The sequence below is a fragment of the Streptomyces sp. NPDC048416 genome, assembly GCF_043200435.1.
Lineage (GTDB): Bacteria > Actinomycetota > Actinomycetes > Streptomycetales > Streptomycetaceae > Streptomyces.
This window is the reverse complement of sequence record NZ_JBICXU010000019.1, coordinates 1-56,165: the sequence shown is the minus strand read 5'-3', so window position 1 is coordinate 56,165 and position 56,165 is coordinate 1. Positions and strand designations below refer to the sequence as shown.

51 protein-coding genes and 1 pseudogene (1 of these 52 running past the window's edge) are annotated in these 56,165 nt (G+C 72.5%); 29 read left to right on the top strand and 23 right to left on the bottom strand.

Features of this window, described 5'->3' with window-relative positions:
* A protein-coding gene (locus ACGFW5_RS22865) for an ATP-binding protein (RefSeq protein ID WP_393836126.1) crosses the window boundary here: on the top strand, positions 1–97 show its end. It extends 425 nt beyond the left edge of the window; 97 of the gene's 522 nt are visible here — the last part of the coding sequence; its start codon lies beyond the left edge, outside the window; its stop codon occupies positions 95–97.
* A gap of 259 nt (positions 98–356) precedes the next feature.
* On the opposite strand, the gene ACGFW5_RS22860 is transcribed toward ACGFW5_RS22865, so the two are convergent.
* Complete coding sequence (locus ACGFW5_RS22860) at positions 357–1,283, bottom strand: cyclase family protein (protein ID WP_393836125.1); 927 nt, start codon at positions 1,281–1,283, stop codon at positions 357–359.
* Between the two features lie 86 nt (positions 1,284–1,369).
* Here ACGFW5_RS22860 and ACGFW5_RS22855 point away from each other — a divergent pair, with 86 nt between their 5' ends.
* The 3 genes from ACGFW5_RS22855 (at position 1,370) to ACGFW5_RS22845 (ending at position 5,201) form a co-directional block, all read left to right on the top strand.
* Positions 1,370–2,281, top strand: a complete 912-nt coding sequence (locus tag ACGFW5_RS22855; protein ID WP_393836124.1) for an SDR family NAD(P)-dependent oxidoreductase — start codon at positions 1,370–1,372, stop codon at positions 2,279–2,281.
* 734 nt (positions 2,282–3,015) lie between these two features.
* Positions 3,016–4,155, top strand: a complete 1,140-nt coding sequence (locus ACGFW5_RS22850) for an acyl-CoA dehydrogenase family protein (protein WP_393836123.1) — start codon at positions 3,016–3,018, stop codon at positions 4,153–4,155.
* A complete protein-coding gene (locus ACGFW5_RS22845) occupies positions 4,152–5,201 on the top strand; it encodes a Zn-dependent alcohol dehydrogenase (protein WP_393836122.1) in 1,050 nt (349 codons plus the stop codon). Before ACGFW5_RS22850 ends, ACGFW5_RS22845 begins: the two co-directional genes overlap by 4 nt.
* Before the next feature lie 100 nt (positions 5,202–5,301).
* Here the strand turns inward: ACGFW5_RS22845 and ACGFW5_RS22840 are convergent, their stop codons facing one another.
* On the bottom strand, positions 5,302–6,321 hold the full coding sequence (locus tag ACGFW5_RS22840) for a GlxA family transcriptional regulator (RefSeq protein WP_393836121.1): 1,020 nt from the start codon (positions 6,319–6,321) through the stop codon (positions 5,302–5,304).
* Positions 6,322–6,434: 113 nt separating this feature from the next.
* Between ACGFW5_RS22840 and ACGFW5_RS22835 the strand changes: the two genes are divergently transcribed.
* The 3 genes from ACGFW5_RS22835 (at position 6,435) to ACGFW5_RS22825 (ending at position 10,091) form a co-directional block, all read left to right on the top strand.
* Positions 6,435–7,736, top strand: a complete 1,302-nt coding sequence (locus tag ACGFW5_RS22835; RefSeq protein WP_393836120.1) for an MFS transporter — start codon at positions 6,435–6,437, stop codon at positions 7,734–7,736.
* A gap of 307 nt (positions 7,737–8,043) precedes the next feature.
* Positions 8,044–9,351, top strand: a complete 1,308-nt coding sequence (locus ACGFW5_RS22830) for an MFS transporter (protein ID WP_393836119.1) — start codon at positions 8,044–8,046, stop codon at positions 9,349–9,351.
* 68 nt (positions 9,352–9,419) lie between these two features.
* Positions 9,420–10,091, top strand: a complete 672-nt coding sequence (locus ACGFW5_RS22825; RefSeq protein WP_393836118.1) for a hypothetical protein — start codon at positions 9,420–9,422, stop codon at positions 10,089–10,091.
* A gap of 94 nt (positions 10,092–10,185) precedes the next feature.
* On the opposite strand, the gene ACGFW5_RS22820 is transcribed toward ACGFW5_RS22825, so the two are convergent.
* From ACGFW5_RS22820 to ACGFW5_RS22805, 4 genes are all read right to left on the bottom strand, one after another.
* Positions 10,186–10,779: a flavin reductase family protein gene (locus ACGFW5_RS22820; protein WP_393836198.1), complete on the bottom strand. Its 594-nt coding sequence runs from the start codon at positions 10,777–10,779 to the stop codon at positions 10,186–10,188.
* 144 nt (positions 10,780–10,923) lie between these two features.
* Positions 10,924–11,724, bottom strand: coding sequence for an enoyl-CoA hydratase/isomerase family protein (locus ACGFW5_RS22815; RefSeq protein WP_393836117.1), 801 nt, complete (start codon positions 11,722–11,724; stop codon positions 10,924–10,926).
* A gap of 95 nt (positions 11,725–11,819) precedes the next feature.
* Complete coding sequence (locus ACGFW5_RS22810) at positions 11,820–14,045, bottom strand: acetate--CoA ligase family protein (protein WP_393836116.1); 2,226 nt, start codon at positions 14,043–14,045, stop codon at positions 11,820–11,822.
* 829 nt (positions 14,046–14,874) lie between these two features.
* The gene (locus ACGFW5_RS22805) at positions 14,875–16,017 is read right to left on the bottom strand and encodes a flavin-containing monooxygenase (RefSeq protein ID WP_393836115.1); all 1,143 of its coding nucleotides are present in this window, start codon (positions 16,015–16,017) and stop codon (positions 14,875–14,877) included.
* Positions 16,018–16,207: 190 nt separating this feature from the next.
* Here ACGFW5_RS22805 and ACGFW5_RS22800 point away from each other — a divergent pair, with 190 nt between their 5' ends.
* Positions 16,208–16,657, top strand: coding sequence for a DoxX family protein (locus ACGFW5_RS22800; protein WP_393836114.1), 450 nt, complete (start codon positions 16,208–16,210; stop codon positions 16,655–16,657).
* Entirely contained in the window at positions 16,657–17,130 is a 474-nt protein-coding gene (locus tag ACGFW5_RS22795; protein ID WP_393836113.1) for a Zn-ribbon domain-containing OB-fold protein, read from the top strand. Before ACGFW5_RS22800 ends, ACGFW5_RS22795 begins: the two co-directional genes overlap by 1 nt.
* Positions 17,131–17,182: 52 nt before the next feature.
* On the opposite strand, the gene ACGFW5_RS22790 is transcribed toward ACGFW5_RS22795, so the two are convergent.
* On the bottom strand, positions 17,183–18,889 hold the full coding sequence (locus ACGFW5_RS22790; RefSeq protein WP_393836112.1) for a DUF4157 domain-containing protein: 1,707 nt from the start codon (positions 18,887–18,889) through the stop codon (positions 17,183–17,185).
* Between the two features lie 178 nt (positions 18,890–19,067).
* Between ACGFW5_RS22790 and ACGFW5_RS22785 the strand changes: the two genes are divergently transcribed.
* Positions 19,068–19,625, top strand: coding sequence for a GNAT family N-acetyltransferase (locus tag ACGFW5_RS22785; protein WP_393836111.1), 558 nt, complete (start codon positions 19,068–19,070; stop codon positions 19,623–19,625).
* A 21-nt stretch (positions 19,626–19,646) separates the two neighbouring features.
* On the opposite strand, the gene ACGFW5_RS22780 is transcribed toward ACGFW5_RS22785, so the two are convergent.
* Both ACGFW5_RS22780 and ACGFW5_RS22775 read right to left on the bottom strand, forming a co-directional pair.
* Positions 19,647–20,384 (bottom strand): pyridoxal 5'-phosphate synthase, encoded by a 738-nt coding sequence (locus ACGFW5_RS22780; RefSeq protein WP_393836110.1) that lies wholly within the window; start codon positions 20,382–20,384, stop codon positions 19,647–19,649.
* A 486-nt stretch (positions 20,385–20,870) separates the two neighbouring features.
* Positions 20,871–22,055 (bottom strand): acetyl-CoA acetyltransferase, encoded by a 1,185-nt coding sequence (locus ACGFW5_RS22775; protein WP_393836109.1) that lies wholly within the window; start codon positions 22,053–22,055, stop codon positions 20,871–20,873.
* 139 nt (positions 22,056–22,194) lie between these two features.
* Here ACGFW5_RS22775 and ACGFW5_RS22770 point away from each other — a divergent pair, with 139 nt between their 5' ends.
* Together ACGFW5_RS22770 and ACGFW5_RS22765 are read left to right on the top strand one after the other, a co-directional pair.
* Positions 22,195–23,415: an acyl-CoA dehydrogenase family protein gene (locus ACGFW5_RS22770; RefSeq protein ID WP_393836108.1), complete on the top strand. Its 1,221-nt coding sequence runs from the start codon at positions 22,195–22,197 to the stop codon at positions 23,413–23,415.
* Between the two features lie 32 nt (positions 23,416–23,447).
* A complete protein-coding gene (locus tag ACGFW5_RS22765) occupies positions 23,448–23,930 on the top strand; it encodes a nitroreductase family deazaflavin-dependent oxidoreductase (RefSeq protein WP_393836197.1) in 483 nt (160 codons plus the stop codon).
* 100 nt (positions 23,931–24,030) lie between these two features.
* Here ACGFW5_RS22765 and ACGFW5_RS22760 read toward each other — a convergent pair whose 3' ends face one another.
* Positions 24,031–24,678 carry a TetR family transcriptional regulator gene (locus ACGFW5_RS22760; RefSeq protein ID WP_393836107.1) on the bottom strand — a complete coding sequence of 216 codons (648 nt, stop codon included), beginning with the start codon at positions 24,676–24,678 and terminating at the stop codon, positions 24,031–24,033.
* Between the two features lie 422 nt (positions 24,679–25,100).
* Here ACGFW5_RS22760 and ACGFW5_RS22755 point away from each other — a divergent pair, with 422 nt between their 5' ends.
* From ACGFW5_RS22755 to ACGFW5_RS22745, 3 genes are all read left to right on the top strand, one after another.
* Positions 25,101–25,895 carry a VOC family protein gene (locus ACGFW5_RS22755; protein ID WP_393836106.1) on the top strand — a complete coding sequence of 265 codons (795 nt, stop codon included), beginning with the start codon at positions 25,101–25,103 and terminating at the stop codon, positions 25,893–25,895.
* A 162-nt stretch (positions 25,896–26,057) separates the two neighbouring features.
* On the top strand, positions 26,058–28,424 hold the full coding sequence (locus tag ACGFW5_RS22750; protein ID WP_393836105.1) for a PQQ-binding-like beta-propeller repeat protein: 2,367 nt from the start codon (positions 26,058–26,060) through the stop codon (positions 28,422–28,424).
* 272 nt (positions 28,425–28,696) lie between these two features.
* Positions 28,697–29,491 (top strand): putative protein N(5)-glutamine methyltransferase, encoded by a 795-nt coding sequence (locus ACGFW5_RS22745; protein WP_393836104.1) that lies wholly within the window; start codon positions 28,697–28,699, stop codon positions 29,489–29,491.
* 119 nt (positions 29,492–29,610) lie between these two features.
* Here ACGFW5_RS22745 and ACGFW5_RS22740 read toward each other — a convergent pair whose 3' ends face one another.
* On the bottom strand, positions 29,611–30,408 hold the full coding sequence (locus ACGFW5_RS22740; RefSeq protein ID WP_393836103.1) for a hypothetical protein: 798 nt from the start codon (positions 30,406–30,408) through the stop codon (positions 29,611–29,613).
* A gap of 191 nt (positions 30,409–30,599) precedes the next feature.
* On the opposite strand from ACGFW5_RS22740, the gene ACGFW5_RS22735 reads away from it, so the two are divergent.
* On the top strand, positions 30,600–31,229 hold the full coding sequence (locus ACGFW5_RS22735) for a hypothetical protein (RefSeq protein ID WP_393836102.1): 630 nt from the start codon (positions 30,600–30,602) through the stop codon (positions 31,227–31,229).
* A 44-nt stretch (positions 31,230–31,273) separates the two neighbouring features.
* On the opposite strand, the gene ACGFW5_RS22730 is transcribed toward ACGFW5_RS22735, so the two are convergent.
* Genes ACGFW5_RS22730 through ACGFW5_RS22720 form a run of 3 tightly spaced genes read right to left on the bottom strand, consistent with a single transcriptional unit; the run spans position 31,274 to position 33,627 of the window.
* On the bottom strand, positions 31,274–32,047 hold the full coding sequence (locus ACGFW5_RS22730) for an enoyl-CoA hydratase/isomerase family protein (RefSeq protein WP_393836101.1): 774 nt from the start codon (positions 32,045–32,047) through the stop codon (positions 31,274–31,276).
* Complete coding sequence (locus ACGFW5_RS22725) at positions 32,044–32,475, bottom strand: Zn-ribbon domain-containing OB-fold protein (protein WP_393836100.1); 432 nt, start codon at positions 32,473–32,475, stop codon at positions 32,044–32,046. Before ACGFW5_RS22725 ends, ACGFW5_RS22730 begins: the two co-directional genes overlap by 4 nt.
* A 3-nt stretch (positions 32,476–32,478) precedes the next feature.
* Entirely contained in the window at positions 32,479–33,627 is a 1,149-nt protein-coding gene (locus tag ACGFW5_RS22720) for a lipid-transfer protein (RefSeq protein WP_393836099.1), read from the bottom strand.
* Between the two features lie 108 nt (positions 33,628–33,735).
* Between ACGFW5_RS22720 and ACGFW5_RS22715 the strand changes: the two genes are divergently transcribed.
* Positions 33,736–35,334, top strand: a complete 1,599-nt coding sequence (locus ACGFW5_RS22715; protein WP_393836196.1) for a FadD3 family acyl-CoA ligase — start codon at positions 33,736–33,738, stop codon at positions 35,332–35,334.
* 48 nt (positions 35,335–35,382) lie between these two features.
* Complete coding sequence (locus ACGFW5_RS22710) at positions 35,383–35,700, top strand: type II toxin-antitoxin system VapC family toxin (RefSeq protein ID WP_393836098.1); 318 nt, start codon at positions 35,383–35,385, stop codon at positions 35,698–35,700.
* 60 nt (positions 35,701–35,760) lie between these two features.
* Here ACGFW5_RS22710 and ACGFW5_RS22705 read toward each other — a convergent pair whose 3' ends face one another.
* The 3 genes from ACGFW5_RS22705 to ACGFW5_RS22695 all read right to left on the bottom strand — a co-directional run bounded on the left by ACGFW5_RS22705 (position 35,761) and on the right by ACGFW5_RS22695 (position 39,564).
* Positions 35,761–35,916 carry a hypothetical protein gene (locus ACGFW5_RS22705; RefSeq protein WP_393836097.1) on the bottom strand — a complete coding sequence of 52 codons (156 nt, stop codon included), beginning with the start codon at positions 35,914–35,916 and terminating at the stop codon, positions 35,761–35,763.
* 220 nt (positions 35,917–36,136) lie between these two features.
* Positions 36,137–36,349: a hypothetical protein gene (locus ACGFW5_RS22700; protein WP_393836096.1), complete on the bottom strand. Its 213-nt coding sequence runs from the start codon at positions 36,347–36,349 to the stop codon at positions 36,137–36,139.
* A 203-nt stretch (positions 36,350–36,552) separates the two neighbouring features.
* Positions 36,553–39,564: a BTAD domain-containing putative transcriptional regulator gene (locus ACGFW5_RS22695; protein WP_393836095.1), complete on the bottom strand. Its 3,012-nt coding sequence runs from the start codon at positions 39,562–39,564 to the stop codon at positions 36,553–36,555.
* Between the two features lie 238 nt (positions 39,565–39,802).
* On the opposite strand from ACGFW5_RS22695, the gene ACGFW5_RS22690 reads away from it, so the two are divergent.
* Positions 39,803–41,023, top strand: a complete 1,221-nt coding sequence (locus ACGFW5_RS22690) for an amidohydrolase family protein (protein WP_393836195.1) — start codon at positions 39,803–39,805, stop codon at positions 41,021–41,023.
* 100 nt (positions 41,024–41,123) lie between these two features.
* Here ACGFW5_RS22690 and ACGFW5_RS22685 read toward each other — a convergent pair whose 3' ends face one another.
* The 3 genes and pseudogenes from ACGFW5_RS22685 to ACGFW5_RS22675 all read right to left on the bottom strand — a co-directional run bounded on the left by ACGFW5_RS22685 (position 41,124) and on the right by ACGFW5_RS22675 (position 42,414).
* A complete protein-coding gene (locus ACGFW5_RS22685; protein WP_393836194.1) occupies positions 41,124–41,330 on the bottom strand; it encodes a DUF397 domain-containing protein in 207 nt (68 codons plus the stop codon).
* A 40-nt stretch (positions 41,331–41,370) separates the two neighbouring features.
* The gene (locus tag ACGFW5_RS22680; RefSeq protein WP_393836094.1) at positions 41,371–41,577 is read right to left on the bottom strand and encodes a DUF397 domain-containing protein; all 207 of its coding nucleotides are present in this window, start codon (positions 41,575–41,577) and stop codon (positions 41,371–41,373) included.
* Positions 41,574–42,414 (bottom strand): annotated as a pseudogene (locus ACGFW5_RS22675) (Scr1 family TA system antitoxin-like transcriptional regulator). The gene ACGFW5_RS22680 and the pseudogene ACGFW5_RS22675 overlap by 4 nt, the downstream one beginning before the upstream one ends.
* A gap of 119 nt (positions 42,415–42,533) precedes the next feature.
* On the opposite strand from ACGFW5_RS22675, the gene ACGFW5_RS22670 reads away from it, so the two are divergent.
* The 4 genes from ACGFW5_RS22670 to ACGFW5_RS22655 all read left to right on the top strand — a co-directional run bounded on the left by ACGFW5_RS22670 (position 42,534) and on the right by ACGFW5_RS22655 (position 45,168).
* A complete protein-coding gene (locus ACGFW5_RS22670; RefSeq protein ID WP_393836093.1) occupies positions 42,534–43,037 on the top strand; it encodes an ATP-binding protein in 504 nt (167 codons plus the stop codon).
* Positions 43,038–43,321: 284 nt separating this feature from the next.
* Entirely contained in the window at positions 43,322–43,858 is a 537-nt protein-coding gene (locus ACGFW5_RS22665; RefSeq protein WP_393836092.1) for a Repetin, read from the top strand.
* Between the two features lie 335 nt (positions 43,859–44,193).
* Complete coding sequence (locus ACGFW5_RS22660) at positions 44,194–44,382, top strand: hypothetical protein (RefSeq protein WP_393836091.1); 189 nt, start codon at positions 44,194–44,196, stop codon at positions 44,380–44,382.
* A gap of 213 nt (positions 44,383–44,595) precedes the next feature.
* Positions 44,596–45,168, top strand: coding sequence for a hypothetical protein (locus tag ACGFW5_RS22655; protein ID WP_393836090.1), 573 nt, complete (start codon positions 44,596–44,598; stop codon positions 45,166–45,168).
* Between the two features lie 249 nt (positions 45,169–45,417).
* Here ACGFW5_RS22655 and ACGFW5_RS22650 read toward each other — a convergent pair whose 3' ends face one another.
* Positions 45,418–46,119, bottom strand: coding sequence for a hypothetical protein (locus ACGFW5_RS22650; protein ID WP_393836089.1), 702 nt, complete (start codon positions 46,117–46,119; stop codon positions 45,418–45,420).
* Positions 46,120–46,157: 38 nt separating this feature from the next.
* Positions 46,158–46,838 (bottom strand): rhomboid family intramembrane serine protease, encoded by a 681-nt coding sequence (locus ACGFW5_RS22645; protein ID WP_393836088.1) that lies wholly within the window; start codon positions 46,836–46,838, stop codon positions 46,158–46,160.
* A 491-nt stretch (positions 46,839–47,329) separates the two neighbouring features.
* On the opposite strand from ACGFW5_RS22645, the gene ACGFW5_RS22640 reads away from it, so the two are divergent.
* The 5 genes from ACGFW5_RS22640 to ACGFW5_RS22620 all read left to right on the top strand — a co-directional run bounded on the left by ACGFW5_RS22640 (position 47,330) and on the right by ACGFW5_RS22620 (position 54,432).
* Positions 47,330–48,277, top strand: coding sequence for an LLM class F420-dependent oxidoreductase (locus ACGFW5_RS22640; RefSeq protein ID WP_393836193.1), 948 nt, complete (start codon positions 47,330–47,332; stop codon positions 48,275–48,277).
* A 9-nt stretch (positions 48,278–48,286) separates the two neighbouring features.
* Complete coding sequence (locus tag ACGFW5_RS22635) at positions 48,287–49,072, top strand: SDR family NAD(P)-dependent oxidoreductase (RefSeq protein WP_393836087.1); 786 nt, start codon at positions 48,287–48,289, stop codon at positions 49,070–49,072.
* Between the two features lie 151 nt (positions 49,073–49,223).
* Positions 49,224–50,345, top strand: a complete 1,122-nt coding sequence (locus tag ACGFW5_RS22630) for an LLM class flavin-dependent oxidoreductase (protein ID WP_393836086.1) — start codon at positions 49,224–49,226, stop codon at positions 50,343–50,345.
* Between the two features lie 866 nt (positions 50,346–51,211).
* Complete coding sequence (locus tag ACGFW5_RS22625) at positions 51,212–52,951, top strand: amidohydrolase family protein (protein ID WP_393836085.1); 1,740 nt, start codon at positions 51,212–51,214, stop codon at positions 52,949–52,951.
* A 20-nt stretch (positions 52,952–52,971) separates the two neighbouring features.
* Positions 52,972–54,432 (top strand): aldehyde dehydrogenase family protein, encoded by a 1,461-nt coding sequence (locus tag ACGFW5_RS22620; RefSeq protein WP_393836084.1) that lies wholly within the window; start codon positions 52,972–52,974, stop codon positions 54,430–54,432.
* Positions 54,433–54,556: 124 nt separating this feature from the next.
* Here ACGFW5_RS22620 and ACGFW5_RS22615 read toward each other — a convergent pair whose 3' ends face one another.
* Entirely contained in the window at positions 54,557–54,889 is a 333-nt protein-coding gene (locus ACGFW5_RS22615; RefSeq protein ID WP_393836083.1) for a putative quinol monooxygenase, read from the bottom strand.
* Between the two features lie 182 nt (positions 54,890–55,071).
* Between ACGFW5_RS22615 and ACGFW5_RS22610 the strand changes: the two genes are divergently transcribed.
* Positions 55,072–55,902 (top strand): LLM class F420-dependent oxidoreductase, encoded by an 831-nt coding sequence (locus ACGFW5_RS22610; RefSeq protein ID WP_393836082.1) that lies wholly within the window; start codon positions 55,072–55,074, stop codon positions 55,900–55,902.
* Positions 55,903–56,165: the final 263 nt, after the last annotated feature.

Genomic DNA, 56,165 nt, shown 5'->3' with positions numbered 1-56,165 from the left:
GGGTCACTCGGGGCTCAGGGAGCATGCGGGGCGCACGGACGGGGCGTGCGAGAACGTGGCGTATGTGCCCCCGCGCGCTGTCACCAATAGGGCATAACGCGCAAAACGCTGGCGCGGTGTTGACGGGTGGTGCCTCCCTGATCACCCTGGGATGAGCGATTCGTCGCGAGGGGACGCCGAGGACTCTGCACGGCCCTCGGCGAGTGCGGGTCGTGGCACGGCGTCGGCTCCACCAGGGGTCAGGCTCCCCTCGGGGCGCACGGGGAGCGGAGCCGGACGTGCCGATGCCGAGGTGGCGGCGGCGGTGTCGCGCTCCAGGCGCGCACGCCGCGCCGCCACCCGTGAGGCCCGTCCCGCTACAGGACGGCCACCGGCGCCACGGGCGTCCCCGTGCCCCCGGCGAACGGCTCCGGCATCGCGCTCAGCAGGAACGCGTGGCGCGACTCCTCCGCGCAGGCCCGCGACAGCTCCTCCAGGTTCCAGTTCTGGCCCTGGAGCATCCCCATCTCGACCAGGTCGAGCGCGTGCACCGGCAGCCACAGGTCCTCGATCTCCGGCGGGAAGATCTCGAACGTGAGGGTGTCGTTGGCGACCGCGGCGACGTCGCGGGCGTGGAACCACTCGGGCGTACGGACGGAGAGCCCGGGTGAGGGATACGCGTAGCCGTGCTTGTCCCCGCCCAGACAGGCCTGGATCTGCCCGGTCCGTACGAGGACGATGTCCCCGGCGCGCACCGTGACTCCCGCGAACTCCTCGGCCTGGGCCAGATCCTCGGGCGTGACCGCGTGACCGCCCGCCAGGCGGTCGAGGCCCTTGGCGCGGGCCACATCGAGCAGGACCCCGCGCGAGACCACGTGGCGGGGCTTGTCGATGCCGCTGAACTCGGCGCCCCCGTGCGCGGTGATGGTGGTGGCGGGCCGGCCGTTGTAGATCTTGCCCGAGTGCGAGACATGGGTCAGCGCGTCCCAGTGGGTGGCCGCCTGAAGCCCGAAGGTCACCGCGTCGTCGCTGCACGCGATCGTGCCGGGGCCGAAGAGCTCCTGGTTGATCTGGGTCATGGTGTGCAACGGGTTGATCCGCCCCGGGACGACTCCGGTCTGCACACCGTCGTGCTGGAGCGGCAGCGCGAGCGGGACACGGCGCCCCCTATGGACGCACGCGACGGCCTCGCGCACCACGGCGTCCGTGACGAGGTTGAGGGTGCCGATCTCGTCGTCGGTCCCCCAACGCCCCCAATTGTTCACGCGTTTGGCGATCTCGTGGAACTCGGGCGGCAGTGACATACGCGTTGCTCCCGGGGGCTTGTGGTGGAGTATCCGGCGCGTCATAGAATCTAACGGTCCGTCAGAAACCGCGGGAAGGGGCCGGCGTGGGGAACTTCTTGGCAGGCAGGGTCGTCGCCGTGACGGGGGCCGGCCGGGGCATCGGCCGCGCGGTCGCGCTCGCCGCGGCGGCCGACGGGGCCCAGGTCGTCGTCAACGACTACGGCGTCTCGATCGAGGGCGGCGAGCCCAGCAGCGAGGTCGCCGAGGCGGTGGTGAAGGAGATCGTCGCGGCGGGCGGCGAGGCGGTGGCCGTCGCCGACGACATCTCCACCATGGCGGGCGGTCAGCGCGTCGTGGACACGGCGCTGGCCCGGTTCGGGCGGATCGACGGGGTGGTGTGCGTCGCGGGCATCCTGCGCGAACGCATGCTGTTCAACATGTCCGAGGACGAGTGGGACCCGGTGCTCGCCACGCATCTGAAGGGCACGTTCACCGTGTTCCGGGCGGCTTCGGCGGTCATGCGCAAGCAGGGTTCGGGGACGCTGATCGGCTTCACCAGCGGCAACCACCAGGGCAGTGTCGCCCAGGCCAACTACAGCGCCGCGAAGGGCGGGATCATCTCGCTGGTGCGCAGCGCGGCGCTCGGCCTGCACAAGTACGGGGTGACGGCCAACGCGGTGGCGCCCGTCGCCCGCACCCGGATGTCCGCGAACGTGCCCATGGAGCTGAAGGAGATCGGCTCGCCCGAGGACGTGGCGGCGCTCGTGGTGTACCTGCTCTCCGCCCGGGCCCGCGACGAGGGCATCACCGGGCAGGTGTACACGATCGCCGGGCCCAAGATCGCGGTGTGGGCGCAGCCGAGGGAGCTTCGTGCGGGGTACGCGGAGGGGGCGTGGACGCCGGAGCGGATCGCGGACTTCCTGCCGGGGACGGTCGGGGTGGACCCCATGCCGATGCTGGCGCAGCTCGAAGCGATGGGGGTGGCGGCGGCCTCGTCCTCGCGGCCCAACGCGTGACCCACGCGGGAGGCTGCGCCCCGGGCCCCCGTGCGGCTACTTGGGGGTGCGGCGCCCTGGGGCTGCGCCCCAGACCCCGGGCGGGTTTTCCCACCCTCCCGCCCGTGACGGATGCCGAAAGGTCCGGCTCCCTGGGGCTGCGCCCCAGACCCCGGGCGGGTTTTCCCACCCTCCCGCCCGTGACGGATGCCGAAAGGTCCGGGTCCCTGGGGCTGCGCCCCAGACCCCGGGCGGGGGCTCCGCCCCCTGCACCCCCGTTCGCGCCTGAACGGCGCTCGTCCTCAATCGCCGGACAGGCTGAAGATGCCCCCGCTCGCACCCTGCCAGGGGCGCGGGTCTGTGTCATTGCGGGCGCGAGGGGCGATTCCGGGTGCCCTACAGGGGCGCGAGGAACTGCGCGAAAAGCGATCACGGCCCGCGGTCGAAAGCGGGTTTCAGGGGCGCGAGGAACTGCGCGAGAAGCGACCACGGTCAGCGGACGAAGACGGGTTTCAGGGGCGCGAGGAACTGCGCAAGAAGCGACCACGGTCCGCGGGCGAAAGCGGGCTCAAGGGGCGCGGGGAACTGCGCGAGCAACCGTGCACGGTTCGCGGGCGAAAGCCCGTCTCTCAGGGGGCGCGGGGAACTGCGCGAAAAGCGACCACGACCCGCGGTCGAACGGGTCGGTCCTGCCCCCGGAGGGTTTCGGGGAGGGGCGGGGTGGGGGGAAAAACCAACCACACAGGAGGCACACCGTGGACTTCCGCTTCACCCCCGCCGACCACGCGTTCCGCGACACCGCCGCAACCTGGCTGGCCAGCCACCTGCCCGCCCAACCCGCGCAATGGGAAAGGGAGTTGGGGCGGGGTGGGTGGATCGGGCTCGGTTGGCCCGAGGCGGCGTACGGCAACCGCACAGCCACCCTCACCCAGCAGGTCGTCTGGGCGGAGGAGTACGCCCGCGCCGCCGCCCCCACCCGCACCGGCCACATCGGTGAGAACCTGCTCGCCCCGACCCTCATCGCCCACGGCACCCCCGCCCAGAAGCACCGCTTCCTGCCCCCGATCGCCCGGGGCGAGGAACTGTGGTGCCAGGGCTACAGCGAGCCCGGCGCCGGTTCCGATCTCGCCGGGATCCGTACGGCCGCCCGCCGCGACGGCGACACCTACCGCGTCACGGGCCAGAAGATCTGGACCTCGCTGGCCCACGAGGCCGACTGGTGCTTCGTGCTGGCCCGCACCGAGGAGGGCTCACGGCGCCACCACGGCCTCTCCTTCCTCCTCGTGCCGATGGACCAGCCGGGCAGGATCGAGGTCCGGCCGATCCGGCAGATGACGGGGACCAGCGAGTTCAACGAAGTTTTCTTCGACGGGGCGCTCGCCCGCGCCGAGCATCTGGTCGGCGGCGAGGGCAACGGCTGGCAGATCGCGATGAGTCTTCTCGCGCTGGAACGAGGGGTTTCCACTCTCGCTCAACAGATTGGCTTCGCACGAGAGTTGGCGGGTGTTGTCGCCCTCGCTCGGGCCCGCGGAGCCGCGCTGGATCCCACCACCCGGGAACGGCTCGTCGCGCAGTGGGCCGCATTGCAGACCATGCGCTGGAACGCCCTGCGCACGCTCGGCGGCACCCAGGACGCCGGCGCGCCCAGCGTGGCGAAGCTGCTGTGGGGCGGGTGGCACCGGCGGCTCGGGGAGCTGGCGATGGCCGTGCGGGGGGCGGAGGCCACCGTGGCCCCGGGCGACTGGGACGCGTCACACCCGTACGAACTCGACGACGTACAGCGCCTGTTCCTGTTCACCAGGGCCGACACCATCTACGGCGGCTCGGACGAGATCCAGCGCACCATCATCGCCGAGCGGGTGCTCGGCCTGCCGAGGGAGGTCCGTGTTCCGTGAGAGGTGTCCTTTTCGACGGAAAGCAGAGCCAGGTCGTCGACGACCTGGACGTACGGGACCCGGGCCCGGGGGAGGTGCTGGTCGCCGTCGCGGCCGCCGGGCTGTGCCACTCCGACCTGTCCGTCATCGACGGGACGATCCCGTTCCCGGTGCCGGTGGTCCTCGGGCACGAGGGCGCGGGCGTGGTGGAGGCGGTGGGCGCCGGGGTCGCCCATGTGGCGCCGGGTGACCACGTCGCGCTGTCCACGCTCGCCAACTGCGGGGCGTGCGCCGAGTGCGACCGGGGCAGGCCGACGATGTGCCGCAGGGCGATCGGCATGCCGGGCCGCCCCTTCGCGCGCGGAGGCGAACCGGTCCACCAGTTCGCCTCCAACTCGGCCTTCGCGGAACGCACGGTGGTCAAGGCCGTGCAGGCGGTGAAGATCCCCGATGACGTGCCGCTCACCTCGGCCGCGCTCATCGGCTGCGGGGTCCTGACGGGCGTCGGCGCGGTCCTCAACCGGGCCCGGGTGGACATCGGCGAGAGCGTGGTCGTCATCGGCACGGGCGGGATCGGCCTCAACGTCATCCAGGGCGCGCGCATCGCGGGCGCCTCGGTGATCGTCGCCGTGGACACCAACCAGGCCAAGGAGCCGCTGGCCCGCCAGTTCGGCGCGACCCACTTCCTGTCCTCGGCGGACGGCGTCCGCGGCATCCTTCCCACCGGCGCCGACCACGCCTTCGAATGCGTGGGCCACCCGGGTCTGGTCCGCGCCGCCGTCGACCTCCTGGACCGGCACGGCCAGGCGGTCCTGCTCGGCATGACCGCCCCCACGGTGGAGGCGTCCTTCCTGCCCGCCGCGCTGTTCCTCGACAAGTCCATTCTGGGCTGCCGGTACGGGAGTTCACGCCCGCAGCGCGACATCCCCCGCTACTGCGAGCTGTACCGCACGGGCGCGCTGCTCCTCGACGAGCTGGTCACCAGGACGTACCCCGTCGAGGACTTCGCCACGGCAGTGGACGACCTGCACGAGGGGCGGGTGGCGCGGGGGGTGCTGACCTTCTGACGGGGCGCGCCGGCCTCCCGGCCGACGGGCGCGCCGGGAGGTGGCGGGCCGGGGCCGGGGCCGGGGTGGCGGGCCGAGGGTGGCGGGCCGGACGGCCGGGTCAGCCCGCCGATCCCGTGCGGAACGTGCGCCGGTAGGCGGTCGGCGGGACACCGAGGGCCGCCTGGAGGTGCTGGCGCAGCGAGGTCGCCGTGCCGAACCCGGCCGCGCGCGCTATCGCGTCCACCGACAGATCGGTCGATTCGAGCAGCTGACGGGCGTGCTCCACACGCTGCTGGGTGAGCCACTGGCCGGGGCTCAACCCCACCTCCTCGCGGAAGCGGCGGGTGAAGGTGCGGACCGACATCGCCTCCTGCTCGGCCATGTCCCGCAGCTGGATCGGCTCGTGGAGCCGCCCCAGAGCCCACGCCCTGGCGGCCGTCGTCGTCGCCAACTGGGGCTCTGGTACCGGGCGTTGGATGTACTGGGACTGCCCTCCGGGCCGGTGCGGCGGGACCACCGTGCGCCGGGCCACGTCATTGGCGACGGCCGATCCGTGGTCGCGCCGCACGATGTGCAGACACAGGTCGATCCCTGCGGCGACCCCCGCCGATGTCAGCACGGAACCGTCGTCGATGAACAGCACCTCGGGGTCGACGTCAACGGCCGGGAAGAGCCGCTGGAAATGGTCGGCGCAGGCCCAGTGGGTGGCCGCGGGGCGCCCGTCGAGCAGCCCGGCCGCCGCGAGGACGTAACCGCCGGTGCAGATCGCCACCATGCGCGTGCCGGGGCGTACGAGGGCGAGGGCCGCGGTCAGCTCCGGGGTGAGGACGCCCTCCTCGAAGACGGGCCCGAGTTCGTACGACGCGGGCACGACGACCGTGTCGGCGGTGGCCAGCGCCTCGGGCCCGTTCTCGACGAGGATCGAGAAGTCCGCGTCGGCGAGCACCGGGCCCGGCGGCCGCACCGAGCAGGTGACCACCTCGTACAGCGGCTCCCGTCGCACGGGGTCCTTCGCACGCCCGAATATCCTTTGGGGGATGCCCAGTTCGAAGGGGAGCAGCCCGTCGAGGGCGAGCACGACGACGCGGTGCGGCCGGCCGCCCTCCGGCCCGCCGCCACCGTCACGGCCCGAATGCATCGCCGCTCCCTCCCCGTCTCCCCGTCTTCCCGTACCGCACCGCACCGCACCGCACCGCACGGGCGGGATCTGCCCTAGTGGTATAGACCAAATCCTGGTACACCTGCCGTCTTGTGACAGACAAGTCCTCATGCGCTCAGGACATTCCCGAAGCGATACCCCCGGCGGGGAGCGCGTCGCCACCGCCCGGCTCGTACCCGGCGCCGCCGCCCCTGACCGGGGCGCCGCTGTGGAATCACGGGTTCCGGCTCTTCTTCACGGCCCGCACGGTCGCCCTGTTCGGCGACGGCATGGTCCCCGTCGCGCTGACCGCCGGCCTGCTCGGCGCCGGCCGCCCCGCCTCCTCCGTCGGCTACGCGCTGGGCGCGTGGATGGGCCCGTTCGCCGCGCTCGTCCTGTTCGGCGGGGTGCTCGCCGACCGGTTCACCCCGCGCCGCATGATGGTCATCGCGGACGCCCTGCGGCTCGTCGGCGCGAGCGTGCTCGCCGTCTCCTTCCTGCTGCTCGACGACGGCCCGCCGCTGGGAGAGGTGTACGCCCTGAGCGCGCTCTCCGGCGTCGGCGCGGCCCTCTTCCAGCCGGGCGTCGCCTCCACGGTGCCCCGCGTCGCCGCCGACGTGCAGCGCGCCAACGCCGTCCTCAGCGTCTCCGAAGCCCTCATGAGCATGGCGGGTCCCGCCTTCGCCGGCGCGGTCGCCGGGCTGTGGGGCGCGGGCGCGGTCTTCGCCGTGAACGCCGCCACCTTCGGCGTCAGCGGCGTCTGCCTCTTCCTGCTCCGGCTCGGCGCGAGCGTCCCCGCCGAAGCGCCGCGCGGCGGCTTCTTCGCCGAACTCGCGAGCGGCTGGCGGGAGTTCAAGGCGCGCAGCTGGCTGTGGGGCGTCATCACCGTCTGGACGGTGTACGGCCTGACGGTGCTGGGCCCCTCCGTCCCGCTGACCGCGGTCCTGGTCACGGAGGGCCACGGCTCGGGAACGTACGGCGCGCTCATGGCGGTCAACGGCGCGGGCAGCGTGCTCGGCGGACTGCTGGCCCTGCGACTGCGCCCCACCCGGCCGCTCGCGACGGGCGCGCTCGCCCTCCTCGGGGTCTCCGTCGCGCTGCTCTCGCTCGGCCTCGGGCTGCCGGTGGCCGCGCTGGGCATCGGCCAGTTCACGGTCGGCGCGGCCTTCGCGTTCTGGCTGGTGATGTGGTCCACGACCGTCCAGACCCAGGTGCCGCCCGAGGCCCTGAACCGCCTGCACGCCTACGACGTCGCCGGCTCCCTCCTGATGCTCGCGGCCGGCCGGGCACTGGCGGGCCCGGTCGCCGAGGCGGTCGGCGCCCAGAAGGTGCTGCTCGTGGGCGCAGGCCTGAACGTCGTGGTGGTCGCGGTCCTTCTCGCCGTCCCGGCGATCAGCGGGCTGCGGCGGGTGTGAGGCGGGGGCCGTACCGGCGGGGGCAGGGCACCTGGGGCCGGAGCGAGCACGGCCCGATCCCTGCGGGCAGGGGGTGCGCTTTCCGCAGCCGCGCGCCGGAGGCCGTGTGGGCCGGTCCGTGCCTCTCCGCAGCCGCGCGCCGGAGGCCGAGTGGGCCGATCCGTGCCTCTCCGCAGCCGCGCGCCGGAGGCCGAGTGGGCCGGTCCGTGCGCGGGCGCCCCTCCGAGCCGCCGTGTGGCCCGATCCCTGCGAAGGGTGGCCACCTGGCCACTCGTACGCGACGATGCGTACAGCCAGGCTGTGTGACGTGACCCAGACAACCGACAGCCTCCCTGCCGTCCCCGTGCCGCCCCGGAAGGCCGAGCCCAGGATCCATCGCGCGTGGTTCGTCGCGGCCGTCGCCTTCGTCACGATCATCGGCGCCGCGGCCTTCCGCTCGCTGCCCGGCCTGCTCATCGACCCCCTGCACCAGGAGTTCCACTGGTCGCGCGGCACGATCGGCGCCGCCGTCTCCGTGAACCTCGCCCTGTACGGACTGACCGCGCCCTTCGCCGCCGCCCTGATGGACCGCTTCGGCATCCGCAAGGTCGTCGCGGTCGCCCTGACCGTGATCGCGGCGGGCTCCGGACTCACCGTCTTCATGCACACCGCCTGGCAACTCATCCTCTACTGGGGCCTGTTGGTGGGCCTCGGCAGCGGCTCCATGGCGCTCGCCTTCGCCGCGACCGTCACCAACCGCTGGTTCACCGAACGCCGGGGCCTGGTCACCGGCATCCTCACCGCGGCCTCCGCGTCCGGTCAGCTGATCTTCCTGCCGCTCCTCTCCTGGATGGTCGAGGGCCACGGCTGGCGGCCCGCCGCCATCACCGTGACCCTGGCCGCGCTCGCCGTCGTCCCGTTCGTGTGGCTGCTCCTTCGCGACCACCCCGCCGACGTGGGACTCGCGCCGTACGGGGCGAGCGCGTACGTGCCCAAGCCGGCACCCGTCACCGGCGCGGCCCGGCGCACCCTGACCGTTCTCGTCAAGGCCGCGCGCACCGGCCCCTTCTGGCTGCTCGCGGGCACCTTCGCGATCTGCGGCGCCTCCACCAACGGCCTGGTGCAGACCCACTTCGTACCGGCCGCCCACGACCACGGCATGCCGGTCACGGCGGCCGCGGGGCTCCTCGCCGTCATCGGGGTCTTCGACGTCGCCGGCACGATCTTCTCGGGCTGGCTCACCGACCGCTTCGAATCCCGCCGCCTGCTCGCCACGTACTACGCCCTGCGCGGTGTCTCGCTCCTGTTCCTGCCGATGCTGCTCGCGCCCACCGTGCACCCGCCGATGATTTTCTTCATCGTCTTCTACGGGCTCGACTGGGTCGCCACCGTGCCGCCGACCATCGCCCTGTGCCGTCGGCACTACGGCGAGGACAGCGCCATCGTCTTCGGCTGGGTGCTGGCGTCGCACCAGGTCGGCGCGGCCGTCGTCGCCTTCCTCGGCGGCGTGGCCCGCGACGTCTTCGGCAGCTACGACGTCGTCTGGTACGCCTCGGGCGCGCTGTGCGCGGCGGCCGCGCTGATGGCTCTGGTCATCCGGCACCGGGGCCCCGGCGGGGAACCGCTCGCCGCGTAAGCACCTCTTCCACGGCGGGAGGCCGCGTGTCTCCCGAGGGGGCCGACGGTGAACCGAGGGGGAGTGCCGTGAGCCGGAGTGCCGAAAGCTGGAGCGCCGAGAGCCGGAGCAGTGCTGCGCATCCGGGCACCAGGCGGGGTGTCGTGGTGGCCGTGGCCCTGCTGTGTACCGCCGTGACCGCCTGCGGGACGGCCCGCCCCGACGATCCGGCGGCCGTCGCCCGGCCGAAGGCGTCGGCGGGCTCGACCACCGGTGCGGGATGCGGCGACCGCACGACGGAGGAGACGGGCCCCTCCGGTGCGGGACCGGCGACGGAGGACGAGGCGGGCACACCGGGCGCGCCGACGGACGAGGGCGCCGCAGCCGGAGACCCCGGGCCGCCGACGGACGGGGACACGGCCGCCGGGGACCCGGGCCCTCCCACCGACGGCACCGCGCAGCCCTGCCTCCCGGCGGGCTGGTTCGACATGACGCGGGGCTTCACGGACTACTACGCCCAGCACCTCACGAAGGCCGACGACGGGATGTGGCCGTTGGTGCGCGCGGTACGGATCCGCAAGCAGGCCGGGGCCGAGGAAGCCGTCGTCACGGTCAACTTCGAGCCGCTGGGCGACGGCGACTGGCAGGGGCGCAGGGTGGCCGAGGTGTTCGGCGCCTGGCGCCTGAACGAGTACGGCGACAAGGGCACACTGCGGGTGGAGACCCGCAGCGGGGGCCTCATCGCCGAGCAGTCCTGGTGAGGCAGGAGGGCAGACGGGGAGGGCGCGGCGCAGGGCACGCTGGATGGGCGCAGGGTGCGCGGGGAACAACGGAGCCCCGCGCGGGCCCTTGGGCTCAGTCGGTGAACCGTCCGAATCTGCCCCGGTGGAAGAGCAGCGGCCCGGACCCCTCCATGACCTCGCCCAGCGCCTCGACGCGGCCCACGACGATCAGGTGGTCCCCGCCGGTGTGCACGGCGTGGATGCGGCAGTCGATCCACGCGGGTACGCCGTCGAGCAAAGGCGAGCCCGTGGCGGGCGCGGCGTAGTGGGCGACCCCGGCGAACTTGTCGGCGCCGCTGATCGCGAACCCCCGGCACAGCGCGCCCTGTTCGGCCCCCAGGATGTTCACGCAGAACACCCCGGCGCGGGCGATGCGCGGCCATGTCGTCGAGGTGCGGGCCACCATGAAGGCGACCAGGGGCGGGTCGAGCGAGAGCGAGGCGAAGGACTGGCAGGCGAACCCGGTCGGCCCGGCCTCGTCCTCGGCGGTGATGACGGTGACCCCGCTCGCGAACTGCCCGAGTACGCGCCGGAACGCGCCGGGGTCGAGAGGGGCCCGCTCGTCGTCCCGTACGGCCCGTAGATCCGGCCGGGGCAGGAACTCGACGGGCTCGGCGGCCGTGGCGGCGCCGACGGACCTGAGGTATCGGACGACGGTGGCCGCCATCCCTGCGTGTCCCATCACATCTTTCATTGAACCTGACGATGCGTCAGGTGAGAAGCCCCGGGCCGCACGGCATCGCTGAGTATCACCGCGTATCACCGCGTATCGCGGCGCAAGGACGGGTGGCCAGCGGCGGGGGCGGGACCGTCACAGGCCCCGGTACGTGGGCCTGCGTCGCTCCACGAAGCCGGACACGCCCTCGTTGGCGTCCTGGGTCGTCATGTTGATCTCCTGGGCCCAGGCCTCGGCGGCGAACGCGCCGGCACGGTCGGTGTCCAGGGAGGCGTTCACCAGGTGCTTGGTGAGGGCGAGGGCGCGGGTCGGTCCGGTGGCCAGCCGTTCGGCCCACTCCTTCGCCGTAGCGGCGAGCGCGGCGTCCGCGACCACGCGGTTGACCAGGCCCATGCGCTCGGCGTCGGCCGCCCCGAGCGCGTCCCCGAAGAACATCAGCTCCTTCGCGCGCTGCGGGCCCACGAGACGCGGCAGCAGATAGGCGCCGCCGCCGTCCGGTACCAGTCCCCGGCGTACGAACACCTCGATGAACCTGGCCGATTCGGCGGCGAGTACCAGATCGCAGGCGAGCGCGAGGTGGGCGCCGAGGCCGGCGGCGGTGCCGTTGACCGCCGCGATCACCGGTTTCTCGCAGTCGAGTACGGCGCCGATCAGGCGTTGCGCGCCCTGGCGGATGGTGCGCGCGACGTCCCCTGCGACGCGTTCGTGCCCGGACGCCGGCGCCCCGCGCAGGTCGGCGCCTGCGCAGAACCCCTTGCCGGTGGCGGTGATCACGACGGCTCGCACGGCGGGGTCGGCGGAGGCCGCACCGAGCAGCGCGATGATGCGTTCCCGCTGGTCCCAGGTGACGGCGTTCATGGCATCGGGGCGGTTGAGCGTGATCCACGAGACGCCGTTGTCAGTGGCGTGCAGTACCCATGAGTGCGGGGCGTCCATGCGGGGGCTCCAAGGGGCGGCGGGGTGAGGGTGGCGGGGCGCGGGGTGGGGGCCGGGATGGGGCCGGGATGGGCGGGGGAGTGGGAGTGCGCGGGTCAGCGGCAGACGGCGAGGGCGTCGAGCGCGACGGCGCCCTGGCCGCGCGGCAGTACCACGAGCGGGTTGATGTCCAGCTCGCTGAGTTCGCCGTCGAGTTCGAGGGCCATGCGCTGCACGCGCAGGACGACCTCGACGAGCGCGTCCACGTCCAGCGGGGGCCCGCCGCGTACGCCGTCGAGCAGCGCCCGCCCCCGGAGCTCGCCGAGCATGTCCCGCGCCTGGTCCTCGCCGAACGGCGGGACGCGGACGGCCGAGTCGCCCAGGACCTCCACCAGGACGCCGCCGAGCCCGACGGTCACGGTGGGCCCGAACAGCGCGTCGTGCGTGACGCCGACGACCATCTCGACGCCGCGCTCGACCATCTGGCAGACCAGGATGCCGTCCAGTTCGACACCCTCGTAGCGGGCGATGTCGGTGAGTTCGCGGTAGGCGTCCCTGATCTGGCTCGCCGAGGTCAACCCGACCTTGACCAGGCCCAGTTCGCTCTTGTGGGCGAGGCGCGCGCCGGAGGCCTTCATGACGACGGGGTAGCCGACGAGCCCCGCCGCGCGCACGGCGGCCGCAGCGCTGGTCACGAGCTGTTCGCGCGGCACCCGGATCCCGTACGCCCGCAGCAGCTGTTTGGCCGCGTGCTCGCTGAGCTGCTGGGCCGGGCGCATCAGGGCCCGCGCCTTGCGGAAGGAGGGGGAGGGCACGCGGGGCGCCTCGTCGAAGGGGGAGCGGTAGCCGGTGGTGAACCGGTGGTGGGAGAGGTGGGCCCGTACGGCGCCGATGCAGTTGGCGAACGTACGGAACGTGGCGACCCGGCCCGATCCCAGCAGCGTCTCGCGGTAGGCGGCCTCGGTGCCGAGCGGCGAGCCCCACACCACGCACACCAGCTTGTCCGTCTGTTCCGCCGCGTCCACCAGGTCCTGCGCGAGCTTGTCGCTCATGGGCGGGAAGGGGCCGGTGATCGGGCAGATCAGCACCCCCACGGACGGGTCGGCGAGGATCGCGTCGATGATTTTCCGCCCGCGCCAGTCCCCGACGGGATGGCCGCCGTTGTCGACGGGATTGGCGACGCTGAGGTAGGGCGGTATCCACTCGTGCAGCTCGGCCTGCTTGGCGGGGGAGAGCTGCGGGAGGTGCAGGCTCGCGGCGGTGGCGAGATCCGAGAAGTGCGCCCCGGTGCCGCCGGAGATCGAATACACGACGACGCCGTCCGCCTGCGGCGGCCGCGCCCGCGCCAACAGGGCCGCTGTGTCCTGGAGTTGGTCGAGGCCGTCCACCCGGATGACGCCGTACTGGCGCATGGCGGCGTCCACCACGTCGTCGGCGCCGGTCAGCTTGCCGGTGTGTGAGGCGGCCATGCGCGCGCCCGCCTCGGTGCGGCCGACCTTGACCGCCACGACCGGGACACCGGCGCGGGCCGCCCGGTCGGCGGCGAGCAGGAAGGACCGGCCGTCCTTGAGCCCTTCCACGTAACAGGCGATGGCTCTGACTTCGGGCCGTTCGGCGAAGTAGGAGATGAAGTCGGCGGTTTCGAGGTCGGCCTCGTTGCCGGTGGGCGCCCAGTGCGAGAGCCGCACGCCCAGTTCCTGGAGGGTGAAGACGGGGCGGCCCTGGTGGCCGGACTGGGTGATGAGCGCGATGGCGGGCCCGTCGAGATCGTCGCGGAAGCGCTCGAACGCGTTGAGGTTGGTGTTGGGTCCGAGCAGGCGCAGGCCGGACCGTTTGACGGCGGCGGCGAGCCGTTCCTGGGCGGCGGCGCCCTGTTCGCCCGTCTCGGCGAACCCGGAGGCGAAAGCCACGGCGAACTTCACCTTGGCCTCCGCGAGTTGCTCGACGACGGGCAGCGGGTCGCCGACGAGGAGTACGGCGAGGTCGACCTGCTCCGGCAGGTCGGACACGGCGGGGACGCAGGGCAGCCCGAAGACGGTGTCCCTGGTGGGGTGGACGGGATGGACGCGGGCGCCGACGCGCCGTGCCCAGTCGACGAGTTGGCGGGTGATGCCGGTGTTGGGGCGGCCCTCGGCGTCGGAGGCCCCCACGACGGCGACGGACTCGGGCCTGAAGAACCGGTCCAGGTCCGGTACGTCGGCGTACAGGGGGCGACCGCTGACGTCCAGGTCGCCCTCGCCCGCGGCTCTGCTGTGGACCGCGCCGGGGGCGGGCTGCTCGCCGCAGGCGACCACCCGTGCGCGGAAGTCGGTCGTGAGGGTGCCGTGAGTCGATCCAAGCATCGTTCCGCCCGCTCCTGGTCGATGGCCAACGTGGATGGGGGTGAGGTGTGTGCGGTGGCAACTGACGCGTAGTCAGGTTACAGAACTGACGGTCTGTCAGGAACGGGTGTGCGGGCAAAGCCTCGGCCCTGCGGGGCTTGGTGGGGTTCTGCGGGCCCGGCCGTGCGGCTCCCTGGGGCTGCGCCCCGGCGGGTTTTCCCACCCACCCGCCCGCGCGGCTACTTGAAGGTGCAGCCCCCTGGGGCTCCGCCCCAGACCCCGAGCGGGGGCTCCGCCCCCTGCACCCCCGTTCGCGCCTAAAGGGCGCTCGTCCTCAATCGCCGGACAGGCTGAAGACGCCCATGCAGGCCAGCACGCCCCCTACACCGATCCCGCCAGGGGCGCGAGGAACTGCGCGAGCAACCGTCCACGGTCCGCGGTCGAAAGGGGGTTCAGGGGCGCGGGGAACTGCGCGAGAAGCGACCACGGTCCGCGGCCGGAAGGGGGTTAGGGGCGCGGGGAACTGCGCGAGCAACCGTCCACGGTCCGCGGGCGAGGACGGGTTTCAGGGGCGCGAGGAACTGCGCGAGAAGCGACCACGGCCCGCAGCCGAAGACGGGTTCCAGGGGCGCGGGGAACTGCGCGAGCAACCGTCCACGGTCCGCGGTCGGAAGGGGGGTTAGGGGCGCGGGGAACTGCGCGAGAAGCGACCACGGCCCGCAGCCGAGAGCGGGTTCAGGGGGCGCGGGGAACTGCGCAAGAAGCCGGCGCGGTCCGCAGGGGGGTTGGGGCTGGGCCCCAGGGGGTGTCCGGGGCTGGGGGGCTGGGCCCCGGGGGTGGCGGGGGGTGGTCAGCGGGACAGGGACTTTGCTATGCGGGTCGCGTCGAGGCGCAGCTCCCGCAGCATCCCGCTGATCGGATTCGTGAAGCCGATGAAGTGCAGCCCCGCCGCCCCCGCCCCCGCCCGCCGCCCATGAACCCGCGGCCGCCCCCGCGAGTCGAGCACGCCGAGGTGCCCGGCAAGACCCTCAAGCCCCCGCCGGTAGCCCGTCGCGCAGATGACCGCCTCCGGCGACACCCGCGTACCGTCCGCGAGGACGACCTTGCCGGAGTCGAAGGACTCGACCGCCGCCACCGGCTCGACCCGCCCGCCCCGCACCGCCTCGATCAGCCCCACGTCCTGCACCGGGATCGCCCCCTCCCACACCCGCGAGTACAGGCCGCGGGCCGGACGCGGCAGCCCGTACGGGGAGAGGTCCGGGACGGAGACGCGTTCGGTCAGCGAGGCCAGCCGGTCCACGAGGCGTACCGGAAGCCGGCGCACCAGGATGCCGGTGGCCTGGGCGGGCCACCCCGCCGTGGACCGGCGCACGATGTGCGGCGCGGTCCGCACCGCAAGACGTACCCGCCCGGCCCCGCCCTCGGCGAGGTCCGCGGCTATCTCGGCCCCGGTGTTGCCGGCCCCCACGACCAGAACGTCCCGGCCCACGTACGGCGCCGGGTTGCGGTACTCGCTCGCGTGCGTCAACTCCCCGGTGTACGTGTCGACGCCGGGCCAGTCGGGAACGTACGGCGTGTGGTTGAACCCGGTGGCCACCACCACGGCCCGCGTGGCCAGGCGTCGGCCGCCCGTCGCGTGCAGGATCCAGCCCTCGCCGTCCGGTCCGCGCTCGATGCGTTCGACCTCGACGCCGGTGACGATCTCCAGCTCATGGGCGGCCGCGTACTTCTCCAGGTAGCGCACGACGTCGTCGCGGGAGACCCACCGCCCGAACCGGCGCGGGATCTTCAGGCCGGGCAGCGAGGAGAGGCGGCGGGTGGTGTGCAAGTGCAGCCGGTCGTAGTGGCGCCGCCAGGACGCGGCCACGTTGTCCGACTTCTCCAGTACGACGGCCCGCACGCCCCGGGCACGCAGCGACGCGGCGACGGCGAGACCGCCGGGCCCGGCGCCGATGACGTAGACGGGGCCGGTGGGATGGGTGGTGTGGGCCATGAACGCTGAGCGTAACGGCGTGAACACTTGATGGGTCTCGGTCAAGACGGGAATGGATTGCGATCTGATCACGCGCCCCTGCCGCATACCGCGGCCGGCCCGCCCCCACCCCTTGCGCGCGGCGTCCCGATCCGCTGAACTGACGTACCGTCAGAAACGCGGAGGCGGACACACCGGGAAGGGGCCAAGGGTGGATTCGATCTGGCTCGGCGGCGCCGAGTGGCTGGCCGTGCTGCGCATCGGGCTCGGCCTGTGGTGGCTGGAGAGCTGGCGCCACAAGGACAAGAAGAGCTGGTTCGAGCAGGGCGCCGGCATCGCCTGGGCGTCCGAGATCGCCGCCGCGCACAAGTGGCACGCGGTGCGCAGCGGCTTCGACACCGTGGTGCGGCCCTACCCGAAGACGATGGCGTACGTGGTGATCTACGCCGAACTCGCCCTGGGGCTCGGCCTGGTGGCCGGGTTCCTGACCCCCGTCGCCCTCGTCTGCGGCCTCCTCCTCAACCTCCTCTATCTGGTCCTGATGATTCACGACTGGGCGGAGCAGGGCCAGAACGCGATGATGGCGCTCATCTCGCTCGTCGCCCTCGGCGCGATGGCGTGGCAGACCTGGTCGCTGGACGACGCGATGGGACTGTTCTGATGACCGGCACCGCGGCCACCCCCGACATCGACGCCTTCACCCGTACGTACTGGGACGCGGCGGCCGAGGGCCGCCTCCTCATCCGGCAGTGCGCCGCCTGCGGCCGCCCGCACCACTACCCGCGCGAGTTCTGCCCGTACTGCTGGAGCGAGGACGTGACCTGGCGCCCGGCGAGCGGCCGCGCCACCCTCTACACCTGGTCCGTCGTGCACCGCAACGACCTGCCGCCCTTCGGCGACCGCGTCCCGTACGTGCCCGCCGTCGTCGACCTCGCGGAAGGCCCCCGGATGATGACCGAGGTCGTCGGGTGCGCTCAGGACGACCTGCGGATCGGGATGGAGCTGTATGTGAGGTTCCGGGCCGGGAGCGGGAGCGGGAGCGGGGGTGGCTGCGGCGTGACCGTGCCGGTGTTCGGCCCCGACCCGGCCCCCGCGCCCGCCGCCCCCGGCGCCGGTCCGCCGGACGTTCCCTAGGGGGTGTCTGGTGGATCATGGCCGGGGGTGCGGGTCGCCGGGGCGGGGCCGGTCACTTCTTGGGCGGCCTGCGCGTCGGGTTGTACATCCCCTTCGGCAGGTACGTGGACGTCGGGATCTGCTGCACCTGGCAGAACTCGCGGAGCGACTGACGCGGCTTGGCGCCCTTGCCCTCCTTGGGGGGCGGCACCTCGTTCGTCAGGTACGGGATGTAGACGAACTCGCCCTTGTCCTTGGCCTCGCTCAGCGGCTTCCCGTAGTACTCGTACCCGCCGCCGGACGCCGCCGGGCGCAGGTCGTGGTAACTGCCCGCCCTGATGGCGGCCGCCGGGAGCTTGAAGAAGGTGTATCCCGTGATGTGGGCGCGGTTGACCTTCAGGTCGGCGGCCAGCTCGTCCACCGTCTTGCCGTTGTCGACCTCGGTCCACTTGGAGGGATCGAAGTCCGCGACCGCACGGTCCTTGGTGAGACTCAGGATGCTCGTCAGGGTCTTGGTGACGTCGTCCGTGCCGAGGGCGGGGTCCTTGAGCTTGTCGCCGAGGCCGGTCAGGGTGGTGAATTCCTTGTCGCTCATGCCGTTGAAGTACTTGCCGTCGGTGTCGATGTCGGCGCCGTTGGACGACGGCTCCGCCCGGATCGACGTGTTGGGGCCGACGAACTGGTTGCCCCCCTGCCACTCGAAGAACGAGTGGCGGATGTCCCCGAAGGACATCGCGCGCTCGGTCTCGGAGTTGGCATTCGAGGGGTTGGCCAGCCGCTTCTGGAGCGCCTTGCGGTATTCGGCCGTGTTCTCGCTGTCCGGCACCAGCACCTTGAGGTTGGCCAGCATCTCCTTGGTGATCACCTTGGGCACGGCGGCGGTGAGGACCTTCAGCTGCTCGTCCTCGCTCAGCTTGGCAAGGGAGGTGGTGAGCGTGGAGTGGGCCACGATGTGGTGGGCGGTCGTCGTCCAGCCGTCCTGGTCGACGACCTTGGCGTGCGGGTTCTCCCCGCGCCGCTGCACCGCGGGCGCCGCCGACGACGAGGCGGTGACGGACCGCTGGGCGGTCACCGGGCCGGGCGCCACGGACCGCTGCGCGGTGACCTGGCCTTCCGGGGCGGGGCCCGACATCACCCTGGCGGCGTTGGCCTCCGCCTCGCGTTCGAACCGGTCGGAGGGGTCGGAGACCTTGAGCCCCGAGCCGTTGTCGGTCCCGGCCACCGGACCCTGGCGCTGCTGGATGACATGGGTCAGCTCGTGGGCCAGGGTGTGGGGGTCGCCGCCTCCGGCGCCGATGACGACATGGCTGCCCGAGGTGTAGGCGCGGGCGCCGACCTCCGCCGCGGAGGCCTTGGCGGCGCTGTCGTTGTGAATGCGTACGTCGGAGAAGTCCGCGCCGAGCCGGGACTCCATGTCGCCCCGGGTCGCGTCGTCGAGCGGGCGGCCTCCGGTGCGCAGGACGTCATGGACAGCGGACCGCTGTACCGCGGGCCGCGCGGAACGCTGGACCGACTCCGGCGGCCCGGCCTGCTGGTGCCCGCATCCGGCGCCGTGCCGGTGCCGCTCCTGCACGGCATCCTGCGGGCCGTCCTGGGCGTCGAGGCGTCCGGTGCTGCGGAGCATCTGGACGACGGCGGCGTTGCCCGCGCTGCCCTGGAGGGCGAGCAGCGCGGAAGACTGCGCTTCGGCTCCGCCGGCCGGTACGGTCGCCGGAGTACGGCCGGGCGCGTGGCCCTTCCTCTCGGACTCCGGTCGTCCGGCGTTGCCTTCAGCACGCATGGGGCCTCTTCCCGCAGAGAAAACACAACTCCTTCCCTGCCTACCGGACCCGCCGGGGCCGGGCCAGGGCCGGGAGGGCAGCGTCGAACGTCCGTGAAGCCACCGCGGCCATGGCCTGCCGGGCACCCGGCCGTGCGCGGACCGGCCACGGGCGGGGCGGGCCGGGTTGAATGGCGTCATGGATCTCCCACTGACACCGGCCGGCCTGCTGGGCCACGGCCTGCGCCTGCGCCCCTGGCACGAGGACGACGTCCAGACCCTGCTGCGCGGGGTGACCGATCCCGAGTATCTGCGCTGGAACACCCACAACGTTCCCGTCGACGACGAGGAGGGCGCGGCGGAGCTGCTGCGGCAGCGGGCGCTGGGGTGGGCGCGCGGCGAGTTCGCCACGTACTGCGTGACGGACGAGTCCACTGCGGCGGTGCTCGGCCATGTGGGCCTCAACTCCATCAACTGGCCCCTGCGTTGTGCCCGGGTCGGCTACTGGACACTGCCCGAGGCGCGGGGGCGCGGCGTGGCGGGCCACGCCCTGGAACTGATCACCCGCTGGGCCTTCGACGAGATCGGCCTGCACCGCATGGAGCTGGGGCACGCGGTGGGGCACGATGTGTCGTGCCGGGTGGCGGAACGCGGCGGCTACCCGGCCGAGGGGACGCTGCGGGGCGCGATGTTCGGCGCGGGGCGCCGGGACACCTTCCGCGACCTGCACCTTCACGCCCGCCTCGCCACGGACTGAGGGGTGTTGTGAGCCCTGGGCTCACGGCCAGAGGAGTTCCCGGGTCCAGGCCCCGGCGGACCCGGCGGACCCGGCGGCCTCGGTGATGTCGGCGGGCCCGGCGGCCCCGGCGGTCTCGGTGGTGTCGGCGGTCCCGGCGGTGGCCTCGCGGCGGTACCGCAGGCGTACGTGCCGCCGCTGTGCGTCGCCCTGGAAGAACTCGACCTCCGTCGGCTCCAGTACGTACCGGGTCCAGGTGGGCACCGGGGTGCCCGGCTCCTCCCGTGCCCGCTCCCATGCCGACGCCGACGCCGCCTCCAACTCCCCGTACGAGTCCAGCACTTCGCTCATCCTGCCGACCAGGGCCGCCGCCAGTGCGCCGGTGGAGCGGGCGTGCAGATCGGCCTGCGACGCGTCCTGGCCCGCCGGGGTGACGAGCCCGCGCAGCCGTACCTGGCGGCCCACCGCCGGCCAGTAGAAGCCCAGCGCGGCGGCCGGGTGCGCGGCCAGCTGGCGCCCCTTCGTGCTCGTGGAGTGCGAGGCGAAGTGCCAGCCCTGCTCGTCGGCGTCGTGCAGCATGAGGGTGCGTACGTCGGGGTGGCCCTGCGGGTCGACCGTCGCGAGCGACATGGTGTGCGGCTCGGGCTGGCCCGCCCCGGCCGCGTGCGTCAGCCACGTCTGGAACAGGGGGAGGGGGGTGTGGGGGGCCGTGCCCGGATCGAAGGGGGGGAGCTGTCCGTCCCAGACGCGGAGGGTGTGCAGAAAGTCGCGGAATTCCATGCGGGTCATTGTGGGGGTGGGGCCGGATTCGCGTGCGGGGCCCTTCGGGCGTGGGGCGGGGTGTGTGGCGTCCGGCTGCGGGCCGGCGGGGCCGTTTGCGCAGTTCCCCGCGCCCCTTGGTCTGCGGTTGGCTGCGGGCCGGTGGGGGGCGTTCGCGCAGTTCCCCGCGCCCCTGAAGGGAGTTCGCTTGTCTGCGGGTTGTGGGTGGTTGCTCGCGCCGTTCCTCGCGTCCCTGAAGGGAGTTCGCTTGTCTGCGGGGCGTGGGTGGTTGCTCGCGCCGTTCCTCGCGCCCCTGAAGGGGGCTCGCTTGTCTGCGGGGCGTGGGTGGTTGCTCGCGCTGTTCCCCGCGCCCCTGAAGGGAGCTCGCCCGGGTGCGGGTAGTGGGTGGTTGCTCGGGCCGTTCCTCGCGTCCCTGAAGGGCGCGACCGCGCCCATCGGAAGGCGTCCATCCTGGGCTGTGGGGCCCGGGCAGGCTGGGGCGGGGAGTCAGGTTCGGGACAGGATCAGGGTTCCCGATGAGCAGAACCATCCTCCCGTGCCCGATGCCACCGCCAGCTCCGGCAGCCCGCCCCCCGCCCTGCGTACCTGGCCCGCGCCGGCCTCGCCCCTCAGTTGACGTACGGCCTCCACCAGGAGGAACAGGCCCCGCATCCCGGGATGGCACGCGGAGAGGCCGCCCCCGTCCGTGTTGACCGGCAGCCCGCCGTCCCTCAGCAGGCGGCCCTTCTCGACAAACGCGCCACCCTCGCCCTTCGCACAGAAGCCCAGGTCCTCAAGCGTCACCAGCGTCATATAGGTGAACGCGTCGTAGATCTCCGCCAGGTCGACGTCCTCGGGGCGCACCCCCGCCCGCTCGAAGGCGAGCCGGCCCGACACCGCGGCGGGGGAGACCGTGAAGTCCTCCCACTGCGACATCGTCGTGTGCGAGACCGCTGTCCCCGAACCCAGCACCCACACCGGGGACTTGGCCGTGTCCGGTACGTACTCCTCGGCCGCGAGCAGTACCGCGCAGCCCCCGTCGGAGCGGATGCAGCAGTGCAGCTTGGTGAACGGGTCCGCGATCATCGGGCCGGACAGCACCTCGTCGACGGTGACCGGGTCGCGGAACATCGCGTCCGGATTGGTGGCCGCGTTCGCCCGGGCCTGCACCGCGATCTCGGCCAACTGCTCGATGCTCGTGCCGAATTGGTGCATGTGGCGACGGGCGGCCATCGCGTACTTGGAGATGAGAGTGTGGCCGTACGGCACCTCGAACTGGAGCGGGCCCCGGCTGCCGAAGGACAGATTCGCGGTGCGCCGGCCCGCCTTGATGTCGGCGCGTGCGGTCGACCCGTACACGAGAAGTACGGCATTGGCGTGCCCGGCGGCGATCGCGTCGGCGGCGTGCGCGGCCATGACCTCCCAGGTGGCGCCGCCGACGGACGTGGAGTCGACCCAGGTGGGCCGCAGCCCCAGGTACTCGGCGACCTCGACCGGCGCGAGCGTGCCGAGCCCCGCCGAGCAGAACCCGTCCACGACGGAGCGGTCGAGACCCGAGTCGGCGAGGCCGCGCCGGGCGGCCTGGGCGTGCAGCGCGTAGGGGGTGAGGTCGTCCACGCGCCCGGTGTCCGACAGTGCGACTCCGACGACAGCGACCTTGCGCGGGCGGTGTGCTGAGGGCGACGGCGGCATAGAACTGACGGTACATCAGATATGCATCGACGGCGCCGCCGGACGCCAACTCCGTGCACCCGCTGGGCATTTGCGTGGCGCGCGCCTAACATGACGCCCCGTCAGATCAGAGGCCTCGCCTCTGGGGGAGGAGCCCACGATGGACGCAGCCTTCACCGCGGAGCAGGACGAGATCCGCCGCACCCTGCGCGGACTGCTCGCCAAGCACTGCGGCCCACCGGACGTGAAAAGCGCGGTACGGACCCCGGTCGGCCACGACGCCGCGCTCTGGGGCCGGCTCTGTGCCGAACTCGGGCTCGCGGGCCTCGCGCTGCCCGAGCAGTACGCAGGGGTCGGCTGCACCACGACCGAACTCGCGCTCGCCTGCGAGGAGACCGGCCGCGCCCTGCTGCCGTCCCCGCTGCTCGCCACCTCCGTGCTCGCCGCGCCGCTCGTCGCCGCGCTGGGCACCGACGCCCAGAAGGGCGCCCTGCTCCCGGCCCTCGCCCGGGGCGAAAAAACCGCCACCCTCGTGGTGCCCGGCGCCGGGCTCGCCCTCGCGCTCGGGCTCACGGGCGCGAGCGCGGACAGCGCGTGGGCCGGGGGAGGCCGGGCCGGGGGCGTGCAGGCCCGGCAGGCGGCGGACGGCTGCTGGCGGCTGTACGGGGAGGCCGCGCAGGTGCTCGACGGGCACGGCGCGCACCTGCTCCTGGTCGCCGCGCACACCGGCGGCTTCGCCCGCAGCCGCACCCTGCTGTTCCTCGTGGACGGCGAGGCCGCCGGGCTGCGTCGCACCCGGCAGACCACCCTGGACGAGACCCGCACCCAGGCTCGCGTGCAACTCCGGGACGTTGAGGGCGAGTTGCTGGGGGACGACGACGCTCTCGACATCCACGCGGCGCTCGCCTCCGTCGGACGCGTCGCCGCCGCCTGCCTGGCCGCCGAGGCGGTCGGGGCCGCGGACGAGGCGCTGGCGCGGACCGTGGCGTACGTCAAGGGGCGCGAGCAGTTCGGGCGGGCCATCGGGTCCTTCCAGGCGGTCAAGCACCGGCTCGCCGACCTGTACGTCCAGGTGCAGGCGGCCAGATCGGCGGCGTACTACGCGGCCTGGGGCCCCGGCGCAGGCGTCCTCGCGCTCGCACAGGGCCTCGATGCGCTGCGTGCCACCGCCGCCGAAGCCGTACAGCTGCACGGCGGCATCGGCTTCACCTGGGAGCACGAGGCGCACCTCTACTTCAAGCGGGCCGCCTCCGACGACCTGCTCTTCGGGCCGGTGCACCGGCTGCGCGCCCACGCCGCCGAGCAGGCCGGACTCTTCGCCCCCATCTCCGCCCCCGCCCCTGCCCCCGCTGCCACTGCCGAGACCGAGGTGCCGGCGTGACGCCCACGCCCGCACGGACCACGCCCGCACGGATAGCGCCCGGGGTGCGGTTCGTGCAGAGGGTGTCGTCGACCCGTACGTTCGCGCGGCTCGCCCCGCACGTCATCCCGGCCCTGGACCGCGCCGTCCACCGCCTCACCCGCGGCAGGGTCATCCTCAGCGCGCAGATGCTGCCCGGCGTCGTCCTGACCGCTCGCGGCGCCAGATCGGGTCTGCCGCGCACCACGCCGCTGGCCTGCATGCCGGAGGGCGCTCGGGGGACATGGGTGCTCATCGGGTCCAACTTCGGACGCCCCGGGCATCCGGCGTGGACCGGGAACCTGCTCGCGCACCCGGACGCGGAGATCAGCTGGGAGGGCCGGGTTATTGCGGTGCGGGCCCGGCTGCTCGAAGGGGAGGAACGCGCGGCGGTCTGGCGCGCGGCCCTCGACTTCTGGCCGCCGTACGCCACTTACCAGTCCCGCATCGAGCGCGAGATCCGGCTCTTCCGCCTGGAGCGCAGGGCTGGACCATGAGCAACCGGGCGGGCAGACGGGAACGCCGACGGCGGTCGCCCCTGTGACAGGGTGAACCGCCGTCGGCGCGACAGGACTTGCCAGGGCCGATGGGCTCGCGTTACTTCGTCGGCTTCTTGCCCGTGATGCCCAGGTAAACCAACAGCGCGAGGTTCGGTCGGAGTTCGGCCTGCTTGACGCCCCAGGTCTGGAAGCCCTTCTGGTGCGAGGCCACCGAAGCGAGCATCGCGACGAGGGAGCCCGCCATCGCCGCGGGGCTGACGTCCTTGTCGACCTTGCCCTTGGACTGGAGCTCGGTGACCGCGTCCGTAAGGGAGTTGGTGACGGAGTTCAGGATCTTCATGCGGATCTTGTAGAAGCGTTTGTCGCCCTCGGCCGCGCCGAGGTCGACGACCCGCAGGATCGCGTCGTTCTTGCGCCAGAAGTCGAGGAAGCCCTCCACCAGCTCCTCCGCCGTCTGCCAGCCGGCCCGCCCGACCCAGGAGCGGCCCTCGACCAGAGCGGTCAACCCGGCGCCCTCCTTGGCCATTTCCTCCGCGACCTCCAGGACGGCGCCCTCGACGTCGGGGAAGTACTGGTAGAAAGTCGCGGGTGAAGTGCCCGCCTTCCGGGCCACGTCGATGACTTTCACGTCCCGGTAGGGCGACGAGCTGAGCATCTCACTGAGGCAGCCGAGCAGCTTCTGCCGTGTCGCCTGACCGCGTCGGCCGGCCACGCGGCCGTCGACGGTGCGTACTTGTCCTGTCATGCCGTCAGCTTACCGAGGGGTGATCGGAGCGCTATTCGGCCGAGTGCAAATGGGGGCCCGGGGCGGTACGCCCCCGTGGACGCGGGGAGCGGGCGCGGCCGGCCCGGAGCGCGGGCGTCCAGGTCCCGCTCGAAGGCCCCCGGGTCCGCCGACCGCCGCCGCCCCCTGTCCGCCGGCCCCGGTCCGCTCACCGCCGACCGCCCGGGTCCGGGGTCGCCACTCCAATGGTGTTATCAACACCCTGTGGACAACTTTGGTGGACAAGCCGTGCGGCGCCCGGGCCGTCGCCCCGCTCAGCGCCGAAAAGGAACCATATGTTCGACATGTGCGCCCGCGCCGTACGCGCGTCACCCTTAGCGTGGCCCCGATGCTCCGGTCCCGATGCGACCCCGCGACGGGCACCCCAGGAAGGAATCAGGCGCATGGGCGGATATCCGGAAGGCGCGCCGTGCTGGGCCGAGGCCTCGCTGTCCGACGTGGCGGCCGGCAGGAGGTTCTACGGGGAGCTCTTCGGCTGGACCTTCGACGAGGACACCGGCGACGCCCGCTACGGGCAGTACACCAACGCCTACAGGGACGGACGACGCGTCGCGGCCCTCCAGCCCAAGCGGGACGGCCGGATGCCGACCACCTGGACCGTGTACTTCGCCACCCCCGACGTCCGCGCGCTCGCCACCCGGATCCGTGCGGCCGGCGGCCAGGTCATCACCGACCCGATGCCGGTGCCGCCGCACGGCACCATGGCCGTCGCGGCCGACCCGGGCGGCGCCGTCTTCGGACTGTGGCAGGCCGACGCGCACGCCGGCTTCGAGCTCAGCCGCCGGCCCGGATCGTTCTGCTGGACCGAGGTCTACACCCGCGACAAGGACCAGGCCGACGCGTTCTACGAGGCCGTCTTCGGCTACCTGGGGGGCAGCGCGGGCAGCGCCGAGATGCTGGGCGCCGACATCCGCACCTGGTCCCTGCCCGGCACCGAACCGGGCCCCGGCACCGCCGTCGGCGCCCGCAGCCTCATGTCGCAGGCCTTCCCCGCGGCCCTGCCCGACCACTTCCTCCTGTACTTCCTCGTCGAGGACTGCGATGCGACGGCCGCCGCCTGCACCCGCCTGGGCGGCCGCGTCAGGGCCGAACCTTTCGACATCCCGTACGGGCGGATGGCGGTCCTCAACGACAACCAGGGCGCCACCTTCGCCGTTCTGCGGGGCACGGACGCGTAACCGCGCGGCGCGCGCCCGGGGTGTCCCGGATCGGGGTGAGACATCCCGGTCTCGACCCGGGTTGGCCACCGGCCACCTCCGGCAGGGAGAATCGGGGTGCCGCGTGAGACGCTGCACGGGGCCGCATTCATGCACGGCCCGTACGGGGAGGTGGCAGGGCAAGTGGAGCAGCTGACGCAGCACGACCCGAGGCGGATCGGCCCCTTCGAGGTGCTGGGACGACTCGGTGCCGGCGGCATGGGGCTGGTCTATCTGGCACGCTCGGCATCGGGCCGCCGCGTCGCCATCAAGACGGTGCGCACCGAACTCGCCGAGGACCAGCTCTTCCGGGTCCGCTTCACCCGCGAGGTGGAGGCGGCCCGCGCGGTCAGCGGCTTCTACACCGCGGCCGTCGTCGACGCCGACCCGCGCGCGCCCGTCCCCTGGCTGGCCACCGCCTACGTACCGGCGCCCTCGCTCGAAGAGATCGTGAACGAGTGCGGGCCGCTGCCCGCCCAGGCGGTGCGCTGGCTCGCGGCCGGCATCGCCGAGGCGTTGCAGTCCATTCACGGCGCCGGCCTCGTGCACCGCGACCTGAAGCCGTCCAACGTCCTCGTGGTCGAGGACGGGCCGCGCGTGATCGACTTCGGCATCGCGTCCGGGGTCTCCAACACCCGCCTGACCATGACGAACGTGGCCGTGGGCACCCCCGCGTACATGTCGCCCGAGCAGGCCAAGGACTCGCGCAGCGTCACCGGGGCCTCGGACGTCTTCTCGCTGGGCTCCACCCTCGTCTTCGCGGCGACCGGGCACGCCCCCTTCCACGGCGCCAACCCGGTCGAGACCGTGTTCATGCTGCTGCGCGAAGGCCCCGACATCACCGGCCTGCCGGACGAGCTGCGCCCGCTCATCGAGTCCTGCATGCAGATGGAACACCCCAACCGGCCGTCCCCCGAAGACCTCCAGGCCCAGCTCGCACCCCACCTGTTCGCCTCGGGATCGGACGACAGCGGCACGGCGTCGGCCTGGCTGCCGCCCCGCTCGGTCGCCATGATCGAGCAGCGCAGGGGCGGCGGCCGCATGCAGCTCCTCGCCCCGCCCGCCGCCGACCCCGCGCCCCGGCCGGCCCCCCGCTCCGACAGGCCGGCCCCGCAGCTGCCACCCCGCCCCGCCGACCCCCCGTACGCGGCGCGGCACGGCGGCTCGTCCGTGACCCATCCGCCCGTCCACACCGACGATCCGGTGCGGCTGCCCGGCGCCAAGGTGCCGATCGGGCCGGGCCCCCGCGTCGCCGACGCGACCCGCGGCGCCGTCGACGCCGGGCCCGCCACCGGCTGGGTCCGCAGGCCGGGTGCGCACGCCGCCGGCGCCGCGCCGAGCGCGCCCGTGCCGCAGCCCGCCGCTTCGCCGGAGGCGCCCGGCCGCTGGCGCCCCTGGCGTTTTCGCATGTCGAACGACGTGTGGGGGACGCCCGCCGTCGCGGGCGACCTGCTGTACGTGACGTCCTTCGAAGTGCACGCCCTGGGCGTGGGCACCGGCCGCCGTCAGTTCAAGACACGCGACGTCGCCTGGGCGATGGCCGTGGAGGCCGGCCGCATCCACGCATCCGACGGACCCACCCTGTACGCCCTGGACGCGAGCGACGGCGGCGAGCTGTGGCGGCTCCAGGCGGACGCCTGGGTGTACTCCCTCAAGGCCGACCGCGGCACCGTGATCACCGGGACCCGCGGTGGTGGCGTGCAGGCCTGGGAGGCCGCCAACGGCGAGCAGCTGTGGGCGATCTCCGGAGCCCAGAGCGACTTCGAGACGCCCGAGGCCGGGCCCGCCATCCACGACGGCACGGTCTACGTCTGGCAGGACGCCCGGCTGCGCGCCCTCGACGCCCGTACCGGCGCCGAGCGGTGGTCCTACCCGATCGGCGACGCGGCCTCCTGCGGCGGCGTCCCGATCCGGATCGCGCCCGCCCAGGACGGCTACGTGTACGTCGCGGCCGGCACCCGTGTGCTCGCCGTCGACATCGCATCGGGCCACGTCCGCTGGCACTTCGAGGCCCCGGCGGTCTTCCTGTGCCCGCCCACGTTCGCGCCGGGCCCCGCGGTCGCCGGCGGCGGCGTGTACCTCGCCGACTACCTCGGCACCGTGTACGCCCTGGACGCCTCGACCGGCAAGGACCGCTGGCGCATCGCCACCGAGTCCCGCAACTCCGTCGAGCCGGTCCTGGTGGCCGACGGCAACGTCCACGTGGGCAGCGGCAACGCGCTCTACACCCTGGACGCCATCACCTCGACCCCCAAGTGGCGCTTCGCGGCGGGCGGCCCGGTGGTCGGCACCCCCGTGGTCGCCGACGGCCGCATCCACTTCGGCTCCGCCGACCACTGCCTCTACACCCTGGACGCGGCCGGCGGACAGCTGCGCTGGAAGCTCGCCACCGGCGGCGAGATCAGCGGATCTCCCGTCGTACGCAACGCAGTTGTGTACGCGTGCAGCAAGGACCGCTGCGTGTACGCGCTGGACGCGGTGAAGGGAACAGCCACATCGGGCTCCCGCTGAGCGGCGCCCATGACGTACTGTGGCGCACGCCCGTACGGGCCCGTACCGCGTCGCATAGCCACACCGTGCAGGTGGCCGCGCCGGAGCGAGCAGTACGGCCGAACCGGCCCGCACGGCTCCGTACACGCCCGTACGGAGCGGGCCCCGAGCGAGGAGGTGAGACCCATTACCGCAGCAGCAGGCAGGGTGCTCTCTCCTCGTGACCGTACGGTCGGCCGCTGAAACAGGTGACCGCGTGAGCGCCCTTCGGTATCCGAAAGGCCTTGTCCCGCATGTCAGTTGAACCGCTTTCCCCCGCCACCCTCGTGACCCGCCTGCGCGCCGCGGGCTGTGTGTTCGCCGAGGACGAGGCCGAGTTGCTGCTCGCCACGGCCCGGCATCCCGCCGAACTCGCCGCGATGGTGGAGCGCAGGGTCTCGGGGCTGCCCCTCGAACACGTCCTGGGCTGGGCGGAGTTCCACGGCCTGAGGGTGGCCGTCGACCCCGGGGTCTTCGTGCCGCGCCGACGCACCGAGTTCCTGGTGCGGCAGGCGCTGGCCGCCGCGGACGCGTCCCGCCCCGTCGTGGTCGTGGACCTGTGCTGCGGCTCCGGTGCGCTCGGCGCGGCGCTCGCCACGGCGCTGCCTCTGGCCGAACTGCACGCCGCCGACATCGAGCCCGCCGCCGTGCGCTGCGCCCGCCGCAATGTGGCCCCCCTCGGCGGCCGCGTCCACGAGGGCGACCTGTTCGCCCCGCTCCCGCGGCGACTGCGCGGCCGGATCGACATCCTGACGGCGAACGTTCCCTACGTGCCGTCCGACGAGGTCGGTCTGCTGCCCCCAGAGGCCCGCGACCACGAGCCGCTGGTCGCCCTGGACGGCGGCTCGGACGGCCTCGACATCATGCGCCGCGTCGCCCTGGCCGCGCCGGGCTGGCTCGCCCCCGGCGGCACCCTGCTCGTGGAGACCAGCGAACGGCAGGCACCGGACGCGCTCACGGCGATGTCCGCGGGCGGCCTGCACGCCCGCCTGGTCACATCGGAGGAGCTGTACGCGAACGTGGTGACGGGGGTGCGGGAGCCGTCGTGACGCGGGCGTGATGGGGGTACGGGCCCCCGTCGTGACGGGGGCGCGGGGGAGGCGGGGCCTGCGGGCCCCGCCGGACAGGACGTCGAGGACACGAGCGACCCGGGCCCCTATCGGCGCCTCTATCGGCGCGGCGGTGCGCCCGGAGGTTCCTGCGGGGGCGCGTCGGGGTGCCCGTGCGGGTGCCCGTGGGGGCGCTCGGGAGGCGGTTCGTACGGGGACTCGTACGGGCGCTCTGCGGACCCCGTGCGGCGGGCGTCGTACCCGCCCTCGCCCCCGCCGTCCTCACCTTCGTACCGGGGCTCGCGCCCCGACTCGTACCTGGACTCGTGTCCCTGCGACTCGTCGTACCCGGCATCGCCACCCGGCGCGTACCCAGCCTCGCGCCCCGGCCCGCCGTGCCCGGCCCCGGCACCGCGCTCGGCGCGGCCCTCACCAGGGCCTCCGGCGCCGCGCTCGTACGGCGCGTCCACGGCCGGCACGCGGGAACGGGTCCGCGACGGTTCGACGCGGCGGCCCGCCATCAGGGCGGCCCCCAGCAGCATCACCAGGCCACCGCCCAGCGCCAGCGCGACCCCCTGGCCCATGCCCTTGCCGGACGAGTCGACGGTGAGGCTGCCCGCGGCCTGGCCCTGCCGCACCATCCACAGCACGGTGAACCCGAGCACGACGACTGCGGCGACGACCACCAGCGCACGGGAGCGCAGCACCAGTGCCACCAGGGTCACCAGCGCCGCGAAGGCGAACGGGAGCAGCAGCGAACCGGCCACCGCAGCCTTGTCGGGCGAGATGCCCGAGAACAGGTCGTCGATGCGGTAGGCGCTGCCGTGACGGCCGTCGTACCAGGCACGGAAGGGACTCCAGACGGCGGCCGCCGCTCCGACGAGAGCGAGGATCGAGCCGATGACATTGCGGACCATCTCCGGCCCTCCTAACAGGCGGCTCTCCTTGCCGACGCTACGCCCGGTGGGCACACCCCGCTACCCGGGGCGGCACACGTTCTCCGCCACGCGCCCGCGCTTCCCGCACATAACCCCTGCGGCTGCCACGGACCCCGCTGTTAGGGTGTCGGCCGGTCTTCGGAGGGGGTAGGACGGTGTTCCGTCGAGGGATGAAGTGCACGGCCGTACTGGCGGGGATGGTGTTCGCCCTGACCGGATTCTCCAGCCACGGCCATGGCCACGGCCACGGGTCGAGCTCGGGCGGGGGGTGCTCCAACTCCCGCAAGAGCAACGGAAGTTCGGGCACGAGCAACAGCGCGAGCGGCAGCACAGGCAGTGGCAGCACGAGCGGTACGAGTGACAGCCCCAGTGACAGCCCCAGCTACGGCTCGGGCTCCAGCGGCTCCAGCGGCTCCACCGGATACAACGGCAACCGCTACGGCACCAGCACGACCGGTACCACGACCGGTACCACCACCGGCACCGGCACCGGCTCCGGTGGGCGCTCCAGCACCGGCACCGCGCCCACCCTCACCTCGGTCGTCACCCAGTGCGTCTCGGCGGCCGACGGCGTGAACAGCTCCACGGTGCGGGTGAGCATGGGCAGCGGCAGCGCCACCGGCAGCCGCCGCTACGAGGTGCGGGTCACGTTCTATGACGCGAGCGACGCCACCGTCGACGAGGGGACCGCCTCGGTGTCCCTGTCCCCGAACGGTTCCCGGGACGTCGAGGTGCCGATGAGCCACCCCGCCCTGATCGGCAAGGTGCACGGCTGCAAGGCGTCGGTGAGCCGCCTCTGACCCGCGCCAGCCCCGGGGGTGCGCCCCGGGGGTGCGCCCCGCGCTCAGCGCGTACGGAAGTCCTTCGAGCGGCGGGTCGCGAACAGCTCCGTCTGCCGCTCGGGCGGCAGGTTTCCGAGCGCCACGAAGGCCGGCGCGCGGGAGTGGGCCTGGGTGAGGGTGGCCTCCTTCGCGGCCCACACCGACCGTACCGTCCCCTGCACGGCCTCGGTCGGGAACGAGGCGATCGTCTCCGCGCAGCGCACGGCCGCGCTCAACTCGCCGCCGGGCACGGTCACTTCGCTCACGAAGCCGATCTCGTACGCCCGCCGCGCCGACATCCGCTCGGCCGTGCCCATCAGCGCGAGCCGGGCCGCCTCGCCGTGCGGCATCCGCAGGGCCAGGTACATCGACTCGTACGCGCTGACCATCCCGTACGTCGTGTGCGGGTCGAAGAACGTGGCGTCATCGGCGGCGATCACGAACTCCGCCTCGCCCAGCAGGTAGAACGCCCCGCCGCAGGCCATCCCGCGCACCGCGGCGACCACCGGTTTCCACAGGTCGTTGGCCTTCGGCCCGATCGTGAGCAGGGGATCGTCGGTGGAGTACGGGGACGAGGGCTGGGGCACCTGGGCCGAGCGGTCGATGCCGGTGCAGAACGCCCGCTCTCCGGCGCCCGTCACCACGACCGACCTGACCGTGTCGTCCGCCCGCAACTCGTGCCATGTGTCGGCCAGTTGGGCGGCGGTCGCCAAGTCCACGGCGTTCAGGCGTTCGGGCCGGTTCAGGGTGACGACGGCGACACCGGTCTCCTTGTCGCGGGTCACCAGGACGTTCACGCGCGCTCCAGGAGCCAGCGCGGCACGGTCACTCCGTCGACCTCGGTGAACGCGACCTGCACGCGTGCGCCGATGCGCAGACGCGCAGGGTCGACGGAGTCGAGCGCCGCGTCCGGTGCAGCGACCACGTTGCCCACCAGGCGGATCAGCGGGTCCTCGGCGAGCTCGACGACGACGGCGTTGTAGGGGGCCATCGCCGCGTAGTCGGGCAGCAGCGGGGGGTGCGGGAAGACGTACGACCAGACGCGGCCGCGCCCCGAGACGCGGCGCCATTCGCTGGCGAAGGACTGGCAGTGCGGGCAGCACGGCCGGGGCGGGAAGCGCAGCCGGCCGCAGTCGGGCGCGGCGCACGCCTGCACGCGCAGCTCGCCCCGCGCGGCGTACTCCCAGAACGGGGCGCCGTCGTCGTCGGGCACGGGTGTCAGCATCTCTCAACTCCTCAGCAGAATCGCGGAGGTGGGCACGCCCTCGCCCGCGGTGACCAGGCAGGTGGCGGCGTTCGGCACCTGGGCGGTGCTGATGCCGCGCAGTTGCTTCACGCCCTCGTTGATGAGGTTGAACCCGTGGACGTAGGCCTCGCTGAGGCCGCCGCCCCCGGTGTTGATGGGCAGCCGCCCGCCGATCTCCAGGGCGCCGCCCTCGGTGAAGGCCGCGCCCTCGCCGCGCCCGCAGAAGCCGTAGCCCTCCAGGGAGAGTGGGATGAGCGGGGTGAACGCATCGTAGATCTGCGCGACGTCGACGTCGTCGGGCCCGAAGTCGGCCTGTTTCCACAGGTGTCGGGCCGCGGTCCAGGCGGGGCCGGTCAGCGGGTCGTCGTTCCAGTAGTTGACCATGCCGTGGTGCTGGGCGGGCAGGCCCTGGGCGGCGGAGTGCACGTACACCGGCTTCTGCCGGCAGTCGCGGGCCCGCTCGGCGGAGACTACGACACACGCCAACGCGCCATCTGTTTCGAGGCAGTTGTCGAAGAGGCAGAGCGGGTCGCTGATCCAGCGGGAGGTCATGTACATCTCGCGGGTCAGCGGCCGTTCGTACATCATCGCGGCCGGGTTCTGGTTGGCGCGGTTGCGGCAGGCGAGGGCCACGTTGAAGAGGTGGTCGCGGGTGGCGCCGTACTCGTGGAAGTAGCGGCGGGCCAGCATGCCGATCTCGTCGGCGGGCCGCAGCAGGCCGAACGGGCGGGTCCACTGGCCCGGGGTGGGAAGCTGAACGGCCGTGTTCTTCCAGGGCCTTGGCCCACTGCCGCGCTTGCGCGAGCGCCAGGCGACGCCGACGTCGGCCTGTCCGGTGGCGATCGCGGCGGCGAGGTGCCCGACGGTCGCACACGAACCGCCGCCGCCGTAGCCGACCTTGCTGAAGAAGGTCACGTCCCCCGCGCCGATGGACTTGGCGACCTCGACCTCGTCGGTCTCCTCCATCGTGTACGAGGCGAACGCGTCCACCTCGGACGGGCTGATGCCCGCGTCGTCGAGCGCCGCGATGATCGCCCGGCACGCCAAGGTCTTCTCGGATTCCGGCAGGTGCTTGGCGAACGGCGTCTGCCCGATCCCGACGATGGCTGTCGCGTCCTTCAGAGTGGCCATGGCCCCACCTCCACGAGCGTCACCAGTACTGACAGCGCAGGAGGCTACAGCTAATCTGACGGTTAGTCAGCTGGCGTGCGGGCGGAGGGGCTTTCGATGGGGCTTTCGATGCGCGGGGACCTGGAGTGGGGCACGATCGCGAAGCTGGTACGCAGCGCGGCCGAGCGCTACGGCGACCGGGAGGCGGTCGTCGAGGGCCGCGGCCGCATCTCGTACGCGGAGCTCGGCGAGCGGGTCGAGCGGGCCGCCGCCGCATGCGTCGCGGCCGGGGTCGCGCCGGGGGACCGGGTCGCCCTCTGGGCCCCCAACACCGGGGACTGGATCGTCTCGGCGCTCGGCGCGGTGAGCGCGGGCGCGGTGCTCGTGCCGCTGAACACGCGGTTCAAGGGCGCGGAGGCGGCGTACGTCCTGGAGAGCAGCCGGGCGAAGCTCCTGTTCATCACCGGCACCTTCCTCGGCACCTCCTATGTGGCCTCGCTGCGCCGCGCGACGGCCGAGGGGCCCGGCTCGGGCCCGCTGCCCTCCCTGCCGCATCTGGAGCAGGTGGTGGTCCTCTCCGACGACGCCCCGGACGCCTTCCGCACCTGGAAGGACTTCCTGGCCGACGGGGAGGGCGTAGCGCGGGCGGAGACGGCGGCCCGCGCGGACGCCATCTCGCCGCACTCCCCCTCCGACATCGTCTACACCTCCGGCACCACCGGCCGCCCCAAGGGCGCGGTGATCACCCACGCCCAGACGCTGCGGTGCTATGCGATCTGGGCCGGCCTCGCGGGCCTGCGCGAGGGCGACCGCTATCTGATCGTGAACCCGTTCTTCCACACCTTCGGCTACAAGGCGGGCATCATCGCCTGCCTGATGCGGGGCGCGACGATGGTGCCGCAGCCGGTGTTCAACGTCGACACCGCGCTCGCCAACATCGCCGCCGAACGCATCTCGGTCCTGCCGGGCCCGCCCACCCTGCACCAGGCGCTCCTGGACCACCCCGCCCGCGACCAGCACGACCTGAGCGCGCTGCGTCTCGTGGTGACCGGCGCGGCGGTCGTCCCGCTGCGCCTGGTGGAGCGCCTTCGGGGCGAGCTGGGTGTGGTCACCGTCCTGACCGCGTACGGGCTCTCCGAGGCGAGCGGCATCGTGACGATGTGCCGCCGCGGCGACCCGGCGGACGTCATCGCCGCGACCTCGGGCCGCGCGATACCCGGCACGCAGGTGCGGGTCCTGGCCGCCGCCCCGGGCGAGCCCGGCGAGGTCCTGGTCCGTGGCTTCCATGTGATGCGGGGCTATTTCGAGGACCCGGCGCAGACGGCCGAGGTGATCGACGAGGACGGCTGGCTGCGCACCGGCGACATCGGCGTCCTGGACGACGCGGGCAACCTGCGCATCACCGACCGGATCAAGGACATGTTCATCGTCGGCGGCTTCAACGCCTACCCGGCGGAGATCGAACAACTGCTGGACCTGCACCCCGAAGTGGCCGACGTCGCCGTCATCGGCATCCCGGACCCCCGCCTCGGCGAAGTGGGCCGCGCCTACGTGGTGCGCCGCCCCGGCTCCCCCTTGACGGCGGACGACCTGATCGCCTGGTCCCGCCGCGAGATGGCGAACTACAAGGTGCCGAGGGAGGTCGAGTTCGTCCCCGGACTCCCGCGCAACGCGAGCGGGAAGGTGATGAAAGGGGAACTGCGGGGCGGTTACCGGTCAGCTGGGTGAGGCCGTCACCTGGAGGACGTACACGCACGGGTGCCGCACCATGGTCAGGTGGAGGAACGTGCCGCCGGGCACGAAGGCGGTCTGCACACCGTCTCCCACTCCTTGATGGCGCGTGCCGTGCAGGTGCAGAGACGCTGCTGCTCGCACGATCTCGGCGGCGCGCAGGCATACCTCTGGGTGCGCGACACGCGGTTCACGGGGTTGCCCCTCACGGCGGGGCACGGAGTGCGGGCGGGCCGCCTCCCGGCACTTCACCGGGACCCGTTCGACCGGATACTCGTCGCCCAGGCGCAAATCGAAGGCATGACCTTGGTGACGCGCGACCAGTGGATCCCGAAGTACGACGTACCGGTGATGCCGGTTTGACGGCGCGGGCCCGCCCCCCAGCGGGCCCGCACCTGCCCTGACGCTCCGGCCGCGGCGGGCTCAGGTGGCGTGGATGTCCTGCGGCGTGATCACCGTGGCGTGGATGTCCAGGGTGCCCGCGGTGACGTGCGGGGCGGCGAGGGCGGGGGTGGCGGCGCCGACCGCCGCCGTTATGACGACGGCGAGCGCGGCGAGCAGGCGGGTGGTGCGGTTCATGGCAACTCCAGGTGCTGTGCGGGGTGTTGGTCGTGTGTGACGTCGGTGTCAACCGTATGCATGATCGCCCGTCCCGGCGGCGAAGGACCGGCGAATGCCCGGACCGGCGGGCGCGGAGCGGACCGGCCCCGGACATGCGGCGGCCGCGACGGCTCCCCTCCGTGCCGTCGCGGCCGTCCCCCCGTCCCCCGCTCCCCCCGCTCCCCCCGCTGGGAAAAAGCTAGTTGACCGGTTCTGCGGTGGCGTGGACGTCGTCCGTCGAGACCGTGCCGGTGGCCGTCGCGTGGACGTCCAACGGTTTGACGGTGCCCGGCCCCCCGGCGGCGGCCGTCGCGTGCACGTCCAGCGGCTTGAACGTGCCGTCGTCCGCGGTGGTCGTGGCGTGGACGTCCAGCGGCTTGATGACCGGTTCGGTGCTCTTGATGTCGCCCATGGTGGCTCTCCCGTTGGCGGTACTGGTTGATCGGAACGGACCCGTCCGGCCGCTCCCCCGATGGCGTCCGGACGGGTCCTTGGGAGCCGCTCAGAGTAGTACTGCGGCTCTTCGCCCTTCCGCCGGCCCCCCGGCGCCACGGAACGACTGAGTAGAAGAGTGCCGGGCGGCGATAAACGAACGATGAACGGGCAGCCCCGCGCCTATGCGGCGTGCGCGGGGGCCAGCAGCGCGCGGACGGTTTCGGCCTCCGGGGAGCCCAGCGCGTCGAACAGTTCCAGCGACTCCCGCCAGCAGACCTGGGCCCGGCCGCTCTGCCCGATGGCGTCCAGTGCCCGGCCGAGGACCGTCAGGACGTTGCCCCGCCGCCAGTCGCCCCCGATGCCGCGCAGCCGTGTCAGCGCCATCTCCGCATGGGCCGCCGCCTGGGCCGGGCGCCGGGCGGCGAAGTCGACCTCGGCGAGACGGAACAGGGCCATGCCCTCCCACAGGTGCTGGCGGCTGTCCCGGAACACCTCAAGGGCCTCGCGGAGCCGGCGGACCGCCTCGGCGTACTGGCCGTCCTTCGCCAGGGCGAGCCCCAGCGCATAGCGGGCGTTGGCGCCCCGCAGCGAATTGCCGAGCCCGTCGTAGATGTCGATGCCGTTCTGGGCGAGGGCCACCGCGCTGGCCGTGCGGCCCATGGCCAGATGGATCCGCGACAGGTTGCACAGCGCGCTGGCCTCGCCGGGGCGGTCATCGCCCCGCGAGTAGTTCTCGATCGCCGTCGTGAGGTGCTTCTCGCCCTCGCCGTACCGGTTCTGGTAGAGGGCGACGACACCCCGGATGTTGGGGGCCCAGCAGCCGGGAAGCGGGTCCTCGGCGAGCTCGGACAGGCGCATGCCCTCCGCCGCGTCCAGGTCCGCCTGGTCGAAACCGCCCGCCGTGTGCCGGGCGTTGGCCAGCGCGGTCAGGACGCGGCCCTCCGCCCGTACGTCCCCGTGGGTGTGGGCGGACGCCTGGAGCGCGGTGCCACTGGCCACGTACTCCTTGGAGTTGGTGCCCGATTCCGCGAGGTCGAGGGCGGCCCAGAGCAGGTCCACGGCCCGGCGCAGGAAGGCAGGACGGCTCGCTGCCTGCCGTACGCAGGCGAGGAGCGGGACGGCCTCCGCGTACATCCAGTCCTGGGCGGCGTGGGGCTCGTCGAAGCGCACACCGGGGCGCCCGGTCGGCTCCAGGTGGTCCACCAGGCGGTCGCCCGGGCGTTCCAGCGCGTACACGCCCGCGGCCGTCGCCAGATAGAAGTCGAGCAGCCGCGACAGGGCCAACTCCTGCTCCTGCGGCGGCAGTTCGTCGCGCTCGGCGCACGAGCGGGCGTACAGCCGCACCAGGTCGTGGTAGCGGTAGCGGCCCGGCGCGGCGGACTCCACGAGGGATGTGTCGACCAGGGACTCCAGCAGATCCTCGGTCGCCTGCTCGGGCAGGTCGAGGACGGCCGCCGCGGCGGCCAGGGAGATGTCGGGCCCGTCGGGCAGGCCCAGGAGGCGGAAGGCGCGGGCCTGGGCGGGCTCCAGCTGGCCGTAGCCGAGCTCGAAGGTGGCCTTGACCGCGAGGTCGCCGGCCTGGAGCTCGTCAAGGCGACGCCGCTCGTCCGCGAGCTTCGCCGCCAGCACGGAGACCGTCCAGGTGCGGCGCGAGGCGAGCCGGGAGGCCGCGATGCGGATGGCGAGCGGCAGGAAGCCGCAGGCGGCGACCACGTCGAGGGCCGCCTCGCGCTCCGCCGATACGCGCTCGGCGCCGACGATCCTGGTGAACAGCTGCAACGCCTCGTCGGGGGACATCACGTCCAGGTCGACGAGGTGCGCGCCGGCCAGGTCGACCATCCGGTTGCGGCTGGTGACGAGGGCGGCGCAGCCCGCGGTGCCCGGCAGCAGCGGCCGGATCTGCGCCGCGTCGCGGGCGTTGTCGAGCAGCACCAGGACCCGGCGGCCGTCGAGTGTGGAGCGGAACAGGGCCGCGCGCTCCTCCATCGAGTCGGGGATCGCCGGGTCGGGTGTGCCGAGCGCGCGCAGGAAGGCGCCGAGCACCGTCTCGGGTTCGGTGGCCTGCGCGCCGGCGCCCTGGAGGTCGATGTAGAGCTGCCCGTCGGGGAAGTGCGGGCGGGCCGCGTGGGCCACGTGCACGGCGAGCGTGGTCTTGCCGACGCCGCCGATGCCGGCCAGCGCGGAGACCGCCATGACCGTGGTCTCGGCGCCGGCGAGCCGCGAGGTGAGCTCGCGTACGAAGGAGGCGCGCCCGGTGAAGTCCGGTACGGAAGCGGGCAGTTGGGCGGGCCGTACCGGAGCCGGGGCGGAGGCGGGCGCGTCGGCTGGTGGCCGGGCCAGGTCCTCGTCGGCCTGGAGGATGCGGTGCTGGAGGCGGGCGAGCTCGGGCCGGGGGTCCACGCCGAGCTCGTCGGCGAGCAGCCGCCGCGTGTCCGCGTACACCGCGAGCGCTTCGGCCTGGCGGCCGCTGCGGTACAGGGCCAGCATCAGCAGTTCGCGCAGCCGCTCGCGCAGCGGGTGCGCGGCGGTCAGCGCGGTCAGCTCGGAGACGGCCACGGCGTGGCAGCCGGCCTCCAGGTCCAGGTCGAGCCGCGCCTCGGTGAGCTGGAGGCGCCACTCCGAGAGCCGGGTGCGCTGGTTCTCCGCGTACGGGCCCGGCACGTTGGCCAGCGGTTCGCCGTCCCAGTGTGCGAGCGCCTTGTTCAGGAGGTCGCGGGCGCGGCCCTGATCGCCGCCGGTCCGCGCCTTCTCGGCGGCGGTGGCCAGCTCCTGCGCCTCGGTGAGGTCGAGGGTGGCGGCGCCGGCCCGGATCGCGTAGCCCCCGGACTCGCTGACCAGGACCCCGGGATCCAGCACCTTGCGCAGCCGGGAGGCGTACGTGCGGAGCGCGGCCAGGGCCTGGGAGGGCGGGTCCTCGCCCCAGATGGCGTCGATGAGTTCGGCGGCGGTGGCGGTGTGGCCCTCGCGCAGGAGCAGGGCGGCGAGCAGGGCGCGCTGCTGCGGGGAGCCGGACGGCAGGGCCTGTTCACCCCGCCAGGCCCGCACCGGTCCGAGTACGCCGAAACGGAGCCCGGCGCCGGATGCCGCCGGGCCGTGCATGTCCGCCGCCTGGACGAGGTGCCCCGCCGCGCGCTGCGGCGGCGGTACCGGAGCGCGCTGCTCCGGTACGCGCGTCCCGCCGTCACGGTCCATAGCTGCCCCCTGTACCCCCGTACTCCTGGATTGCTCCCCGCCAGTCTGCCCTGTCCGGAGGGGTCGCGTCAGCAGCAGGTGACTCTCTGCACAAGGCTTCGACACATGCCCTGCACACTCATCGCAAGCGCTGTCCGTCGTGCGTGGGCCGAGATGCGGTGGCCCGGGCGGGGCGTAGAGCGTGCGCAGATAGCTGACGGATCGTCAGATCCGCTCTACCGTAGGGGGTATGGAGACCTTGGAGACTTTCCCGAAGATCATCTCGGTGGACGACCACACGGTGGAGCCCCCCAACGTCTGGCGGGATCGCCTCCCGTCCAAGTACCGGGACATCGGCCCGCGCATCGTCAGAGCCCCCCTGAAGGAAATGACCTTCCTGGGAGGCAAGTTCGCCCCGGTCATGGGGGCCAAGGGGGACGAAGGACCGATCGGCGACTGGTGGGTGTACGAGGACCTGCACCGCCCCCTCACCCGCCTGGACACGGCGGTCGGCTACGACAGGGACGAGATCCGGCTGGAAGTCATCACGTACGAGCAGATGCGCGAGGGCTCGTACGACGTGCCCGCGCGCCTCGCCGACATGGACGTCAACCACGTCCAGTCCGCGCTCTGCTTCCCCACCTTCCCCCGCTTCTGCGGCCAGACCTTCACCGAGGCGTCCGACCGCGAACTCGCCCTGCTCGGCGTGCGGGCGTACAACGACTGGATGGTGGAGGAATGGTGCGGCCCCGACGCACACGGCCGCCTCATCCCGCTCCCCCTGATCCCGCTGTGGGACGCCGAACTCGCCGCCGCCGAGGTACGCCGCAACGCCGCACGCGGGGCCCGCGCGGTGGCCTTCTCCGAAATACCCCCGCACCTGGGCCTGCCCTCGATCCACACGGACGCCTGGGACCCCTTCCTCGCGGCGTGCGACGAGACCGGCACGGTGATCGCCATGCACATCGGCTCGTCCAGCAAGATGCCCTCCACCTCCCCGGACGCCCCGCCGGCCGTCGGCTCGACCATCACGTTCGCCAACTGCTGCTTCTCGATGGTCGATTGGCTGATGAGCGGCAAGTTCGAACGCTTCCCCAACCTCAAGGTCATGTACGCGGAGGGCCAGATCGGCTGGATCCCGTACATCCTGGAGCGCGCGGACGTGGTGTGGGAGGAGAACCGGGGCTGGGGAGGCGTGGCGGACAAGGTCCACCGCCCCCCGTCCGAACTCTTCACGGACCACGTGTACGGCTGCTTCTTCGACGACGCGTTCGGGCTGCGCAACCTGGACGCGATCGGCGTCGGCAACGTCCTGTACGAAACGGACTACCCGCACTCGGACTCGACATGGCCCAAGTCGAGGGAGGTCGGCGAGGCGCAGATGGGGCACCTGTCGGCGGACGTGGTGGAGCGGATCGTGCGGGGCAATGCGATTGCCCTGCTGGGGCTTACGGGGGAGGGGTTGTGGGCGGGGGCGTAGGCCTGCGGCCCGGCGGTTGGGACGCGGCGGCCTCCCGGCTCAGCCGCATGCCGGCCCGGCACCCCGGACCGGCCGCCGCCGCCGCACGTTCGCCGTACTGTCAGCGCCCCGCCGCGTAGGAGACGAAGGAGGCCCAGGTGCCCGGGGGGACGCTGAGGAGGTCACCGTCGGGGTACTTGGAGTCACGGATGTGGATGGTGCGGGGGGTGGTGGCTACTTCGATGCAGTCGTTGCCGTTACTGCTGCTGCTGTAGCTGCTCTTGAACCAGGCCAGTTCGCGGCCGTCGACGGCGGGGGATTCGTACATCACGATTCGCTTCTCCCGTCACGCGTTGTGGGATGAGGGTTCAGTGGCTGGCCGCGTAGGAGACGAAGGCGTTCCAGGTGCGCGGGGTGACACCGAGGCGGCTGCCTTCGGGGGTCTTGGAGTCGCGGATGTGGATGGTGCGGGGGGTGGTGGCGACCTCGATGCAGTCGTTGCCGTCATTGCTGCTGCTGTAGCTGCTCTTGAACCATGCCAGCTCGACGTTGTCGACGGCGGACTCGCGAATCATGATTCTCCCAGCATTCGCTCGATGAAGTCCCTTGACTCTCCCGGCGTGAGAGCCAGGGATCGGATGATGCCATAGCGCAGTTCCACGATACGTAGCTGGCGGGGATCTGCCACCGGTCGGCCTCCGGAAAGTCCATTTGCGCGGCCCACGGCGGAGCCGTCGCCGAACTTCAGCACCTCGATCAGGCCACCGACTCCGGGATGGTCCCAGCGCGATGTAGGCATCACTTGGAGCTCGACGTTCGGCAACTTTGCTACGTCCAGCAGGCGTTGGAGCTGTTGGCGCAGGACAGCAGCCCCGCCCGTCGGCCGCCGTAGCGTCACCTCCTCTTGAACAAAGCTGAGTTCTGGCAAGGGCGTACGGCTGAAGACTGCCCCTCGGGCCATCCTCGCTGCCACCATCCGCTCCAGCTCATCCGGCGAGTACGCAGGGCGCCACGTCCGCAGCAGCGCTCGCGCATACTCCTCGGTCTGCAACAGCCCATGGATGTTGTGGTTGGCGTACATGCACAGCTCCACCGCCTGGGCCTCCAGCTTGGCCAGCTCGCGCACCTTTTTCGGATACCGGGCGACGGCCACGTCCGCTTTCATCGCCGTGAGGCGGCCACCCGCGCCCAGGACATGCTCGGCCTTGTCCAGGTACTCCGGGCGCGGGATCCGGCGCCCGCCCTCCACCTTGAACACCAGATCCTCGCCGTACCCGATCGCCGCGCCGAACTCCGCCGCCGTCAATCCGGCGCTCTCACGCCAGAGTTTGAGCTGGCGCCCGACCGTCGCCGCCACCGCGCAAGCCTCTTCGTCCGGGTCCGTACCCCAGTCGTCACTCATCCGCACCCACCTCCGAGCGAAGCCGTACCCCCGGACAGCCGGGACGCCACCGGACAGAGCCGGGACAGAAACTTTGCGTACCCGCGCGATCACTGGTCAGGGTAGACGGGTGTGGCCACGCTGAGTGATGTGAAAGAAGAAATCGCCCCAGAGGTACGTAAGTTCAGCGTCCAGCTCTCCTGTACGCGGCGGGGTGCCCGGATCGCCCGGGTGCTCACGGTCGAGCAACTGCGCAGGTGGGGAAGGGAGTTCGGGGACGCCCAGTGCGTCGTGGGTGAGCTGGCGGCCAATGCGGCACTGCACGGGCGCGTACCGGGGCGGGACATGCGGCTGGTGCTGAGGGACGACGGGGCAACGCTGCGGATCGAGGTGGTGGATGCGCAGGGTGACCGGCTGCCCGTCGCACGGGAGGAGCCGTGGGGCGAGTCGGGCCGGGGGCTGCTACTTGTGGCGGCGTACGCCACCCGCTGGGGCGTCCTCGCAGGCCCGGGCCCGTGCAAGACGGTGTGGGCGGAGCTGCCCGCGAGGTCGGGTGACGGCGCGGGCGGGGGCGGCGCGCAGCCGTACGCGGAGAGCTGCGAGGGCGGAGTCCGACCGTTCCAGGGCCACCGCGCCGCCCCGGCCGGTCGCTGAACCGGCGTTGCACCCAAGCAATCCTTGAGAGGGAGACGGGCGTTGGGGCCAGAGGGGGGCGAACAGGCGGCATGGGCCGGCCGACTCGGCCGGCCAAACGGCACCCGTTGTGAACCGGTGCGCGACCCCGGTCGTACCCGCGCGTACCTCTGGAGTCGCAGACCGCGAAGGTCTCCCCCGCCTGGAGACGGGGCCCGTTGCCGCCCCGGGCGTGATGTGGCGGGAGTGCGGCGTCGGGAGAGTGGGAGCCGTCCGATTGACCCGCCTACTACCTGAGGACCGTTATGAACCGCCGTACGAAGACCGCCGTGCTCGGTGTCACGCTTCTGCTCACCGCTGCTGTGGCAACGGGATCCGCCGACGCGTCCGGTGGCGACCGGCGGGAGGCCGCCGCACTGACCGGCACGGCGAAGCTGTACCGGTCGACCGGGGACGACATCACGTTCTCCTTCGATGCGCATCTGGCGGCGAAGGACAACGAAAACCCGCTCCAGGCGACGGGCACCTTCGAGTGGAGCCACTACCGCGACGGCCACGGCGCCTGGGCGAAGGCGAAGGTCAACTGCCTCATCACCGGTGACAAGGTGGCCGTGGTCTCGGGCGTCATCACGGACTCGGACCTGCCCGGCGCCAAGGGAAAGCAGGTCGGCGTCACCGTCCATGACCTCGGCCGCCATGACCGGCTCGGCTACAGCTGGGCCGCGACCGGCTCGCCCGTGGATTCTGGCGACATGCCCAAGTGCGTGAGTTCGGCGCCCTTCGAGAAGGTCAAGCAGGGCACGGGTGACTACACGGTGGTCCCGTGGCAGCCGAAGCTGTAGCCCCGTCATCTGGAAGGCCAAACCGAGCTCGGCCGGCGCGGCCGCCCTGCGCTCGCGCGCCCGACCGCCGGGGTGCGTCCTTCCCCGGCATGTGAACGCCGCCGCACCGGGCGTGGTGTTTGAGTACGCGTACTCATGAGGGGTCACCCCGCTCCCTTTAGCGTGACGCGGGCAGAGACGAGGCGCACGAGGGGGAGGGGGCGGGTGAGTTCGGTCGAGGCGGAGTGGGCCCAGCTCAGCGGAGTGGGCCCAGCTCAAACGGGACGCCGTGGGCCGGGCGGCGTTCACCGGCCCGATGAGGACGCCGTCCCGAGCCCCGGCCTTCCTTCTGTGCGTTGCCCTCATGGGCGCTGACCGGATGCGGTACGGGTGGCTCCACGGGTTCCTCGGAGGTCCCCTTCGCGGGCATCGGCACGACGCCCGACGCGGCCGATGCGATGGAGAAGGCGTCGAGCGAGCTCTACGACGTGATCGCGCGGTCGGATCGGGGCGCCGACAACGGGCTGCGGCGTCGTCACCGCTGACGCGGACGGAACTTGGTTCGGCAGGGACCCAGCCAGCGAAGGGTTCGAGGCCAGGCGATTCGCGGTCGACGACGGCCCCTTGCCGTTCTCGGACGGCACCCGCACGCCCGCGCACTCCAACTACTTCAATCCCGAACGGGACCCCGAGCCGGCAAAGAACATTGCGCGGATGGTCTCCGGTCACTCAGACGAGATCACAACGGAGCCCTACTGATGAACCGACGACTCAAGCAGGCGGCCACGGTGGTCCTGGTGGGCACATTGCTCGCAGGGTGCGGGGGCGCGAAGAAGGGTGTAGCGGGCAAGAAAGCGCCGGGCATGAACATGCAACAAGCTGCGGATCGAGCTGACGCGATGCTGGACGCCACATTCGCTGCCATCCAGCCGGAAGTCCAGTGGTCCCCTACTGCGACCACGGCGGGAAGCTGTGACGTGACGCGGCGGCGCATGGTCATGACCGTCATCTCCGAGCAGCGAAGAGGGAGTTTTCTCGGGCTGGCCGAGCGCTTCTGGAAGCAGAGCGGATACGTGATCAAGTCAGTCGACCCGGACAAGCAGATGCCTGTGATCTATGCGCAGAGCAGGGACGGCTTCGCCATCACCGTTTCCGTGGGTGACAGGGGGAACGTCGACTTCGAGGTCGACACCCCTTGCGTGCAGGAATCCGAGGTAGCCGAGCCCAAGAGCAAGCCCAACGGCCCGTCTTACAAAGGCGTTTGGCCGCTTCCCCTCCCCAATATCCACTCCGACTTCTGGTCAGCGGATGCTCCGGTCGAGCCCAACTGACATGTGAGGCAGACCGTAGCCCGTCCGGGGTCGGAGGGGAGGCCCAGTCGATGCCCGCGACGATCTGCTCGGTGGTGGCGGAGCCCGTGTCGCCCAGCGCCCGGACCGCGACGCGGCGCTACCGTGACGCGCACCTGAGCATGGACCGGCTCGTGACCCGGCACGCGGTCAAGCCCGCCGACGCCACGTGTCGCTCAGCGGCGGTGCGGACGCGGGGGTCGGCCGGGCCGGGCCAGGTCGCCGCCGCCCTCACCGCCTCGGCCGCGACCCGGAGAGTCCGGCCCACTGTTCCCACGCGTTCGCGTGGCTGCCCGACGCGGTGGCCCGGGCCACCGACGCGGCCTCCTCCGGGGTCGGCTCGCCCTGGCGGGAGAGCAGGGTCAGCGGCCAGTTTGGGGTGCCGGGCGCCTCACCGTCGAAGGCATGCAAGGTCCACGCCGCGTCGAACCGCCACGCGCGTCCGCTCCGGTCGGCGACCTCGTCGCCGGGTTCGAGGAACGCGTACGGCCGGTAGAGCAGCGTGATCCGGATCGGCCCGCCCTGGTCCGGGTCGATCGCGAAGCCCTGGTCCTCCAGTTCGGGGTCGTGGGTCTCGCCCTGCGGCAGTACGTCGAGGTACGTCGCCGGGCGGGGCAGCATGCCGGTGACCAGGGGCGGATCGAAGTGCTTGACCGACTGGACGTGCACCACGGTGGCGGGAATTCCCACCCGGCAGGTGTCACCCGCCCTCAGAGTGGTCACCGACGGTTCCGTTCGGAAGATCTCCCGCTCCTGGGCGGCGGGCGTCGGTAGCGCCATGTGGCCGTTCCAGCTGATGCCCTCGGCCTGTGGATCCAGGGCCAGCCACGGCCACAGGACCGACACGTGGTAGCGGCCGGCGTCGGCGACGACCGTCTCGGTGAAGGGGCACTCCAGCACCAGCACGTCGGCGTGCCTGTAGGCATGGCTCATGGACGCATTCTGCAAGCCGCGTCCATGAGCCGCACGGGTCACCCCACCGGCTGGGCGGCGCTCGCGCCCCGGAAGCCGTGCAGGGCTGTCAGGGCCGCGCCCAGTACGGCGCCCGTCACGAGGCCCACCCCGTGGTTGTTGGAGATGGCGCACAGGACCAGTCCGGCGGCGGGGATGAGGAGGGGGAGCAGCCGGGACTCCGGGGACGCGGGGCGCAGGGCGCGGTGCGCGGCCAGGGCGCCCACCAGCCCGCACAGGGCCACCGAGTCGCCGCCTCCCGTCGGGCTCCAGCCCGCCATGCTCACGGCCTGGGCGGCGACCCCGCTCACCAGGAACACGAGCGGCATCAGGACCGGCCCGAGCAGACGCTGGGCGACCGGGGCGATGACGACGATCGCCGCCAGGTTGAAGAAGAGCTGGAGCGGGCCGGAGGTCTGGACGAGCAGCGCCGTGGCCGCCCGCCACCAGGGCGCGCCGGGTTCGCGCTGGAGGTGGTCCATGACGGGGGGCGCCACGGTCTGCACGATCGCCATCGCACCCATCACGGCGACCATGCCCGCCGCGACCCACGGCACCGGCCGACGCCACAGGGTGCCCAGGAGCTCGACCGGGCTGAGCCGGCGGCCGTCGCCGGCCTCGGCCTGAAGGATCTTCGCCCCGGTCGGCACGACGGCTGCGGCGCAGCCATAGAGGATGACGGTGTGGAGGGTCAGGGTCATGGCCACAGCATGACGCAGCGACCAGGCGCGCAGCAGGGCGGCCTGTCACCTGTTGACCATGACATTTGTCCGCCCCCCGGCACCGCGCGATCACCCCGAGCCCGAACAGGGCGCGCAACGGCGGGGGTTGGAGAGGGCTGGGTGCGGACCCCGTGGCGCGGGGCCATGGCCTTGCCGGCCTCCCCGCTTGAGTACGCGTACTCAAGAGAGGTCACGCTGTTCCTTCTGGCGTGACGCGACACCGCCATGAAACCCAGCGAAAGCGGAGGGTTGCTACCCGATTCCGGACGGCAAGAAGATCGGGCGGTTCCAGACCCCTCCTCGATGGTCGGGGCGATGGTGTCATCCCACTGCCCTCGCGGGGTCAGGCGACCGTGCTCTGCCGCCGTTGGGCCCGACCCCTTGCCTGACGGGGCGTCAGCTATGACGATGGGGCCACCCGGTTGGTTGACGGACCGTCAGGTCTGGGTGGAGGTGGGCGTACGGTGTCGATGGGGCCGGTACTGGCGAACGGGCGGCTGGTGTACGGGATGCAGCTTCCCGTTCAGTCGCAGAGTGCCATCTACGCGGAGGCGTGGGAGGCCGGGGCCGGGGTGGAGGAGCTGGTCGCGGTTGCCCGCGCCGCCGACCGGGCCGGGTTCGCCTATGTGGCGAGCTGTGACCACGTCGCCATTCCGCGTCGGCTCGCGGGGGCGATGAGCACCGTCTGGTACGACCCGGTCGCCACCCTCTCCTTCCTCGCCGGGGTGACCGAACGGGTCCGGCTCATGAGTCACGTGGCCGTGGTCGGGCTGCGGCATCCCCTGCTCACCGCCAAGCAGTACGCGACCCTCGATCACCTCAGTGGCGGCCGGCTGATCCTCGGGGTCGGGGCCGGGCACGTGGTGGAGGAGTTCGACGCCGTCGGGGCCGACTTCGAGCGCCGGGGACCCGTGCTCGACGAGACGATCGACGCGCTGCGGGCCGCGCTCGGGCCGCAGGAGTACCCGTCCTTCCAGGGTGAGCGGTTCGCGTTCGACGGGCTCGGGCAGCGGCCCCGGCCGGTGCAGCAGCGCGTCCCGCTGTGGGTGGGCGGATCCTCGCCCGCCGCCCTCCGCAGGGCCGCCCTGCGCGGCGACGGCTGGCTTCCGCAGGGCGACCCCCGGGACCGGCTCCCCGGCCGGATCGCCAGGCTGAAGGCCCTGCGCGAGGAGGCGGGGGTCGTCGAGCCCATCGTGGTCGGCGCGATCACCGAAGCGCTGTACGTCGGTGAGGCCGCCTGGGACACCGGGCGCCGCACCCTGACCGGCAAGCCGGAGGCCCTGGCCGAGTCGCTGCATGCGTACCGGGCGATGGGGGTGGACCAGATCCAGGTGCGGTTCCGCTCACGCGACTGCGCCGAACTAACCGACCAGATGGCCGCGTTCGGGGCCGAGGTCGCCCCGCACCTCAATGACTAGGAGTCCAGCATGGGCAAGCTCGACGGACGAGTCGTGTTCATCACCGGCGGGGCGCGGGGGCAGGGCGAGCAGGAGGCACGGCTCTTCGCGGCCGAGGGGGCCAGGGTCGTCGTCGCCGATGTGCTGGACGAGCAAGGGGAGGCGCTGGTCAAGGAGTTGGGCCACGACACGGCCCGGTTCGTTCATCTCGATGTCGGCCGGGAGGCGGAGTGGGTGGCTGCCGTCGGCGTCGCCAAGGACGCCTTCGGGAAGATCGACGGGCTGGTCAACAACGCGGGCATCCTCCGGTTCAACGCGCTCCTCGACACCCCGCTGGACGAGTTCATGCAGGTGGTGCAGGTCAACCAGGTCGGCTGCTTCCTGGGGATCAAGACGGTCGCGCCCGAGATCGGCGCTGCGGGCGGCGGCACCGTCGTCAACACCGCCTCCTACACGGCCATGACCGGGATGGCGGCGGTCGGCACGTACGCGGCCACCAAGCACGCCATCCTCGGACTCACCCGCGTCGCCTCGCTGGAGCTCGCGCACCTGGGGATCCGCGTCAACGCGGTGTGCCCGGGGGCCATCGACACCGCGATGTCCAACCCGGCGCAGCTGGACCCGACGGCGGACGCCACGGAGACCTCGGCGGCCCTCGACGCGCTCTACCGCAAGCTGGTGCCGCTCGGCCGGGTCGGCAGGCCCGAGGAGGTGGCCGCCCTTGCCCTCTTCCTGTCCTGCCAGGACTCCTCGTACATCACCGGGCAGCCGTTCGTCATCGACGGCGGGTGGCTGGCGGGGGTGTCGCTGTTCTGAGGGCCGGGGGAGGGGCCCGCTGCGGTCGCTGCCACAGGGCGCCTGACTGTGCGTCAGGTATTGACGGTGCATGCGGCCGGTGGAACAGTCGGGCCCATCACAATCTGACGGTACGTCAGAAACTCGTGATACCTCATGAAGGAGAAGTCCCTTGGAATTCGGACTCTTTGTGCAGGGATACGTGCCGGCGGCACGATCCGCTGTCGACCCCATGGCGGAGCACAAGGCGCTCATGGAGGAGACGCAGTACGTCATCCAGGCCGACAAGTCCGGCTTCAAGTACGCCTGGGCCTCCGAGCACCACTTCCTGGAGGAGTACTCGCACCTCTCCGCGAACGAGGTCTTCCTCGGCTACCTCGCCCACGCCACCGAGCGCATCCACCTCGGCTCGGGCATCTTCAACCCACTGGCCCAGGTCAACCATCCCGTAAAGGTCGCCGAGAAGGTGGCCATGCTGGACCACCTGTCCGAGGGGCGCTTCGAGTTCGGCAGCGGGCGGGGCGCCGGCTCGCACGAGATCCTGGGGTTCATACCGGGCGTCACCGACATGAACTACACCAAGGAGATCTGGGAAGAGACCATCGCGGAGTTCCCCAAGATGTGGCTCCAGGAGGAGTACCCGGGCTTCCAGGGCAAGCACTGGTCGCTCCCGCCACGGAAGATCTTCCCCAAGCCGTACGGGGCCTCGCACCCGGCCATGTGGTACGCCGCCGGGTCGCCGGCCTCGTACGCGATGGCGGCGCGCAAGGGGCTGGGGGTGCTCGGGTTCTCCGTGCAGAAGGTCTCCGACATGGAGTGGGTCCTGGAGCAGTACAAGACGGCGATCCGGGAGGCCGAGCCGGTCGGGGACTTCGTCAACGACAACGTCATGGTCACCTCGACGGCCATCTGCGCGCCCACGCACGACGAGGCGGTACGGATCGCCGTGAACGGCGGGCTCAACCGGCTCCAGTCGCTGGTGTTCCGCTACCACGACACGTTTCCCCGGCCGGAGGGGATTCCGCAGTGGCCCGAGCTGCTGCCGGAGTACAACGCCGAGATCATCGAACTCCTCATCGCGGAGGAGCTGATGATCTGCGGGGATCCTGACGAGGTGGCTGCGCAGTGCCGGCGGTGGGAGCGGGCGGGGGCGGATCAGCTGTCCTTCGGACTGCCGATCGGGGTGTCCTTCGAGGACACGCTTCAGTCGATCCGGCTGATCGGGGAGCGGGTGATTCCCCAGATTGATACGGATCCGGTGCACCGGACGTCGCGGTTCCGGGCGGCGTCGTAGGGGGCGCGGGGTCCAACGCCCTGGGGCTTCGCCCCGGACCCCGGGGGGTTTTCCCACCCGCCTGTGCGGCTACTTGGGGGTGCTGCCCCTGGGGCTGCGCCCCAGACCCCGGGGGGTTTTCCCACCCGCCCGCCCGTGCGGCTACTTGGGGGTGCGGCTCCCTGGGGCTGCGCCCCAGACCCCGGGCGGGGGCTCCGCCCCCTGCACCCCCGGTTCGCGCCTTAAGGGCGCTCGTCCTCAATCGCCGGACGGGCTGAGGATGCCCGTGCGGGCCGGCACGTCCCCTGCAACGGTGCCGATAGGGGCGCGGGACCGTGTCATGGCGCGGCTCCGCCGCGGTGGGCGCGAGGGGCGATTCCGGGGGCCCAACAGGGGCGCGGGGAACTGCGCGAGCAACCGTGCACGGTGCGCGGTCGAAAGGGGGTTAAGGGGCGCGGGGAACTGCGCGAGAAGCGACCACGGTCCGCGGGCGGACGCGGGTTTAAGGGGCGCGGGGAACTGCGCGAGCGGCCACGCACGGTTCGCGGATTTGTGCGCACCTCAGCCCCCGGGGCTCGGCCGGTTCACGCCGGGTGTCGGGTGGGTGGGTGGGGAGGCCCCCTGGGGTCGGCCGCCCCGGCCACCCCGGCCCAGGGGGCACCGGGGGTGGAACCCCGGGCACACAGACGCGGGGCGGCGTCTTCCCGGACCGTCGCCTCGTCACCCGCCCCGGCCGGAGGCCATTCGCGGCGGCCCCGGCCGGGGCGGACCCACCCGCAGAGCCGGGCCCAGCCGCAGATCCGGGCCCGCACGCAGATCCGCACCCGGGCCCGCACGCAGATCCGCACCCGGGCCCGCACCCGGGCCCGTACGCAGAAAGGGATCCCATGCTCGACCACCTGATCAAGGGCGCCACCCTCGTGGACGGAACCGGTGGGCCCGCGCGGCCGGCGGACGTCGGGATACGGGGCGGCCGGGTCGCCGTCATCGCCGGCCCCGGCACCGTCACCGAGGCCGCCGTCACCAGCGAGGACGCCACCGGGCTCGTACTCGCACCCGGGTTCGTCGACCCGCACACCCACTACGACGCCCAGCTCTTCTGGGACCCGTACGCCACACCGTCCATGAACCACGGCGTCACCACCGTCGCCGGCGGCAACTGCGGATTCACCCTCGCCCCGCTGCACCCCGACCGCCCCGAGGACGCCAACTACACCCGTCGCATGATGTCCAAGGTGGAGGGAATGTCGCTGAAGGCCCTTGAGAACGGGGTGAGTTGGGGGTGGTCGACGTTCGGTGACTATCTTTCCCGGCTCGACGGGCGCATCGCCGTCAACGCCGGGTTCATGGTCGGCCACTGCGCCCTGCGGCGCCACGTCATGGGCCCGGACGCCGTCGGCGGGCAGCCGACCCCCGCCCAGCTCGACGCCATGCTCGGCCTGCTCCACGACGCCATGGACGCCGGCGCCTGGGGCCTGTCCACCACGCAGTCCTCCACGCACTCCGACGGTGACGGACAACCCGTCGCGTCCCGGCACGCGCTGCCCGCCGAACTCCTCGCCCTCAGCCGCGCCGTGGGGGAGCACGAGGGGACCCAGCTCGAAGCCATCGTCGCAGGATGCCTCGACCAGTTCGCGGACGACGAAATTGATCTCCTCGTGGAGATGAGCGCCGCCGCCGGCCGGCCGCTCAACTGGAACGTGCTCACCATCGACGCCGCCGTACCCGAACGCGTACCGCGCCAGCTGATCCCAAGTGACCGTGCCCGCAAGGCAGGTGGCCGGATCGTCGCCCTGACCATGCCGATCCTCACGCCCATGAACATGTCGCTCGGCACCTTCTGCGCCCTCAACCTCATCCCCGGCTGGGGCCGGATCCTCGCGCTGCCCGTCCCTGAACGCATCGCCGCGCTGCGCGACGCGGACGTACGGGCCGACATGCTGCGCCGCGCCGACAGCAAGGAGGCCGGGATCTTCCGGCGCCTGGCCGACTTCGGGCGGTACGTCATCGGCGACACCTACAGCCGTGCCAACGAGGGGCTTTCCGGGCGGGTCGTCGGCGACATCGCCGCCGAGCGCGGGCTCGACCCCTTCCACTGCCTCGTCGAGATCTGCGCCAACGACCGCCTGCGTACGGTGCTTTGGCCCATGCCGACCGACAACGACCCGGCCACCTGGGCGCTGCGCCGCGAGACCTGGGAGCACGAGGACGTGCTGCTCGGCGGGTCCGACGCCGGCGCGCACCTCGACCGGATGTGCGGGGCTCCGTACACCACGCGCTTCCTCGGGGACTGTCTGCGCGGCCGCAAACTGGTGCCCCTCGAACGGGCCGTGAAGATGCTCACCGACGACCCTGCCCGGCTCTTCGGGCTGCGCGAGCGGGGCCGGGTGCGGGAGGGGTTCCATGCCGACCTCGTGCTCTTCGACCCCGAACGGATCGAGGCCGGCCCCGCCACCCTCGTGCACGACCTGCCGGGCGACAGCCCCCGGCTCGACTCCAAGGCGATCGGCATCGTCTCCGTCCGCGTCAACGGCGTCGAGACGCTGCGCCACGACCGGGTGACGGGGGCCGTGCCCGGCACGGTGCTCCGCTCCGGGCGTGACACGAGGACGGTGAGCACCAAGTGAGGGATCAAGTGAGGGATCAAGTGAGGGATATAGAGCGGAAGTTGTTCATCGGCGGCGCGTGGGTCGCGCCCGACGGCGGGCACTATCCCGTGCTCGATCCGGCCACCGAGGACGTGGTCGGGCTCGCGCCGGAGGCAAGTCGCGACCAGGTGTACCGGGCGGCCGCCGCCGCGCGGGAGGCCTTCGGTCCCTGGTCGCGTACGCGTCCCGAGGAGCGGGCCGCGATCCTTGACCGGGCCGCGGACCTCATGCAGCGCGACGCCGCCGCCAACGTCGAACTCGCCCGCGCCGAGACCGGCGCCACCACCGCCACCGCGCGCGGCATGCAGGTCGGGGTCGGGGTGGCGCGGTTCCGGCGGTACGCGAAGGGCGCCCTTGAGCCGGTGGAGCAGGCGCTCGTGCCGCAGATCAACGAGGCGGGGCCGATGGGCGCGGCCGGGGTCTTCGGGGCGCTCGTCGTGCGGCAGCCCGTCGGGGTGGTCACATGCGTCACCTCGTACAACAACCCGTGGGCCAACCCGGCGGGCAAGGTCGCGCCCGCGCTCGCCATGGGCAACACGGTCGTGGTGAAGCCCGCCCCGCAGGACCCGCTGTCGGTGTTCAGGATGGCCGAGGCGCTGGAGGAGGCGGGGGTGCCGCGCGGGGTCGTGAACGTCGTCACCGGGTCCGCGCAGGCGGTCGGCGAGGCGGCCGTGGACTCGCCCGACGTCGACATGGTCAGCTTCACCGGGAGCACGGCCGTGGGGCAGCGCATCGCCGAGGTGTGCGGGCGCGGCATGAAGCGGCAGCTGATGGAGCTGGGTGGCAAGGGGGCCGCGGTCGTCTTCGACGACGCCGACCTCGACTCCGCGGTCCGGGGCATCGGCACCACCTTCGCCTTCTACAGCGGGCAGATCTGCACCGCGCCGACCCGGGTCCTGGTCCAGCGCGGCGTCCACGACCAGTTGGTCGAGAGGCTGACGGCGTACGCGGCGTTCCTGAAGGTCGGCGATCCCACGGCGCGGGACACGGTGGTGGGGCCGGTGATCTCGGCCGCGCACCGCGACCGCGTGGAGTCGTATGTGGAGCTGGGCCGCAAGGAGGGCGCGACGGTGGTCGCGGGCGGCGAACGCCCGCCCCTGGAGCGGGGGTTCTACGTCGCCCCGACGCTCCTCGCGGACTGCACCAATGACATGAGGGTGGCCCGCGAGGAGATCTTCGGCCCGGTCGTCGTGGTCATCCCCTTCGACGACGAGGAGGAGGGTGTCGCCCTGGCCAACGACAGCGAGTACGGGCTGCTCGACTACGTCTGGTCCGGCGACGTGGCCCGCGCCTTCCGGGTCGCCCGGCGGCTGCGCGCGGGCGGGGTCGGCGTGAACACGATCGGCCGCAACATGGAGGCGCCGTTCGGCGGCTTCAAGAGGAGCGGGGTGGGGCGGGATGTCGGCTCGTACGCGCTGCACGCGTACAGCGAGACCCAGTCGATCGTCTGGCCGGGTTAGGCCGGGCTAGGCCCGGTTAGGCCCGGGGCGGCTACGCGGCGGGTCGGGTCGGCTGGGCGCCGGGGCGGCTGAGCGCCGGGTCGGGTCGGCTGGGCGCCGGGGCGGCTACGCGGCGGGTCGGCTGTTACTGGCCCGGCTTCGGGGACAGCTCGGCCATCTTGTTCCAGCCCTGGCCGGGCACCTCGACGTTGATGATCTCCGGGGTGGCGGCAATGGCTCCGGCCATGGACTCCATGCCGGCCCGGAAGTGCTCGGACTCCACGTGCGCCGCGCCCGCGGCGGCATCGGCGAAGGCTTCGAGGAGGGTGTACTGGGTGGGGTCGTCCACGCTGCGCGACCAGTCGTAGAACAGGTTGCCCGGCTCGGCGCGGGTGGCGCGGGTGAAGTCGTCGACGATGGTGAGCCAGTTGTCGGCGTGCTCGGGGCGGACGGTGAACCTGACGGCGATGAAGATCATGCCTCTACCGTGCCGGGTCGGCACAATAGTTGCAAATGTGGTCACTCCCGGGGGAACGCGGGCTGCGGGGCCGGGCCCGGGCCGGGGGGCGGGGTACGGGGTGGGGGCAAGGTGTCTTGCGGTTGTGCGGGGTCGGGGATAGGAAGTGATCCCCGCCGCGGGCCGACCGGAAGGGTATGCCGATGCGCATCGCCGCCACCATCTTCCTCACCGACCAGACGATCACCCCCGTACGTCTGGCGCGCGAGCTGGAGGAGCGCGGGTTCTCCGGGCTCTATCTGCCCGAGCACACCCACATCCCGGTGGAGCGGGTCACTCCCTATCCGGTGGGCGGCGAGTTGCCACCGGAGTACGGGCGCACCCTCGACCCGTTCGTCGCGCTCGGCCAGGCATCGGCGGTCACCGAGCGGCTGGGGCTCGGCACCGGGATCACGCTGGTCGCCCAGCACGACCCGATCGGCCTCGCCAAGCAGATCGCCACCCTCGACCACCTCTCCGGCGGGCGCTTCACGCTCGGGCTCGGCTTCGGCTGGAACAAGGAGGAGGCGGCCGATCACGGGGTCGAGTGGGCGACCCGGCGCGATCTGGTGCGGGACCGGATGGGTCTGATGCGGGCCCTCTGGGCGGCTGAACCGGCCGCCTACGAGGGCGAGTTCGGGTCCGTGAAGGCCTCGTACGCGCACCCCAAGCCGGTACGGGGCGGCGCGCCGCGTGTCCTGGTCGGCGGGGCCGCCGGGCCGAAGCTGTTCGCGCACATCGCGGAGTACGGGGACGGCTGGATGCCGATCGGGGGGCGGGGGCTTGCCGAGTCGCTTCCGGTGCTGCGGGCTGCGTGGGCGGAGGCCGGGCGCGAGCCGGGTGACCTTCAGGTCGTTCCGTACGCGGTGCTGCCCTCTGCGGGGAAGCTGGCGCGGTATGCGGGGCTTGGGGTTGAGGAGGTTGTGCTTCAGTTGCCGGCGGGGGGTGAGGGGGCTGTGTGTAAGGTCCTCGACGAGTACGGGCAGTACGTGTAGGGGTGGCCGGCCCCCAACCCCCTGGGCTGCGCCCTGGACCCCGGGGTGTTTTCCCACCCTCCCGCCCGCCCGTGCGGCTACTTGAGGGTGCAGCGCCCTGGGGCTCCGCCCCAGACCCCGGGGGGCTTTCCCACCCACCCGCCCGTACAGCACATTGAATGAGCTGAGCCCTGGGGCTGCGCCCCAGACCCCATGCGGGGGCTCCGCCCCCTGCACCCCCGGTTCGCGCCTGAACGGCGCTCGTCCTCAATCGCCGGACAGGC

Bases quoted from the DNA above. Each gene is read 5' to 3' on its own strand.
- ACGFW5_RS22745 (WP_393836104.1), top strand. From the start codon at position 28,697: ATGTCAGTTGAACCGCTTTCCCCCGCCACCCTCGTGACCCGCCTGCGC.
- ACGFW5_RS22860 (WP_393836125.1), bottom strand. From the start codon at position 1,283: ATGTCACTGCCGCCCGAGTTCCACGAGATCGCCAAACGCGTGAACAAT.
- ACGFW5_RS22655 (WP_393836090.1), top strand. From the start codon at position 44,596: ATGAACCGACGACTCAAGCAGGCGGCCACGGTGGTCCTGGTGGGCACA.
- ACGFW5_RS22720 (WP_393836099.1), bottom strand. From the start codon at position 33,627: ATGGCCACTCTGAAGGACGCGACAGCCATCGTCGGGATCGGGCAGACG.
- ACGFW5_RS22795 (WP_393836113.1), top strand. From the start codon at position 16,657: ATGACCGGCACCGCGGCCACCCCCGACATCGACGCCTTCACCCGTACG.
- ACGFW5_RS22645 (WP_393836088.1), bottom strand. From the start codon at position 46,838: ATGACCCTGACCCTCCACACCGTCATCCTCTATGGCTGCGCCGCAGCC.
- ACGFW5_RS22805 (WP_393836115.1), bottom strand. From the start codon at position 16,017: ATGGCCCACACCACCCATCCCACCGGCCCCGTCTACGTCATCGGCGCC.
- ACGFW5_RS22680 (WP_393836094.1), bottom strand. From the start codon at position 41,577: ATGATTCGCGAGTCCGCCGTCGACAACGTCGAGCTGGCATGGTTCAAG.
- ACGFW5_RS22760 (WP_393836107.1), bottom strand. From the start codon at position 24,678: ATGACAGGACAAGTACGCACCGTCGACGGCCGCGTGGCCGGCCGACGC.
- ACGFW5_RS22725 (WP_393836100.1), bottom strand. From the start codon at position 32,475: ATGCTGACACCCGTGCCCGACGACGACGGCGCCCCGTTCTGGGAGTAC.
- ACGFW5_RS22775 (WP_393836109.1), bottom strand. From the start codon at position 22,055: ATGCCGCCGTCGCCCTCAGCACACCGCCCGCGCAAGGTCGCTGTCGTC.
- ACGFW5_RS22640 (WP_393836193.1), top strand. From the start codon at position 47,330: ATGGGGCCGGTACTGGCGAACGGGCGGCTGGTGTACGGGATGCAGCTT.
- ACGFW5_RS22615 (WP_393836083.1), bottom strand. From the start codon at position 54,889: ATGATCTTCATCGCCGTCAGGTTCACCGTCCGCCCCGAGCACGCCGAC.
- ACGFW5_RS22780 (WP_393836110.1), bottom strand. From the start codon at position 20,384: ATGGAATTCCGCGACTTTCTGCACACCCTCCGCGTCTGGGACGGACAG.
- ACGFW5_RS22840 (WP_393836121.1), bottom strand. From the start codon at position 6,321: ATGCATTCGGGCCGTGACGGTGGCGGCGGGCCGGAGGGCGGCCGGCCG.
- ACGFW5_RS22695 (WP_393836095.1), bottom strand. From the start codon at position 39,564: ATGGACCGTGACGGCGGGACGCGCGTACCGGAGCAGCGCGCTCCGGTA.
- ACGFW5_RS22820 (WP_393836198.1), bottom strand. From the start codon at position 10,779: ATGGCGGCCACCGTCGTCCGATACCTCAGGTCCGTCGGCGCCGCCACG.
- ACGFW5_RS22625 (WP_393836085.1), top strand. From the start codon at position 51,212: ATGCTCGACCACCTGATCAAGGGCGCCACCCTCGTGGACGGAACCGGT.
- ACGFW5_RS22740 (WP_393836103.1), bottom strand. From the start codon at position 30,408: ATGGTCCGCAATGTCATCGGCTCGATCCTCGCTCTCGTCGGAGCGGCG.
- ACGFW5_RS22755 (WP_393836106.1), top strand. From the start codon at position 25,101: ATGGGCGGATATCCGGAAGGCGCGCCGTGCTGGGCCGAGGCCTCGCTG.
- ACGFW5_RS22735 (WP_393836102.1), top strand. From the start codon at position 30,600: ATGAAGTGCACGGCCGTACTGGCGGGGATGGTGTTCGCCCTGACCGGA.
- ACGFW5_RS22685 (WP_393836194.1), bottom strand. From the start codon at position 41,330: ATGTACGAATCCCCCGCCGTCGACGGCCGCGAACTGGCCTGGTTCAAG.
- ACGFW5_RS22770 (WP_393836108.1), top strand. From the start codon at position 22,195: ATGGACGCAGCCTTCACCGCGGAGCAGGACGAGATCCGCCGCACCCTG.
- ACGFW5_RS22810 (WP_393836116.1), bottom strand. From the start codon at position 14,045: ATGCTTGGATCGACTCACGGCACCCTCACGACCGACTTCCGCGCACGG.
- ACGFW5_RS22785 (WP_393836111.1), top strand. From the start codon at position 19,068: ATGGATCTCCCACTGACACCGGCCGGCCTGCTGGGCCACGGCCTGCGC.
- ACGFW5_RS22700 (WP_393836096.1), bottom strand. From the start codon at position 36,349: ATGGGCGACATCAAGAGCACCGAACCGGTCATCAAGCCGCTGGACGTC.
- ACGFW5_RS22705 (WP_393836097.1), bottom strand. From the start codon at position 35,916: ATGAACCGCACCACCCGCCTGCTCGCCGCGCTCGCCGTCGTCATAACG.
- ACGFW5_RS22650 (WP_393836089.1), bottom strand. From the start codon at position 46,119: ATGAGCCATGCCTACAGGCACGCCGACGTGCTGGTGCTGGAGTGCCCC.
- ACGFW5_RS22790 (WP_393836112.1), bottom strand. From the start codon at position 18,889: ATGCGTGCTGAAGGCAACGCCGGACGACCGGAGTCCGAGAGGAAGGGC.
- ACGFW5_RS22815 (WP_393836117.1), bottom strand. From the start codon at position 11,724: ATGGACGCCCCGCACTCATGGGTACTGCACGCCACTGACAACGGCGTC.
- ACGFW5_RS22635 (WP_393836087.1), top strand. From the start codon at position 48,287: ATGGGCAAGCTCGACGGACGAGTCGTGTTCATCACCGGCGGGGCGCGG.
- ACGFW5_RS22610 (WP_393836082.1), top strand. From the start codon at position 55,072: ATGCGCATCGCCGCCACCATCTTCCTCACCGACCAGACGATCACCCCC.
- ACGFW5_RS22665 (WP_393836092.1), top strand. From the start codon at position 43,322: ATGAACCGCCGTACGAAGACCGCCGTGCTCGGTGTCACGCTTCTGCTC.
- ACGFW5_RS22715 (WP_393836196.1), top strand. From the start codon at position 33,736: ATGCGCGGGGACCTGGAGTGGGGCACGATCGCGAAGCTGGTACGCAGC.